We start from the raw sequence: 51,332 nt of genomic DNA, 5'->3' as shown, positions 1-51,332 counted from the left end.
TCCTCGCCCACCTCAGGGCTTTGTTGGCCTTCATTCTGGCCGCCATATACGCCGCCATCCTGCCGGGGAGCAGGACAGCAACTGGCAATCGCGCCGACGGACAGCGTTGTTCAGCCTGAACTCTTTATTGGACTCTGAGCGCAATAACCTGCTCGCAACGAACCCCTGAAGCAATCGTGCTGCTGCGGCGTGCCCTTTTTGACTGGAACCCTCGGAAGGCCCGGGACTGCATCCCGTCACCTGACGCAAATGCCCATCCAGACGTTGGACGACCCCGCAACAAAACAGGCCCGACAAGGGCCGGGCCTGTAGGGGTGGAACAGCCGACGCTCAGTCCGCAGCTGCCTTGTTCACCCCACCTTCTGCGATACGGGTCATCGTCTGGTCCCCATGGCGGGTGTGGTCGAGGCAATCCTGCAGCGCCGCGCCGTCGCCGTCATTGCCGAGGCGGTTGGCGAAGCTGCGCACGCAGCCATAGCCGGCGATGGCGTAATGCGTCAGCCGTTGGTACTGTGTGATGATGGCGGCGTCCCGAACGTCGTCGTCACCGAACTGTGCATCGATCGCGTGCTTTCGGGCCTCGGTGACGAGGCCCTCCATGCCTTTGCAATGCTCTCCGGTCGGGTCGACGCCGTGCTGGTTGCAAAGTTCGGCCAGCGTCTCCATTCCCCGCGCGATGCCTTGGTTGCCGGCGATCAGCGCCTCGGCCAGTTCCTTCGAAGTGGCGGCGCGACCCATTTCGGTCACGATGGGCTGGGACTGCTTACAGGCCGAATAGAGATCCTTCAGCTGGTCCACATACAGGTCGTTCAACGAATTCACGGTCATGTCTGCGCCTTTCCTTGGGCTTTCATGGTTCTGGCCAAACAACGCGTTCCGCCTGCCGCCGTTCCATCGGCAGGCCGACGGCGCCAGGGCGCTTGACTCTGCCACGTGGGCGGGTCAGCACTACGGCCCGCACGTTCCCGATCCGCTTGCAAGAGGCCGCACCATGTTCGCCTGGTTCGAACGACGCATTGACCCTTATCCTCACCGGGCACCTGCCATGCCACCCCGGTCGCTCTGGCGGTTCGTGCTGCACTACAGCCGGGGCGCGCTGCCCTGGCTGGTCGCGCTGGCCATCGGCTCGGGTGCGATCGCCGTGATCGAGGTCATGCTGTTCGGCTGGCTGGGGCAGCTGATCGACCGCTTGGCCGACACGCCGCCCGAACTCTTCTGGGCGCAAGAAGGGCGGCGCATCGCGGTCATGGCCGTCGTGCTGCTGGTCGCGATGCCGGTGCTGAACCTGGTCAGCACGCTGATCCTGCATCAGTCGCTGATGGGAAATTTCCCCCAGCGGATCCGCTGGCAGGCGCATCGCTATCTTCTGCGACAGTCGGTCGGCTATTTTCAGGACGAGTTCGCCGGCCGCATCGCACAGCGGCTGATGCAGACTGCGCTGGCCGTTCGGGAAGTCGCCATGAAGATCATGGATGTCGGCAGCTATGTGCTGATCTACTTTCTGGGCGCGATGATCCTGGCGGCCAGTCAGGACTGGCGCCTGGCGGTGCCATTCCTGTTCTGGGCGCTGGCCTACGGTGCGATGCTGTGGCAGATCGTGCCGCGGCTTGGCCGGGTGGCGCAGGCGCAGGCGGATGCGCGCAGCGGGATGACCGGGCGGATCGTCGACAGCTATACAAACATTGCGACCGTAAAGCTCTTTTCCCATTCGGACCGGGAAGAGCGCTGGATGCGCCACGGCATGGACGGGTTCCTCAGGACGGTCTACGCGCAGATGCGCCTGTCGAGCATCCAGGACGTCACGCTGAACCTGATCAACGTCTGGCTTGTCGGCTCGGTCGCGGGCCTGGGCCTCTGGCTCTGGTCGCAGGGAGAGGTCGCGGTAGGCGCGGTTGCCGTCGCCGTGCCCCTGGCGATGCGTCTGAACAACATGGCCCACTGGATCATGTGGGAGTTCGCGGCGCTCTTCGAAAACATCGGCACGGTGCGCGACGGGATCACCAGCCTGGCCCTGCCGCGTCAGGTCCGCGATGCCCGGGATGCGGTTCCCCTTCGCCCCGGCGCGGGCGAGGTGCGCTTCGACAACGTCACCTTCCGCTATGGCGGGCCCGACGGCGCACAGCCGATGGCGGTGCTGGACGACCTGACGCTGCACCTGCGCCCCGGAGAGCGGGTGGGACTTGTCGGCCGCTCCGGCGCAGGAAAGTCGACCCTGATCAACCTGCTGCTGCGGTTCCACGACATCGACGGCGGGCGCATCACCATCGATGACCAGGATGTGTCACGGGTCACGCAGGACAGCCTGCGGGCAGCGATTGGGGTGGTGACGCAGGACAGCTCACTTCTGCACCGCTCGGTGCGCGAAAATATCGCCTATGGCCGCCCCGACGCCTCCGAGGAGCAGATCCGCGCCGCCCTGCGCACTGCCGAAGCTGACGGCTTCGTGCCGGACCTGTCGGACAGCCTCGGTCGCCGCGGGCTGGATGCGCATGTGGGGGAACGTGGCGTGAAGCTCTCCGGTGGCCAGCGCCAGCGCATCGCCATTGCGCGGGTGGCGTTGAAGGACGCGCCCATCCTGATCCTGGACGAGGCGACCAGTGCGCTGGACAGCGAGGTCGAGGCGGCAATTCAGTCGCGGCTGGAGGCCTTGATGCAAGGCAAGACGGTGATCGCGATCGCGCACCGCCTGTCCACGATCGCTGCGATGGACCGACTGGTGGTCATGGACCGTGGCCGGATCGTCGAGCAGGGCTCTCATGCCGAGTTGCTGGCGCGCGGCGGGCTCTATGCGCGGTTGTGGCAGCGTCAATCGGGTGGCTTCCTGTCACCTGAAGAGTCCGTGCCAACGTAACGTCGTGGGGCTGCAGCCCGTCCCCGAGGCGCGAACGGCATTCGCCGGTGCGCGGATGATGGTCGACAGCAGGCCTGATCTGCGTGAACAGAAGCACATCGTGTGTGCAGCCCGCACCCGCTCGACCAGCGCGCCGTCCTGCCGGACGATGCCGACGAAAGAGTATCACGAGAAACCAGATGCGCATGGCATCGACGACGGCTTCATTCAGTGCCGGGAAATAGGCGGTGCAGGTCGCTCGACCAACGAAAGATTTGGCTGACCTTTCTATCCTGGAGGACGCTCTTCTGATTGCATCGCGGCGCCGGCATTCGGGCAGTGCGTCCGGGATCCTACCTGCCGAAAAATCAGTTGCACCGATTTCGGGCTGGCGTCAGCACGCAATTCAGGCGCTGCGCCAATCCCGCTAGATCTAGCGCCAAGTGGCAACGAGTGAGGCTGATGAGCGTAGATGTCTACATGACCGGCATGTTGACCGGGCTCAACCTGATCGTGGCCATCGGCGCGCAGAACGCTTTCGTTCTGCGCCAGGGATTGCGGAGAGAGCATGTGCTGGCGGTATGCCTGACCTGTGCCGTCTCAGACGCGATCCTGATCCTGCTGGGGGTCACGAGCTTCGGCCTGATCGCGGCGTGGCTTCCGTGGTTGTCGCCGGGGATGCGCATCTCCGGAGCGGCTTTCCTGGTCTGGTACGGGATCAAGAGCATGAGGGCCGCCCTGCGATCGGGCGACACGCTTTCGATCGAAGGCGCGACCGCGCCAAACCTTCCTGCGACGCTGCTGGCATGCTTGGCCATCACCTGGCTGAACCCCCATGTCTATCTGGATACGGTGGTGCTTCTCGGCACGATCTCGACCCGCTTCGCCGAGGAGAGGACGTCGTTCGCCGCAGGTGCCGTCAGCGGGTCGTTTCTGTTCTTCTTCTCGCTCGGCTATGGCGCGGGCTGGCTGCGCCCGATCTTCGTGAAGCCAACGTCCTGGCGGGTTCTGGAAGCCGCCATCGCGGTCGTCATGTGGACGATCGCGGCGAAACTCATGAGCTTCGACTAGATGGTGATGGTCGATCCGCGTCCCATGCAAAAGGGCGGCCCGATGGCCGCCCTTGCAGATGTCTGGGAAAGGATCAGAGCGTGCGCTCGACCTCTTCGCGTTCGAAGATCTCGATGACGTCGCCGGGGCGGATGTCGTCGTAGTTCTCGAAAGCCATGCCGCATTCCTGGCCGGACTGGACTTCCTTGACCTCGTCCTTGAAGCGCTTGAGCGTCTTCAGCGTGCCTTCGTGGATCACCACGTCGTCGCGCAGCAGGCGGACGCCGGCCGAGCGGCGGGCAACGCCTTCGGTAACCAGACAGCCAGCGACCTTGCCGACACCGGTGACCTTGAAAACTTCCTTGATCGAGGCATAGCCGATGAAGTTCTCGCGAACCTCGGCCGACAGCAGGCCCGACGCGGCGGCTTTGATGTCGTCCACCAGATCGTAGATGATCGAGTAATAGCGGATCTCGACCCCTTTCTGGTTAGCGGCATTGCGGGCCGGGGCGTTGGCACGGACGTTGAAGCCGATGACCGGCGCGCTGGAGGCTTCGGCCAAGCCGATGTCGGATTCGGTGATGGCGCCGACGCCATAGTGCAGCACGCGGACGCGAACCTCGTCGTTGCCGACCTTTTCCAGGGCCTGCACGATCGCCTCGGCCGAGCCCTGCACGTCGGCCTTCACCACCACCGGCAGTTCGGCGACGTTCACGTCGGCCTTGGCCTTCGCCATTAACTGTTCCAGGGTGGTCGCGGCGCCGGCGGCGGCGCGCTTGTCCTTGGCTTGCTGGATGCGATAGTCGGCGATCTCGCGGGCCTGGGCCTCGGTCTCGACCACGTTCAGCACGTCACCGGCTTCGGGCGTGCCGTTCAGGCCCAGCACCTCGACCGGAACCGACGGGCCGGCCTCTTCGACGCGCTCGCCCTTGTCGTTGATCAGCGCGCGGACCTTGCCCCACTGTTCGCCCACGACGAAGATGTCGCCGCGGCGAAGCGTGCCGTGCTGCACCAGGACCGTGGCCACGGGACCGCGGCCGACGTCCAGCTGCGCCTCGATAACCGCGCCCTGCGCCGCCCGCTTGGGGTTGGCCTTCAGCTCCAGGATCTCGGCCTGCAGCGCGATGGCTTCCAGCAGGTTGTCGAGGCCGAGGCCGGTCTTGGCCGACACCTCGATATCCTGCACGTCGCCCGACATCTGCTCGACGACGACCTCGTGCTGCAGCAGGTCGGTGCGGACCTTCTGCGGATCCGCCGACGGCTTGTCGATCTTGTTGATCGCCACGATCATCGGAACGCCGGCTGCCTTGGCGTGGTTGATCGCCTCGACGGTCTGCGGCATCACGGCGTCGTCTGCCGCGACCACCAGGACGACGATGTCGGTCACTTGCGCGCCACGGGCCCGCATCGAGGTGAAGGCCGCGTGGCCCGGCGTATCCAGGAACGACAACACGGCGCCAGATTCAGTGGTCACCTGATAGGCGCCGATGTGCTGGGTGATGCCGCCAGCCTCGCCGGACACGACGTTCGCGTGCCGAATCGCGTCCAGAAGCGAGGTCTTGCCGTGGTCGACATGGCCCATGATCGTGATGATCGGCGGGCGTGGCTGCAGGTCCTCGTCCTTATCGGTGACGGTGTCGATCACCTGTTCGACGTCCGCATCGCTGACGCGGACGGCGCGGTGGCCGAATTCCTCGATCACCAGCTCGGCGGTGTCGGCGTCGATGGGCTGGTTCATGGTAACCATCATGCCCATCTTCATCAGCGACTTGACCACGTCGGCGGCGCGTTCCGCCATCCGGTTGGCCAGTTCCTGCACGACGATGGTTTCGGGCAGCTGGACGTCGCGTACCTGCTTTTCGGCGCGGACCGACTGGCCCATCGCCTTCTGGCGCGTGCGTTCCTGCTTGCGCTTCATCGCAGCCATGCTGCGCTGGCGGCCACCTTCACCGTTCAGCGCCTGGTTCAGCGACAGCTTGCCCGACCGGCGGTTGTCGTCGCGGGTCGCCTTGGCGGCCTTGTCGCGGTCCGTCCGCTCGACCCGTTCGGGCTTGCGCGCAACGGCGGTCGACACGCCCTTCGTCTCGGCGCGCGAGGCAGCGGCCTCGATCGCGGCCTGATCGGGGGCGGCGGGCTTGGCGGCTGCTGCGGGCTTCGCACGCTCCTGGCGCGGTTCGGCCTTGCGCTTGGCGGCTTCCTCGGCCTCGCGGGCGGCGCGGGCCTCTTCCTCGGCCTTGGCTTTCAGCGCTTCCTCGCGCTCGCGTTCCTCACGGGCCTTGGCCTCGATCTCGGCGCGGCGGCGCTCGCGCTCTTCCTCGCGGGCCTTCTCGTCGGCCAGGCGCTTTGCCGCGTCATCGGCCTCGCGTGCCTTGGCCGCGGCCAGCGCCTTCAGGCGCCGCTCCATCTCGGCATCCGAGATGCCGGCGGGACGCTTGGAAGGATCGCCGGCCATGCGGGCGGTCAGGGGGGTCTTGGTCTTGTCGGTCGGCGTGGCCTGCGCGGCACCTGCCTTGGGCACCACGACGCGCTTGCGCTTGGTTTCGACGACCACGCTCTTGGTGCGGCCGTGGCTGAAGCTCTGCTTGACCTGGCCCGAACGGCCGCTGCCGCCGAGGCCCAGGGGGGATTTTCCGTCTTTGTCGCTCATCTGCGTCTTCATTCCTTCCCGACGGCCGCATTGCCGTCGTCATGCCCGCGCAGACCCGTCAGTCTGCCGGCTTCCAAGATCACCTTGTCCGTCAGGCCACCCGCCGCAAGCGCGCCGTGTATGACATGATCGCGCCCGAAGGACAAACCCAATTCTGAGGCGGTGAGGCAGCCGAACCAGCGTCCGCCGGTGGGCGTCCACAGCTTGCCCTTGCCGCGTTCGGACCCGTCGCTGGCCTGAAGCAGCACCTTCGCACGTCCCTCGGCCAGCCAGCCCTTGACCTTTTCGAACCCGGCGACAGCCCGGCCCGACTTGCGCGCCAGCGACACGAGGTCGACCAGCCGCCGCGCCACGCCCGCCTCGACCAGGGCGGCCAGGTCGGGAGGCGCCGTGACGGGCATCCGCGCAGCGCGCGAGAACAGCCCCTTCGCCACCGCGCGGTCCAGCGCGGCACGGTCCGCCGCGACCCAGATGCCACGTCCCGGCAGCTTTTCGGCCAGGTCCGGAACGACCTGGCCCTCGGGACCGATCACGAACCGGAGCAGCCCGCGCTTGGGTTGCACCTCGCCGGTGGCGATGCACCTGCGTTCCGGGTCGTCCCGGTCCTTGTCACGTCCACCACGGCTCAAGCTGTGCACAAAACCGGGGCGATCAGGCCCCGACCTCCTCGTTGTCGTCTTCTTCGGTCGCGTCCGCCTCGGGCTCCAGTTCGGTCGGGTCGACCCAGCCCAGAAGCACGCGGGCGGTCATGACCAGGGTCTGCGCTTCCTCAAGGCTGATGTCGAAGGGTTCCAGCAGGCCTTCGTCCTTGACGCGCTGACCGTTGACCGTGGTCCAGCCGCCGGCCAGTTCCCAGTCCGCACAGGTGGCAAAGTCTTCCAGGGTCTTGATGCCGTCCTTGGCCAGCGCCTCCACCATCTGGGGTGTCAGGCCTTCGAATTCAACCAGGCTGTCCTCGACGCCAAGCGCGCGGGCGGCGTCCAGGGCGGCCTTGTTCTTGGCCTCCAGCACGTCGCGGGCGCGGGCCTGCAGTTCGGACGCGGTGCCTTCGTCGACACCGTCGATGGTCAGCAGCTCGTCCTGGTCGACATAGGCGACTTCTTCCAGGTTGGTGAAGCCTTCGGCCACCAGCAGCTGGGCGAAGAACTCGTCCAGGTCCAGCGCCTCCATGAAGAGGGCGGTGCGGCTGTTGAACTCGGCCTGACGACGCTTGGATTCCTCCTCGTCGGTCAGGATATCGATGTCCAGGCCCGTCAACTGGCTTGCCAGGCGCACGTTCTGGCCGCGACGGCCGATGGCGAGGCTCAGCTGCTCGTCCGGAACGACGACCTCGATCTTGTTCGCCTCTTCGTCGAAGACGACCTTGCTGACCTCGGCGGGCTGCAGCGCGTTGACCAGGAATGTCGCCTGATCCTCGTTCCACGGGATGATGTCGATCTTTTCGCCCTGCAACTCGCCCACCACGGCCTGCACGCGGCTGCCGCGCATGCCGACGCAGGCGCCGACCGGGTCGATCGAGTTGTCATAGCTGATCACGGCGATCTTGGCGCGCGAACCCGGATCGCGGGCCACGGCCTTGATCTCGATGACGCCATCATAGATTTCCGGCACTTCCATCTTGAACAGTTCGGCCATGAACTGCGGGTCGGTGCGCGACAGGAAGATCTGCGGCCCGCGCGTCTCGCGGCGCACGTCCTTGACATAGGCGCGGATGCGGTCGTTCGGGCGATAGCTTTCGCGGCCGATCTTCTCGTTGCGGCGCAGGATCGCCTCTCCGCGGCCCACATCGACGATGATGTTGCCGTATTCCTCGCGCTTGACGACGCCGTTGATGATCGTGCCGGCGCGGTCCTTGAATTCCTCGTATTGCCGGTCACGCTCGGCCTCGCGGACGCGTTGCAGGATCACCTGCTTGGCCGATTGCGCGGCAATGCGGCCCAGCTCGACCGGGGGAACCTGCTCCTGATAGACGTCGCCGACCTGCGGGCCGTCGGCGAAATCCTCGATCCGGACCTCGCCGCGGGTCCAGAAGTTCGCCGGGTCGCGCGGGCGCTCGAAATAGGGGCGGGCCTGGGCGGCGGTGAATTCGGCCTGATAGTTCTCGACCGCCTCGTCCTCGACAACGGTGCGGACGCGCGTGAAGGTCGCGTTGCCGTTCCTGCGGTCGATCTTGACGCGGATGTCCATCTCGGCCCCGTAGCGCGACTTGGCGGCACGGGCGAGGCTGTCCTCCATCGCCTCGATGACAAGCTCGGGCTCGATCATCTTCTCGCGGGCGACGGCTTCGGCCGTCTGCAGCAGTTCAAGCTGGTTGGCAGAGGTGATCGCCATCACTCACTCCTTGGATTCGGCGCCGTCGGCGCCTTCGTTGTCGTCTGTTTCGATCTCGTCGAAGGCGGTTTCGTCCAGATTGTCGATCTCGACCCCGGCTTCCTTCTTCTGACGCAGCATTTCCTTGATCAGCTCGTCCGTCAGGACCAGCTTGGCATCGGCCAGAAGGTCGAAATGCAACCCGATCGTGTGCATCTGGCCCTGGTCCTCGATGTTGATCAGGACCTCCTCGCCCTCGACGCCGGCCAGAGTGCCCTTGAAGCGCTTGCGGCCGTCGATGGGTTGGGACAGGTCAAGCCGCGCCTCGTATCCCTCGAAGGTCGCGAAGTCCTTCAGCCGGGTCAGCGGGCGGTCGATGCCGGGGCTGCTGACCTCGAGGTGATAGTTGTCGGTGATCGGGTCCTCGACATCCAGCGTGGCGCTGACGGCGGTCGAGATATCGGCGCAGTCGTCCACGTTGATGCCCCCTTCGGGGCGGTCGGCCATGATCTGCAGCGTGGCGGTCTTGCCGCCCTGCAGCCGCACGCGCACCAGTTCGAACCCAAGATCCTCGATCACCGGCATGATGATCTCGGCCAGGCGCCGGTCGATGGGCGTCTTCGCGATCAGGTCGTTCGTGGAAGGCAGATCGGTGGACATGGGATCCTTTCGGACGTGAAAAAGGGGCCGTCAGCGGGCCCCATGCGGAAGTTCCGGTGGGCAGGGTTTGGACCCCTGCACCGCTGTTGAAGGCCATATAGCGCCCGGCCCGCAGGAATGCAAGCGGACTCAGCGGCCCGCCGCACCGGGGTTGTCGCGCCAGATGCGCCAGTTCAGCGCCGCGGCCACGCACAGCCAGGCCAGGTAGGGCAGGATCATCAGCCCCGCGCGCCAGTCCAGCTGCCAGAAGGCGACGGTCATGCTGGCGACCGTGACCAGCAGCGTCGCGATGACGACCATGCCGATCGCCATCTGCCGCGCCCCGAAGAAGACCGGCGTCCACAGCGTGTTGAGCGCGATCTGCGCCGCCCAGAGCGCCAGCGCCAACCCCGCGCCGGGCAGCGCCGCCACTCGCGCGGCCGCAAAGGCCGACAGCAGGTAGATCACCGTCCAGGCGACGGGGAATGCCCAGTTCGGCGGCGTGAAAGACGGCTTGCGCAGTCCTTCATACCACGCGCCGGGCTTGAAGATCACACCGGTCGAGGCTGCCGCGACGCTGGCCAGCAGGAAGATCAGGATCAGGTTCATTCAGCTTTCCGTTTGCGGCTGCGATCCTCGTCGCGGATGGAATCCATGACGGTGACCAGTTCGGCGGTGATGCGCGGTTCGGACAGCGCGTGCCCCGAGGCGGGAACGATCCGCAGGTCGCATCCCGGCCAGCCCTGCGCCAGCGCATGCGCCCCGGCCGGCGGGCAGACCATGTCATAGCGGCCCTGCACGATGACGGCCGGCAGATGCTCGATCAGGGGGCGGTCGCGCAGCAGCTGGCCCTCGTCCAGGAAGCAGCTGTTGCGGAAATAGTGATTCTCCAGCCGTGCAAAGGCGCGGGCATATTCGGGCGGCGCGTGACTGACGCCCGCCGATTGCAGCCCCGCCAGCGCGTTTTCCCACATGAGCCAGGGCTGCGCATAGCGCGACTGCCGGCCCAGGTCCTCGTCGAACAGGCGCCGGTGGTAGGCGGCGATCATGTCGCCACGCTCGGCCCGCGGGATCGGCTCCTGGAACTGCGCCCAAAGATCGGGGAAGAACCGAGCGGCGCCGCCGCCATAGAACCAGTCGAGCTCGTCCTGCGTGCCCAGGAAGACGCCGCGCAGGATCAGGCCGCTGACATGATCGGGATGGGCCTGCGCATAAGCCAGCGCCAGCGTGGCCCCCCAGCTGCCGCCGAACAGCAGCCAGCGGGCGACACCCAGCTGCGCGCGGATCGCCGCGATGTCGGCGATCAGGTGGGCCGTGGTGTTCGCCGCGATCGACGCGGTCGGCCGCGACCGCCCGCAACCGCGCTGGTCGAACAGCACGACGCGGTAATGGGATGCGTCGAAGAAGCGCCGCATGAACGGGCTGCAGCCGCCGCCGGGACCGCCATGCAGCACGAGGACGGGCCGTCCTTCGGGGTTGCCGCATTCCTCGACATAGAGGCTGTGGCCGTCGCCGACCTCGATCGTGTGGCGCGCATAGGGTTCGACCGCCGGGTGAAGGCGGCCATGTGACGCGGAGATTTGTCCTGCCAATCGGTCCATCCTCCTACTATAAGGCGCAACGACGCCGCCCGCCAGAAGGAGCCGCCATGACCAGCATCGACCCCGCCGAGATTGCCAAGTTCGAGGCCATGGCCGCCGAGTGGTGGGACCCCAAAGGCAAGTTCCGGCCCCTGCACCTGATGAACCCGCTGCGGCTGGATTATATCGCCGACCAGATCGCCGCCGAATTCGGGCGCGACCGGCGCAGCCTGCGGCCGTTCCAGGGGCTGCGGGTGCTGGACATCGGTTGCGGCGGCGGTCTGGTCGCCGAGCCGATGGCGCGGCTTGGATCCGACGTGACGGGCGCCGACGCGACCGAGGTGAATATCGGGGTCGCCCGCGCCCATGCCGACCAGCAGGGGCTGGACATCGACTATCGCGCCACCACCGCCGAGGCGCTGGCCGACGGGGGCGAAGTCTTCGACGTGGTCCTGGCGCTGGAGATCGTCGAGCACGTGGCCGACCCCGCCGCCTTTGTCGCCACCTGCCGACGGCTGGTGCGGCCGGGCGGGCTGGTGATCGTCTCGACCTTGAACCGGACGGCACGCAGCTTCGGTGCGGCGATTGTCGGGGCCGAGTGGATCATGCGCTGGCTGCCCCGCGGCACGCATGACTGGGCGCGCTTCATCACGCCGGACGAACTGGCCGCCAAGGCGGAGAACGCGGGGCTGGTCGTGGCCGACCGGCGCGGGATGATCTTCAACCCGATCACTTTCGGCTGGCGCCTTTCGGACCGGGACCTGTCGGTGAACTATATCCTGACGACCAGGCGGCTTTAGCCAGGGCACCGAATTCGTCGCAGCTTCTTCGCATTGATCCCACTGCTTGATGGCGCGATCCCGAGCGGGGGATGGAAGGAAGCATCTTGGGCCGACTTCGCCACCGTCGCGCCACGATCAAGCCAGCACCCAATCGCCCCAGACCGACAGCCCGGTCGGGCGGATGAGCCGCATGATCAGGACCCGATCGTCAGGCGCTTCAACGGCGCACTGCGCGGGAATCTCAAGGCTTTGAAGGTGGTCTGAAGCGTCGTGCGCAGGCTCAGGATCCTTGCGCGGAGGGCACCTGATGGCTCCATCTGCAAGGTTGCGGGCCGGACCGATTCATCCTGAACCCGTTCCACCAGGTGCCGGCACGGAGGCGCTAGTCGCCACCCTCCAGCTGGGCGCGCAACTCGCGCAGGACGGGCAGGGCGCTGCGCACCTTCTCGGCGCCGATCTTGCGAACGACGCCGCCGATCAGCGGCATGAACGAGGCAAGGGCATTGTCACGCGCCGCCCGCCCCGCGGTGCTGATCGACACGAACTTGCGCCGCGCATCGTCCCAGTCGGGGCGGATGTGGACGTGGCCCGCCCATTCCAGCCGCGACAGCGTGTTGGTCATGGCCCCGCGCGTGACGTGGAACGCCTCGGCCAGCTGGGCGGGGGTCCGTTCCTCGTTCACATGGGCCAGCAGGTTCAGGACCGAGAAGTGAGAGATCTGCATGCCCCGCGGCAACGCCTTGCTGATCAGGTTGCGCGACAGCTGTTCGGCGATCAGAACCTCGGCGAACAGGCTGGCGGCCAGCCGATCCGTGGCCTGCGAATCGGGCCGGTGGTCAGGGACTTTCGCGCGTGTGGTCATCGGGCTCCGGGGCCGCGAACGGCCGGTCATGTAACAGGGACGGAATGCGGGACCGTGCCTCGTCCACTGCCGCCAGGTCAAGTGTGACGATAAAGGAACCCGGCGTCACCCCGCCGTCCAGCAGCACCTTGCCCCAAGGATCGACGACCAGGCTGTGACCGTGGCTGCGGCGCGGGCGGCGGTCGGGGCTGTTCGGCGCCGGATGCGTGCCGCATTGCGCTGGGGCCAGCACGAAGCATCCCGTCTCGATCGCGCGGGCGCGCAGCAGCACCTGCCAATGGGCGTCGCCCGTGACCGGGTTGAAGGCCGAGGGCACGAACAGCAGCCGCGCCCCGGCCTGCGCCAGTTGCCGATAGAGATGCGGGAACCGCAGGTCATAGCAGACTGTCATGCCCACCGGCACGCCCGCCGCCCGCGCCATGACCGCCCTGTCGCCAGGGCGGTAGGCGGCGCTTTCGCGAAACGATTCGGTGTCGCTGATCCTGACGTCGAACATGTGCAGCTTGTCATAGCGCGCGACGACGGTGCCATCGGGCGCGATCAGCAGGCTGCGATTGGCAAAGCGGCCGTCGGCATCATCAGTGGCCAGCGCCAGCGACCCGATCAGCAGCCAGATCCCGAGGGTCCTCGCCTCGGACCGCAGCGCGCTCAGCGTCGGGTCGCGGTCTTCGCGGTGCAGCACTCGGGTCTGCCAGTTGCGGTCCGGGGACAGCAGGTTCGTCGCCTCGGGCGTCACGACCAGTTGCGCGCCTTGCGCCGCGGCGTTACGGATCATCGTGACCGTCACCGGCAGGTTCGCCGCCGGGTCGTCGCCGACCGTCAGCTGGATCAGCCCCACGGTCAGCGACGCAGGGGTCATCAGGCGGCGCCCGTCAGCAGCGGGTCCAGCTTGCCCGCCCGGTCCAGCGCATAGAGTTCGTCGCAGCCGCCGACATGGGTCGCGCCCACGAAAATCTGCGGCACGGTGCGCTTGCCGTTGGCGCGCTGCGTCATCGCGGCGCGCAGCGACGGGTCCGCGCCCACATCGATTTCCGAGTAGCTGACGCCCTTCTGGTTCAGCAACTGCTTGGCGCGGATGCAGAACGGGCAGGTGCGGGTGGTATAGATCTCGACGGTCATGGACGTCCTTTCAGGTGGCTTCCGTCCCTATCTAGTGATCCTTGACCGCCCGTGCCAGAACCGCCACCGAAACCGGGCCCGATCCCGCTGCCAGCAGCGCCGTCGCCGCGGCCGTCATCGTCGCACCCGAGGCCATGACGTCGTCGACCAGCAGCACCGGCCGCCCCTGCAGTGCCAGGACACATCGCCGGTTCACGGCCAGCGCGTCATGCTGGTTGGCAAAGCGTTCAGCCGCGTCGCGATGGTCCTGCGAGGCGGTGTGCCGGACGCGGACCAGCAGGTCTGCCCGATGCTCCAGCCCCAGGTCACGGGCCAGCCGGGACGAGACCTGCGCGGCCTGGTTGTATTTCCGCCGCATCAGGCGGCGCAGGTGCAGCGGAACGGGGGCGACCACCATGTCGGCCATGACCAGCGGGCGGGCGGCCTGCGCCAGCCAACGCGCCATTGGCGACGCCAGGTCCAGCCGGTCGCCGTGCTTCAGCGCCAGGATCAGCTTGCGCGCCGTGCCGTCATAGATCAGCGCGGCGCGCCCGCTGGACCAGGGCCTGACGGCGGTCAGGCAGTCGTCGCAGACCAGAACCTCCTCCCTCCCGGTGCCGTCGTCGGGAAGGGGGACGCCGCAGCAGTCGCAGCAGGCGCCGGTGATGAATCGCGCCTCCGGCCAGCACTCGGCACAGAGGTGAACCGCCCCGGCGCCCGTATCGCCGACGCCCGCACCGCAGGACAGGCATTGCGGCGGATAAAGCACCCGCAGCGCGGCTTTCATCGCACCTGAAAGCACCCTATGTTCCAGTCCCATGAAGATCCCCGCCCCCGAACGCCCTGTCCTGACCGACCGAAACGCCCTGCTGCGTCAGCGCGACCGCGCTTGGCGCATGGGGCTGGTCGACCTGTTCCACCAGATCGCCATCGACGAGATCGAGGATAGGCTGGCCGAGGTTAACAGAACCTTTACGGCGCCCGCCCTGGTCACCGGTTTTCCCGACATCTGGGGCCCGCGCTTCCCGCAGGCGCGGCTTGTGCCCGACGACCCGGTCCTGGACCTGCAACCGGGCGCGCATGACCTGGTCATCCACGGCCTGTCGCTGCACTGGGCCGAAGACCCCGTGGGCCAGATCGCCCAATGCACCCGCGCGCTGCGCGAGGACGGGCTGTTCATCGGCGTCTGCTTTGCGGGCCAGACGCTGGCCGAACTGCGCGCCGCGCTTGCCCAGGCCGAGGCCGAGGTTTCGGGCGGCCTTGCCCCCCGCGTCCTGCCGATGGGGGAGATCCGTGACTTGGGCGGGCTGCTGCACCGGGCGGGGCTGGTCCTGCCAGTGGCCGACCTTTTGCACCAGCGGGCCATTTATCGCGACCTGACGCACCTTGCCCGCGATTTGCGCGCCATGGGGGAAGGCAACGCGATGGCCGCGCGCCTGCGCCGCCCGACCCGCCGCGACGTGCTGGCCCGCGCAGGCGCGCTTCTGGCCAAGGCCAGCCCCGACCGCGACGATCCGTCCCGTGTCGCTGTCACCTTCGATCTGGTCTTTCTGACCGGATGGGCCCCCTCTGACAGCCAGCCGAAGCCGTTGCGACCGGGCTCTGCCAAGACATCCCTTGCCGCCGCCCTGGAAAAGATCAGGAAGACCGAAACATGAGACCGACCCACGCGCCTGCCGACCATCCCGCGATCAAGCCCGGCAAGACCGGCATCCTGATCGCCAACTTGGGCACGCCGGACGGCTACGACTATTGGTCCATGCGCCGCTACCTGTGTGAGTTCCTGTCCGACCGCCGGGTGATCGACATCGCGCGCTGGAAGTGGCAGCCGCTGCTGCAGGGGATCATCCTGACCAAGCGGCCGTTCAGCTCGGGCAAGAACTACAAGCTGATCTGGAACGAGGAGGCGAACGAAAGCCCCCTGATGACGATCACCAAGTCGCAGACCAAGGCGCTGGCCGAACTGGCGCATGAGGAATGGGGCGACCAGGTGATGGTCGATTTCTGCATGCGCTATGGCAACCCGTCGACGCAGGACGTGCTGGACCGGATGGTCAACGCCGGCTGCCGGCGCATCGTGTTCCTTCCGCTGTATCCGCAATACGCGGCGCCGACCTCGGCCACGGCGAACGACCAGCTGTTCCGCGCGCTGATGAAGCAGACCTGGCAGCCTTCGGTCCGGACCTGCGATCCGTATTGCGACCGGCCCGATTACATCAAGGCGCTGGCCGACAGCGTCCGGCAGACCCTTGGCGACCGAAAGCCCGCGAAGCTGGTCGCGTCCTATCACGGCATGCCCAAGCGCTACCTGATGCAGGGCGACCCCTATCACTGCCAGTGCCAGAAGACCTCTCGGCTGCTGAAAGAGGAGCTGGGATGGGAGGACGGGATCATCGACACCACCTTCCAGTCCGTCTTCGGCCGCGAGGAATGGCTGCGCCCCTACACGGTCGAACACGTGGCCGAACTGGCGCGGCAGGGGCACACCGACATCGCCGTCATCTCTCCGGCCTTCGCGGCAGACTGCATCGAGACGCTGGAGGAGATCAACGGCGAGATCCGCGAAAGCTTCGAGGAGGCGGGGGGCCACAACTTCACCTACATCCCCTGCCTGAACGACGACCCGGCGCATATCCGGGTCATGCTGGAGGTCATCCGTGAGAACATCCACGGCTGGGTGCGCTGAGGCGGGACAGGGGGCCACGAAGGCCCCCTGAGCGTCAGGTCATCACCAGGACCTGCGTGCCGATCTTGGCCAGGCCGAACAGCTCGGCGATGTGTTCGTTGTAAAGCCCGATGCAGCCGTTCGACGACTTGCGGCCGATCTTGCGCGTGTCATGGGTGCCGTGGATGCGGTAATACTGCCAGGACAGCCACAGCGCGTGCGTGCCAAGCGGGTTGTCCGGCCCCGGCGGCACGAAATCCGGCCATGACGGGTTGCTTTCCTTCATCTGCGGCGTAGGGGCCCAGCTGGGACCTTCGACCTTCTTGATGATCTCCGTCCGGCCGGTGCGGGTCAGGTCGGCGCTGACGGGGATGGACGAGGGATAGACGCGATAGGTCGATTCGTCCGCGGACCAGAAATGCACGGCGCGGGACGTCAAGTCGCAGAGGATCGCGCCGTTGGCCAGGTTTTCGAAATGTGGCCGCCAGTCCTGCATCCTGAAGCTGGAGATGTTGTGCTGCGGCCCCGTGGTCACCGGGGCGGCCGGGTCCGTGCCCGGCGCGGCCGGGATCTGCTGGCCAAGGGCAGGCAGGGCAAGGCCCGCCGCGCCAAGCGCAGCGGCAGCGCCAAGAAACGCGCGGCGGTCGATTTTGGAAGCGGTGCTCATGTGACAGGAGTCCTTCGTTCGGATCGCCGCTCTTGAGGGGCGGCCTGTGATCGGGACGGATATAATCCCGCGGGCGCCGTCGGGCAAATCAAACCCCTGCCAGCGCAGCCGGTCGGGGGCGGCCCGCACCGCTCACGGGAAGTTGCGTTTGAACAGGTTCGACCCATTCGATAGGACTAACGCAAAAGCGGCGAGGGGTCCCAGAAAATGAAGCATATCAATGCAGTTGCGATTCTCGCCCTGCTGGTGGCCGGGGCCTGCGCCCCGCGGCACCTGCAGCAGGCGCCCATGGCCGCGCCTGTCGGACAGGTCGCGCCGGTCGCTCCGCCGGTCGATGATAGCACAGCGATTTCCGCGCGCGTGTTGCAGCAGATCAACACGCTGCGCGCCAACCTGTCGTTGGCACCCCTGGCGCCCAATCCGCAGATGGACGCCGCGGCGTTGGCCCATTCGCGCGACATGTCGGCGCAGAACCGGGCGTGGCACTGGGGCTCGGACGGATCGTCGCCGCTGGACCGCGTCCGCCGCCAGGGCTTCAACGGCCACCTGATCGGCGAGAACATCTCGGAGACCTACGAGAACGAGATCGAGACGCTGTCGGCCTGGATGAGCACCCGCGACACCCGCGACGTGGTCATGGACCCTGCCGCGACCCAGCTGGGATTTGCCTGGTTCAAGGAGCCGTCGGGCAAGGTCTGGTGGACCCTGCTGACCGCCAGCTGACGTGGCTGCCCCGGCATGACCGGGGCGCGCCTTACATCAGGGATAGACGACGACCGGGACACCGGGCATCAGCATGGCATAGATTTCCTGGATTTCCTCGTCCGAGACGGCGATGCAGCCGGCCGTCCAGTCGCGCTGGCGGGGGAACAGGTTGTTCCCGTCCGGGCCGCGTCCGTGGATGAAGATGTCCCCGCCGGGGTCCTTGCCCTGCGATTCGGCGAATGCCCGGTCGTTCGCGTTCGGGTAGGAAATTCCGACCGACAGGTGGTAGGCGCTGCGTGGGTTGAACCGGTCGACGTAATACACGCCCTCGGGGGTCTTGCCGTCGCCCGAGAACTGTTTGTGGCCGACCGGCTGGTTGCCCAGGCTGATGTCATAGGACTTGACCACGGCGCTGCCGCTCAGCAGGTGCATCCGCCGCTGGCCCTTGTTGATCGAGACCTGGGTGATCGGTGTGCCCGAATAGTGCTCGAACTTGGTCGGCTTTTGCGGCCGACCGCAGGCGGCCAGCAGGGCAAGCGCCGAGATGGTAAAGGTCCGACGGGTTGTAGTGCTCATCACTGCCTCTGACGCATTCTTGTTTTTGTGATCCGGCAATACCACGAATAGCCCGGCTCTTCCTAGCGGAGCGTTAAGGCCGCGACGATTTCGACATGGGGAGAGTATCGGAATTGATCCACCACCCAGATCCGGTCAATGCCATACCCCGCCTCGGCCAGAACCCGCGCATCCTTGGCAAAATTCACCGGGTCGCAGGCGACCATGACCACGACCGGCACGCGTGCCGCCGCGATCTGGCGGCTTTGCGCCTCCGCTCCGGCCCGCGGCGGGTCGATCACGATCGCGTCAAAAGCCGCCAGTTCGTCGACCAGCAGGGGACGCCGGGCCAGGTCGCGGACCTCGGTGGTGACGCGATTCAGGCCAAGGGCGTTCCGCCACGCCGAATCAAGCGCAGCCAGTGGCGCGGCCAACCCCTCGACGGCGTGGACCTGCGCCGCCTCCGCCAAGGGCAGAGTGAAGGTCCCGCAGCCAGAGAACAGATCCGCAATGCGCCCAGCCCCCGCGACTGACCGGCGGACCGCGTCCAGCAGGGCCGCCTCGCCCTCGGCCGTGGCCTGCAGGAAGGCGCCGGGGGGCGGCAGGACCCGCGCGCGGCCCATGGGCAGCAACGGCGGGCGGCGGGTGATGGCCTGGCCGTCCCAGTCCAGCCGCGCCAGATTTCCTTCCTCGGCCAGGGCCGCCAGCGCCTGGAACAGCGCCGCATCCATCGGCTTGCCGCCGCGGGCGGCCACGTCCAGCCCGGCGGGACCGTGGATCACCGTCAGCGTCACCTCGGCCTGGCGCGAGGCGCCGGCGGCCACGATGCGCCGCAGCAGGGGCAGGGCGGCCGTGATCTGGGGCCGCATGACGTGGCACTGTGCCAGGTCGACCACCACGTCCGAGGCGCGGGCGTGAAAGCCCAGAAGTGCGCCCTTCTTCGTGCGCCGCCCGGACAGGACCGCGCGCCGCCGCGACATCAGCGGAGAGACGTGCACATCTTCGATCGGCGCCGAAAGGCCCTGTGCGGCCATGGCGGTTTCGACCACCTGCCGCTTCCATTCGGCCGTAAAGGCGTCCGAGGCATGCATCAGCGAACAGCCCCCGCAGACGCGGTAGTGGCCGCAGACCGGTCGGACGCGCTGGTCCGACGGCGTCAGGATACGTGGCGCGGCAATCCGCCCGTTAACCGCATCGCCCTCGATGACCTCGCCGGGCAGGGTCAGGGGGGCCAGGGCGCGGCCGGCCTCGCCCTCGGCGACGCCGTCGCCCCTGCGGCCAAGCCGCGCGACTGTCCACAGGCTCATTCGGCGGCCTCTTCGGTGCCCAGGAAGCCGCCCGATTGCCGCGTCCAATAGCGGGCATAGCGACCGCCCCGCGCCAGAAGCTGGTCATGGCTGCCCTGTTCGACGATGCGCCCGTCCTCGATCACAAGTATCCGGTCCAGTTCCGCGATGGTGGACAGGCGGTGCGCGATGGCCAGGACGGTCTTGCCCTGCATGGCGCGGGTCAGGGCGTCCTGCACCTGCGCCTCGACTTCGCTGTCCAGGGCGCTGGTGGCCTCGTCGAGGACCAGGATCGGCGCGTCCTTCAGGAAGGCGCGGGCCAGCGCGATCCGCTGGCGCTGGCCGCCCGACAGCTTGACGCCGCGTTCGCCCAAATGCGCCTCATAGCCGGTGCGCCCGGCATGGTCCTGAAGAGTCAGGATGAAGTCATGCGCCTCGGCCGCCCGGGCGGCGGCGATGATCTCGGCCGCGGTGGCATCCGGGCGGCCATAGAGGATGTTGTCGCGGGCCGAGCGATTGAACATCGCCGTTTCCTGCGTGACCATCGCGATCTGGCGGCGCAGGCTTTCCTGCGTGACCTTTCGAAGGTCATGCCCGTCGATGCGGATCGCACCGCGTTCCACGTCGTAGAGCCGCAGCAGCAGCGCCACCATCGTGGACTTGCCCGCCCCCGAGGCGCCGACCACGCCGATCTTTTCGCCCGGCGCAATGTCCAGCACCATGTCGCGGATGCCGCCCTCGTCACGGCCATAGGCGAAGTCGACATGGTCGAAGCTGATGCGGCCCTGCACGCGGCCCAGGGTTCGGGCGCCGGGATCGTCCGTCAGGTCGTGGGGCGGCGACAGGGTGCGCATGCCGTCCTCGACCTCTCCGATATTGCCCCACATGCCCATCAGCGCCATGCTGACCCAGCCCGTCATCTGCGACAGGCGCATGGCAATCGCGCCCGATGCCGCCACGTCGCCCACCGTTGCCCCGCCGCCGCGCCACAGCATGATGGTGCCGCCGACCAGGATCACCGGCAGGATGCCCGCGACGATCATCAGCGACAGCCGGAACCAGGTCGACACGACCCCGAAATCCAGCGCCCGTTCGCGAAAGCCCGCCATCGCGCCCAAGGCTGCCTGATCCTCGTGATCGGCATGGGCGAAGAGCTTTACGGTCTTGATGTTGGTGATCGTGTCCACGACCTGACCGGTGACATTCGCGCGGGCCGAGGCGCGGGCGCCGGACTTGGCGCGGATGCGCGGCAGGAAGAAGCGGATCAGCGCGAAGTAGACAGCCAGCCAGGCAACCAGCGCCAGCGCCCCCCAGCCATCGACGCCCAGAAGGAACGCCGCCGAGCCGATGACGGATGCCAGCGCGAAGGCCACGACGTTCACGGTCTCGGAGGCGACATCGGTGACAGCGCGCGCGGTCTGCATCTGTTTCTGCGCCAGCCGCCCGGCGAAGTCGTTGTCGAAGAAGGTGACCGCATGGCCCATCGTCCAGCGGTGCAGCCGCGACAGCACCAGCGGCAGGATGTTCGGGCCGATGATCACGTTGGAACTGGCGGTCGACAGCCCGAAGATCGCCGGGCGGACGACCAGGAAGAAGCCCACAAACAGCAGGACCAGCCCCCAGTTGTCGGTCCAGAATGTCCCGGGCGCGCTGCCGGTGACGGCATCGACGACAAGGCCCAGCAGCATTGCCGATACGACATCCGCCGCACCCCCCATCGCCGAGGCCATTGCCGCGAAGCCAAGCCCCTTCCAGGCGCCCGACAGGCACCAGCGGAAGAACGCCAGCAGCGTCTGGGGCGGCGGGCCTTCGGCGGGGCGGAAGGCATCGACCATGCGTCCGAAACGTGCGTGCAGGTTCATGCGGTGTCCTCTTTGGCCAGAAGGGCCGCGTCGATCAGGGCGGGGGCGGGCAGGGAAAAACCCGACTCGATCCAGGCATCCTCGGCCGCCTTCAGACCCCGGCCGAGGGCGGGCCCCTGCAGGTGCGACTGAAGATCCGCGGCCGAGATCGGCATCCGGGCGGCGGCGGCGCGTGCTTCGGGCCAGCCCGGGCGGGGCGCGGCAGATGGCGCATCTTCGCCACCGTCGCGGGTCTGAACCAGCAGGGCCGCATCCTCGGTCAGCGGGCTATGCAGGTGATAGGCGATGCGGTTGAAGGACCATCCGTCGACCATGGCGGTCACCAGCTGTCGATGATCGCGCGCCTCGGCCCGCGACAGGCGCAGGGACTTGGTCCCGTCGACCTGCGACAGGGCCGCCAGGCGCGCCAGCCAACCCGCGCGGCCGGGCAGGGATTCCAGCGACAGGAACCGGCCGATCCTGGCGTCAGGCAGCACTTTTTCCAGAACGCCGGTGTCCGCCATCAACCGAATGGCGGGAACGGGATCGGCGGCCGACAGCAGCTTGCGCAGCTCCTGTCCGATCCGCTCGCGCGAGATCCCGTCGAGGCCCATGCGGCCGTCCCGGCAGGCCGACAGGGCGGCCGGATCGGCCTCTTGGCCATAGTGCGCGAAGAAGCGGAAGAAGCGCAGGATGCGCAGGTAATCCTCGCGGATGCGGGCGGCGGGGTCGCCCACGAAGCGCAGCCGCCGGGCGGCAAGGTCCGGCAGGCCGCCGACCGGATCGATGACCAGCCCGTCCCCACCGGCATAAAGCGCGTTCATGGTGAAGTCGCGCCGGGCCGCATCCTCGGCCATGTCGGTCGAAAAGGCGACAACGGCATGGCGCCCGTCGGTTTCGATGTCGCGACGGAAGGTCGTTACCTCGAAGCCCCGGCCATCGGCGACCAGCGTCACCGTGCCGTGGTCGATCCCCGTCGGCACGGCGCGCAGACCGGCGGCCTCTGCCAGCGCGACGGTCCGGTTCGGGGGGGCGTCCGTGGCAATGTCGATGTCGTCCACCGGGTGGCCCAGCAAGGCATTCCGGATGACCCCGCCGACCAGATAGGCGTGGTTGCCCTGCGCCTGCAGGGCGTCGAGGACCCGGCGCAGGGCCGGGTCTGTCAGGATATGGTCGGGCAGCCGCGTCACGGCGCCAGCCTGCGGGCCAGTCCCAGCAGGATGCGCGCGGTCGCGCCCCAAAGGTAATAGGGTCCGAACGGCGCCGCGTGATAGCTGCGCCAGCCGCCCCGCCAGCGCCGGCGTTCGACGTGGTAGCGCGAGAAGTCGGCGACATGGGCGAAGGGCAGGGTGAAGGCCTCCTCGACCTCGCCGGCTTCGGGGACCGGAACGAAGGGCCCGTCGATGAGGGCCACGACCGGCGTGACGGAAAACCCGGTAACGGTGCGGTGCGGCGGCAGGGGGCCCAGGATGCGGACTTGCGCGGGGTCCAGCGCGATCTCCTCATGGGCCTCGCGCAGCGCGGCGGCGGTGGCGTCGGCGTCGACGGGTTCCACCTTGCCGCCGGGCAGCGCGATCTGGCCGGGATGGTGGCGCAGCGCCGATCCGCGCTTGGTCAGCACCAGGCGTCCGTCATCGGCATGAAACGCCGCCAGCACGCCCGCCGCCCGCAAGGGGGCGTCGGGTGGGGCGACGTCCGGGTTCAGGTCATAGTCGGAAGTGGGCCCCGACGCCGCCGCGACCGCTTCGCGCAGCCTTGCCTCGGACCAGCCCAGTCTCACTCGGCCGCCTTGTCGCTGTCGCTGAGCGGGTTGCCCTCGGCATCCACCGTCGCCTCGAACCCCAGGCTTTCGGGGTCGAACTCGTAATGCGCGCCGCAGAACTGGCAGTCGGCGGTGACGATGCCTTCGGCGGTCGTCATGTGGCCGATGTCCTTGGCGGAATAGATCGACAAGGTGTCGCGCACGCGGTCGGCGGTGCAGGAGCACCCGAACTCGACCCGCTGCGCCTCGTAGACCCTTGGCGTTTCCTCGTGGAAGAGCCGCAGCAGCAGGTCGGTGGGACCGACCGTCGGGCCGATCAGTTCCAGCGTCTCGACGGTGTCCAGAAGCAGGTTCGCCCGGTTCCAGTTCTCTGATTCGCCGCCCTGCAGGATGTCGGCGGCCTCGATCAGGCCGCCTTCGCCGGTCCCGCCCTCGCCGTTGTCGGAAGGCTGGGCCGGAAGGGTCTGCAGCATCACGCCACCCGCGCGCCATTGTTCCGCCCGGCCGACCACCTTCGAAAGGCCGGAGGCCAGCTGGAACCGCGTCGGCAGCTGTTCGGATTGCGCGAAATAGGTCTGCGCGCAGGCCGACAGCGATCCGCCGGCCAGCGGCGTGATGCCCTGATAAGGGGTGCTGCCCCGGCCCTGGTCGATCAGGATGGCGAAGTAGCCGTCCCCGATTTGGTCGAAGGGCGCGCGGCTGTCCAGCCGGTCGGCGTCGAAGCTGGCCCAGGCCCGGATGCGGGCCGGCGCGCCTTCGGATTCCGGGGCATAGTAGTCGGCGGCGATCGTGCGTACCGCGCCGTTGCCGCGGACCTGAAGGCTCAGCTTCCAGCGCAGCTTGATGGTCGGTCCGATCAGCGCGGTCAGCAGCGCGACCTCGGCCACCAGCGCGCTGACCACGGGCGGATAATCGTGGCGCGACAGGACGTGGTCCAGCACCCCGTCCAGCCGGACGACGCGGCCGCGGATGTCCGAACGGTCGAGTTGGAAGGGCAGGACGGTGTCGTCCCAGGCAATCTGGTTCAGCGTGTTCATCGGCGATCCCTGAAATGTCGGTGGCGCCGCCAAGGCGGGCCCGGTTGCGCCCAATATAGGAAATTCCGCGGCGATCCCAAGGGGGGCCGTGGCGGTGGGTTCCGCCCCGCCGCCGTTCGCGCTATGGGGATGCGGCTTTGGTCGAGGTGCGCCATGATCCCCCGTTTCGGAAAGACCCCGGACCCGCGCGCGGCCTATCGCCGCCGTCCGGGCGCCTATGCCATCCTGTCGCGGGGCGGGATGGTCCTGCTGACGCACCAGGCCGCGCCCGAGCCCGAGTACCAGCTGCCCGGCGGCGGCATCGACGCAGGCGAATCGCCCCTTGCGGCGCTGCACCGCGAAGTCATCGAGGAGACGGGGTGGAGCATCGGCGGGGCGCGTTTCCTGGGCAGCTATCGCCGGTTCTGCTACATGCCCGACTATGACCTGCAGGCCGAGAAGCTGTGCCAGATCTGGCATGCGCGGCCGATCATGCGCATCTGCAGCCCGACCGAGCCGGGGCACACCGCCCATTGGGTCGCCCCCAAGGAGGCGCTGCGGCTTCTGGTCGATCCGGGCTCTTGCCACGCATTGCGCCGGTGGCTGGCCTTGGCGGCGCGCGGCTAGTCGAGGCGGATCACCAGCGTCTCGGCCCTGAATTCCAGCAGCACGGCCGACACGTCGTCCTGGCGTTCGCCCCGGCAATATTCGGACACCGACCACGCCATCGATTCGAGAAACGCGTGGCCGTGGAGGAAGGCGTTGGTGCGCATCACCGCCTCGAGTCCCTCGGTGCCCAGCTGGCGGCCGTTCGGGGTCCGCGCCTCGGTGATCCCGTCCGAGGCGATCAGCAGCCGGTCGCCCGGGTGAAGCGTCACGTCGATTTCGTCGAAGATCGGCTCTTCCAGCACACCGATCGGCATTCCGCCGCGCCCGAGGTGCAGGATGGTGCCGTCGCTTCGCTGCAGGACCGGGTGCGGATGGCCCGCTTGCACCATGCGCAGCCGGCCGGTCCGGTGGTTCAGCTCTCCGTAGATCATGGTGAAGTAGCTGTCGGTGTTCATCTCCTCGAGCATCATGTTGTTGAAGAAATGCGCCAGGGCGGCGGGGCCCGCGGCCTCTTGCCCGCTTTGCGCGCCGCGCAGGGCCACGTTCTGGTCCGCTGATCCCGACAGGTGCACCGACAGCTGCGCCGTCAGCAGCGCCGCCGTCACGCCATGCCCCGACACGTCCAGCGCATAGAGCCCGATGCGGTCGTCGCTGATCGGGAAGAACCCCACGAGGTCGCCGCCGACATGGCCCGCCGGACGCAGCAGCAGGCTGATCTCGGTCGGCCCGAACCTGCCCGACCGTTCGCGCACCAGCCCCTGCTGCAGCTTTCGCGCCTCTCTCAGGTCGTGTTCGATCACGGCCTGCGTCTCGGACAGCTTCGCCAAGGCGTCGCGCAGCTGCTTGTTGCTGGCCCGCAGCTCTTCCTCGACCCGCACGATTCGTTCGCCCGCGGCAAGGCGGGCCAGAAGCTCCAGCGGGACGATGGGCCTGGCCAGGAAATCGTCCGCCCCGGCCTCCAGCCCCGCGGTGATGTCGGCGGCGTTCACGCTGCGGGTCATCATCACGAAATAGCCGTGGTTGCGGCGCTGCAGCTTGCGAAAGGCGCGGCAGAACTCAAGCCCCGACATCTGCGGCATGTCCCAGTCCGACAGCACCAGTTCGGGCGACAGGTCCCGGCACATCGCCAGCGCCTCGGCGCCGTCGGAGGCCTCGGCCACATCGTAGCCGCCCCGCCGCAGCAGCCGCGCCAGCAGGCGGCGCTCGCCGGCGCTGCTGTCGGCCAGAAGCACCATCCGTCTGGGCGGGACGGCGGGGGCTTCGGGCGTGGGAAGGGGGCGATTCGCGATCTTCATGCCCGATCTCTAGCGCCCCTGGCGTTAAGTTCGGGTAAACGGCTGCACGTTGTGTAGCTGTCAGGCGGGGCATTTTCTGGCTCGTGTTCACGGTGCTTCCGTCAGGCCGGAAATCCCAGCTCAAGCGGATGCAGTCGTCAGACGTGAGGCGAAAGGGTCCTGAGCCTGCGCACGTCGTTTCAGGCCGCGATGAAGTTTGCGGGATGCGTGAGGAGCTTAAAGGCGTTGCCGTCGCGCAAGCGTCCAATGATCGTGCGGCTCATCCGCCCGATTGGTGATTTGGTCCAAGATGGTTGAGCCTCATCAGCCGCGGTCCGTTCGCGTGCTTGTCTCGGACCTGTGGCATTCAACATCCGCCCTTGCCTATCATGTCGCAGCGCTTGGCCTGAAATGGATGGCGTTCCAGTTTCGGGCCTGCTCGGCAAAGTGGATACCGCTGTTCACTGGGCTTGGACTGCTGCGACGGGTGGCGAGGGGTGTGGACCTGATATGGCAGCGGATAGAGCATGTGTCGCAAGAACTGCCAGTCCGGTCTTCCGGTCTGCCATGTCGAAAAAGCCGGGTGACGACAAGTGTGCTTCCGCGGTCAGCGCGGGCGAGCAGTGACAGGTTGCCTTCAACGGCCTGAACTGCTGCGATGTCGAACGGGAAGAAGCCGATCGGATGGCACGTGAACCGCTCCAGCGTCGGCGTCAGGCAGCCGAGAGATGCCGTGGCAGGTCCGGGCACCGATGCCGCGCCGAGCGGGTGGCAGGGCGCAGAGCCAGTCGCCCAGCAGCCAGCGCCGTCGGAACGCGGCGGCGATTGCTTGGGCCCAAGGCGGGATCGTTGGGGGCGACTCTTTCAGCGCACTCCGCGATCCACGGCGGTCCGGCCTTCCGCCACGTTGCAACCCTTCTGGCCCTCGAAGACCCAACCCGAGTTCATGAGCAAGGCGTGCGATCATTGCCTTGCAGGCCTGACGCCGTGTCCCACCGGGTCACTTGGACCAGTGGCGTCGCCCAGGGTCGCTCATGGCGTTCGCATGACAAACTGAGGCCATGGTGCTTGCATCCAGTCGTGAGAGTGAATCCCGGTCGCACATTCAGGCACCAGCGCAACCGGCGGGGCTGTCAGACCAGCAGCTCAGCCAGGATCTTGTCGTTGGTGATGTCGCGATAGGCGATGCCAGCGTCGTCCAGCCGCGACTTGAGGGCTGCGAGGTTGTCGGACCGGCTGGTCTCGATGCCCAGAAGGATCGAGCCGAAGTTGCGCGCCGATTTCTTCAGATATTCGAACCGCGCCACGTCGTCGTCAGGCCCCAGGAGGTTGAGGAAATCGCGCAGGGCGCCCGGACGCTGCGGCAGTCGCAGGATGAAATAGCTTTTCAGCCCCGCGAAACGCTGCGCCCTCTCCTTGACCTCGGGCAGGCGTTCGAAATCGAAGTTGCCGCCCGAACAGACGCAGACGACCGTCTTGCCGGTCAGATCGCCCAGGTCGCCCAGGACGTCCAGCGCCAGCGCACCGGCGGGCTCCAGCACCACGCCTTCGGTGTTCAGCATCTCCAGCATGGTGCAGCAGATGCGATCCTCGGGCGCCAGGTGGACATCCAGGGTGGAAAAACGCGACAGCGTCTCGAAGGGCACGGCACCGATGCGGGCCACGGCCGCGCCATCGACAAAGCTGTCGACGGCCGGCAGGGCGACGGGCGCCCCGGCCTCCAGCGCGGCGCGCAGGCTGCCGCCGCCAAGCGGCTCGGCGAAGGCGAAGGCGGTGTCGGGCGCTTCGGTCTGAAGAAGGCGGGTGACGCCCGCCGACAGCCCGCCGCCGCCGACGGGCAGCACGACCAGGTCGGGCGCGCGGCCCAGCTGGGACAGCATCTCCATCCCGACGGTAGCCTGACCCTCGATGATGTCGGGCGCGTCGAAGGGCGACAGGAACTGTGCGCCTTCCCGGGCGCAGAACTCTTGCGCGGCGGCCAGGGTCTGGTCGAAATAGTCGCCGGTCAGCACGATCTCGACGGCGTCGCCGCCGAAGATGCGGGTCTTGTCGATCTTCTGCTTGGGCGTCGTCACCGGCATGAAGATCGTGCCGCGCGCGCCGAAATGGCGGCAGGCGAAGGCCACGCCCTGCGCATGGTTGCCGGCGCTGGCGCAGACGAAATGGCCCGGCTTGCCCGGTCCGACCAGCTTGCGCATGGCGTTGAAGGCGCCGCGCAGCTTGTAGCTGCGCACGGGCGTCAGATCCTCGCGCTTGAGCCAGATGTCTGCGCCATACTTGGCCGACAGGTGATCGTTGCGCTGCAACGGGGTAGGCTCGAACAGGTCGCGAAGCGCGGCCTCGGCCAGACGGACGGAGGCGACAAAGTTTTCCATGCCCCGCCCATGCCGCGAATTCCGCTGTTTGGCAAGCGTCAGCCCGACTTCAGAGCGGCCCGCAGCGACTTCTCGATTTGGCCGCCGCAATAGGCGTCGCCAAAGCGGGCATCGGTGTCCTGCCGCATCCGGCGCAGCGCCGGGCCCTCCATCAGGCGATGCGACATGGCGTGAACCATCGGCGCACTGTCGCGCAGCAGCTCGTCCAGCACCGGCAGCTTGTCTGCCATGGTGAACCACAGGACCGCCGTCGTCAGGTCCGCCAGCCCCGGTGCGTCGCCGCCCAGCAGCAGATCGCCGCTGCCGTGACGGTGGGCGGTTTCCTCCCAGATTGCCATCCAGCGCTGCAGGCGGGGGCGGTATTCGGCCCAGCTGTCGTCGGTCCACATCTTCTGGCCGCCATTCAGCGTGATCTCGTCCAGCACATCGTTCGCGTCGTTGACGACTTTCGTCGTCAGCGCCGCAAGCTGTGGTTCAGCGGGCATCAGGTCGAACCTGTCGGCCAGGTGGAACAGGATCGACGGCATCTGCGCCACGGCGACGCCGCTTCGATCCACCAGCATCGGCGGGGCCATGAAGGGCACGGGTTGTTGAGCCGGGTCGCGCGACATGATATCGGATACGGCATCCGCATCCGGTTCGTCCCAAGCCGCCCCGGCATCTGCCAGAACGGCGCGGATGAACTGCCCCCGGAACGGCAGCGGCCAGTAGTAGAGCGTGAAGTCAGCCATTCGATCCTCCTGCATGACAGGTCAACCCGTCCGGCCTGCGTTGGTTTCGCGCCGCCTCTGCCCTTGTGACACCGCGCGAATGGCCGTATTCCCGCGCAAACTTGAATGAGGGGTTGACCGCATGACCGACGCGCCGAAGAAAGTCGTCCTGGCCTATTCCGGGGGCCTGGACACCTCGATCATCCTGAAATGGCTGCAGACCGAATACGGTTGCGAGGTCATCACCTTCACCGCCGACCTGGGCCAGGGCGAGGAGCTGGAACCCGCGCGCCAGAAGGCCGAGATGCTGGGCATCAAGCCGGAAAACATCCACATCGTCGACGTGCGCGAGGAATTCGTGCGCGACTTCGTGTTCCCGATGTTCCGGGCCAACGCGCTCTACGAGGGGCTGTACCTGCTGGGCACGTCTATCGCCCGGCCGCTGATCTCTCAGCACCTGGTGCGGATCGCGCAGGACAACGGCGCCGATGCGGTGGCGCATGGCGCGACCGGCAAGGGCAACGACCAGGTCCGGTTCGAACTGTCGGCCTATGCGCTCGACCCGTCGATCAAGGTGATCGCGCCGTGGCGCGAGTGGGACCTGACCAGCCGCACCAAGCTGATCGAGTTCGCCGAGAAGAACCAGATCCCGATCGCCAAGGACAAGCGCGGCGAGGCGCCTTTCAGCGTCGATGCGAACCTGCTGCACACCTCGAGCGAGGGCAAGGCGCTGGAGAACCCGGCCGAAGCCGCGCCCGACTATGTCTATCAGCGCACCGTGAACCCCGAGGATGCGCCGGATACGCCCGAGTTCATCGAGGTGACCTTCGAAAAGGGCGACGCCGTGGCAATCGACGGCGAGGCGATGTCGCCCGCCACGATCCTGACCAGGCTGAACGAGCTGGGCGGCAAGCACGGCATCGGACGGCTGGATTTCGTCGAGAACCGTTTCGTCGGCATGAAGTCGCGCGGCATCTACGAGACGCCGGGCGGCACCGTCCTGCTGGAAGCCCATCGCGGCATCGAGCAGATCACGCTGGACAGCGGCGCGGGCCACCTGAAGGACTCGATCATGCCGCGCTATGCGGAGCTGATCTACAACGGCTTCTGGTTCAGCCCCGAGCGCGAGATGCTGCAGGCCCTGATCGACAAGTCGCAGGAGCACGTCACCGGCACGGTGCGGCTGAAGCTCTACAAGGGCCTGGCGACCTGCGTGGGCCGCTGGTCGGATCATTCGCTGTACAGCGAGGCGCATGTGACCTTCGAGGACGACGCCGGCGCCTATGACCAGAAAGACGCGGCGGGCTTCATCCGCCTGAACGCGCTGCGCCTGAAGCTGATCGCGAACCGGAACGCCCGGGTCCGCTGAGGCACCCGAGACCTGAGGCAAAGGCCGCGGCACCTCCGCGGCCTTTTCTTTTGCCAACCCCTGTCCCACAGTGGCCGCGCTATCGAAAGGCCGCAGCATGACCGACAGACCCGCCCGCATCGTCATCGTGACCGTCAGCGACCGTGCGTCGCGCGGTGAATACGAGGACAAGGGCGGCCCCGGTGCCGAAGCCTGGCTGAGGGACGTGATCACCTCGCCCATGCAGATCGACCGCGTGATCGTCCCCGATGGCCGGGAAACCGTGGCCGACAAGCTGCGCGATCTGGCGGATGCCGACGCGGACCTGATCCTGGTGACCGGCGGCACCGGCCCGGCCCCCCGCGACCTGACCCCCGAGGCCGTCGCCGATGTCATGGACAAGGAACTGCCAGGCTTTGGAGAGGAAATGCGCCGCGCCAGCCTGGCAGAGGTGCCGACGGCTATCCTGTCGCGCCAGACGGCGGCGATTCGTGGCCGCAGCCTGATCATCACGATCCCCGGAAAACCCTCGGCCATCGTGACCTGCTTGAACGCGGTCTTTGGCGCTGTTCCCTACTGCCTCGATCTGATCGGGGCCGCGAGGATCGAAACGGATCCGGCGCGGATCGTCGCCTTCCGCCCAAAGAAGTGACGTCGCGGTCGGGTTCATAGGCGCGTCCTCAGCCGCCCAGCCATTGCAATGCCAGCGGCGCGATGATCGCCGTCAGTACGGCGTTGAGCCCCATCCCGATCCCTGAAAATGCGCCTGCCGTGGCGTTGACCTGAAACGCCCGGGCCGTGCCGATGCCATGGGCGGCGACGCCAACGGCGAACCCGCGCGCGCGCCAGTCCCGGAGCCGCAGCGCGTTCAGCAGCGGTGTTACCACGATCGCGCCAAAGATGCCCGTCAGCAGGACCAGCGACGCCGTCAGCGTGGGCTGGCCGCCCAGCTTCTCGGCAATGCCGATGGCGACCGGGGCGGTCGTTGATTTCGGCGCCAGCGATGCAAGGACCGAACCTTCGATCCCGAAGGTGCGGGCAAGCGCCAGGGCCGACAACACCGCCATCCCCGAGCCGGCGAGAAGGCTTGCCAGCATCGGCAGCGCCGCCCGGCGGACGCGCGGCAGGTTGTCATAGAGCGGCAGGGCAAGCGCGACCGTTGCCGGGCCCAGCATGAAGTGGACGAACTGTGCGCCTTCGAAATAGGTGGCATAGTCCGTGCCGGTCAGCCAGAGCAGCAGTGCCAGAGGGATTACCGCCAGCAGGACGGGATTGGCCCAGCTTGACCTTCCGGCCGCACGAAAGATGGCGTCGCCCGCAAGATAGGCGACCAGCGTCGCCGTCAGCCACAGAAGCGGCCCCTGCGCCAGGTAGGACCAGATCAGCGCCGGGTCACTCACGGCCCTGATCCTTCAGGGCCTGCGGTTCCTCGGTCCCGGTCAGGCGCGCGACGGCGGTGAAGGCCAGCGCCCCCGCGGCGATGGCCAGGACGGTCGAGGCCATCACCGCCACCGCCAGGCCGATGCCGTGGGTGCGAAGCAGGTCGAGGTGTGCGACGATGCCGACGCCCGCCGGGACGAAGAACAGTGACAGGTGCGACAGAAGGCCCGTGGCGGTCGGCCGGATCGCGTCGGCAAGCCGGGGGCGGAGGATGCAGGCCCCGACCAGCCCGATCAGCCCGGCCACGGGGCCCGGAAGGGGAAGGTCCAGGCTGCGGGAGATTACCTCTCCTGCCAGCTGGAACCCGAGGATGATGGCGAGCATGCGGATCATCTCCTCAGGCTAGCGCGGCGGGGTCCAGCGCGCCAGATCCCGCGCCGCTTGTGCATCTTGTAGGGGCACCGGCGCAGCATCCCACATCTTGGGGTGCAGTTGACTTGCGCCTGCCATGCAGGGACAATCCCCAATTGCCCCGAATCTGACGGATGTAATCCTTGCGCTTCGACCGCCTGCGCCTGAACGGCTTCAAGAGCTTCGTGGACCCGACCGATCTGGTCATCCGCGAGGGGCTGACGGGCGTGGTCGGTCCCAACGGCTGCGGAAAGTCGAACCTGCTGGAGGCGCTGCGCTGGGTCATGGGAGAGAACCGCCCGACCGCCATGCGCGGCGAGGGGATGGAGGACGTGATCTTCGCCGGCACCACGCGTCGCAGCGCCCGCGCCCATGCCGAAGTGTCGCTGACGCTGGACAACCGCGACCGCCTGGCCCCTGCGGGCTTCAACGACGAAGACCAGTTCGACATCACCCGCCGCATCACCCGCGACGCGGGAAGCGCCTACAAGATCGCCGGCAAGGACGTGCGGGCGCGCGACGTGCAGATGCTGTTCGCCGACGCCTCGACAGGGGCGCACAGCCCGGCGCTGGTGCGCCAGGGCCAGATCAGCGAACTGATCAACGCCAAGCCGAAAAGCCGCCGCCGCATCCTCGAGGAGGCGGCGGGGATTTCGGGGCTATATGCGCGGCGGCACGAGGCCGAGCTGAAGCTCAACGCGGCCGAGGGAAACCTGCTGCGCGTCGACGACACGCTGGACCAGCTGTCCGCGCAGGCGGCGACGCTGGCGCGCCAGGCGCGGGCCGCCGCGAGATACCGCGAGATCGGGGCCGCGCTGCGGCTGGCCGAAAGCGTGCTGCTTTATCGGCGCTGGGCCGAGGCCGAGGCTGCGCGACTGGCGGCGGCCGAGGGGCTGGCGCAGGCGGTGCGCGCCGCGTCGGACGCGGGGGCCGCGGCCAGCGAGGCCGAGGCGCGGCGGGCCGAGGCCGAGGAGGCCCTGCCGCCGCTGCGCGAGGAGGAGCAGATTGCGGTGGCCCTGGTCCAGCGCATCGCCGTGGAGCGGGACGCGCTGGACGAGGCCGAGGCGCGGGCGGCCGAGGTCATGGCCGGCTTGGCGGGCCGGATTGCCCAGCTGGACCGGGACATCGGCCGCGAGGAGGCTTTGAACCGCGATGCCGGAGAGGTGGTCGAGCGGCTGGCCTGGGAAAAGGCCGAGCTTGAGAAGGCGGGCGAAGGCCATGACGACCGTCTGGAGACCGCAGCCGAGACCGCCGACGCCGCTGCCGAGGCCCTGCGGGAGGTCGAGGCGCGGCTGGCGGAACTGGTCGACGAATCGGCGCGGCTGGCCGCACGGCACCAGTCGGCCGAGCGTCTTGTGGGCGACCTGCGTGCGATGTTCAACCGCGCCGACCGCGCCGCGGCCGAGGCCGCCGCGGCCGTCGCGCAGGCTGATGCGGCCGGAGAGGCGGCGGCTCTGGCGCTGGACCAGGCCGATGCGGCTCAGGACCAGGCGCGCGACCGGGGGGACGGCGCCGAGGACGCCCTGGCCGAGGCCGAGGCCGCCCGGGCCGAGTTCGAGACATCCGAAGCCGCCGCCCGTGCCGCCCGCGCCGAGGCCGAGGGCGAGGCCGCCGCCCTTGGGGCCGAGATGGCCGCGCTGCGCCGGCTGGTCGACCGGGGCCGGTCGGGCGGCGCGACGCTTCTTGACCGCGTGCAGGTCGCCCGAGGATATGAGACGGCGTTCGGCGCGGCGCTTGGCGACGATCTGCGGACCGGTGTGACAGGCGACGGGTCCGGCTGGCACGACCTGCCGGGCTGGGACGACCCCCAGCCGCTGCCCCCGGACGTTCAGGCGCTGGCGCCGCATGTGCATGGTCCTTCGGTGCTGGCGCGCCGCCTGTCGCAGACGGGCCTGGTGCCCGATGCGCAGCGGGGGGCAGGCCTGCAGGCGGCCCTGCGCCCGGGCCAGCGACTGGTCACGCCAACGGGCGATCTCTTTCGCTGGGACGGGATGCGGGTCATGGCCGGAGAGGCCAGCTCGACCGCGGCGCTGCACCTGCAGAAGGTCAACGAACTGGCCGAGATCAGCGCGCAGGCTGCCGAGGCGCAGGCGTGTGCCGAGGCCGCGGCCGAGACGCATGACGACGCCAAGGCCGCGCTGTCGGATGCGGCGCAGGTCGAGAAGTCGGCCCGCGACGCGCGGCGAGAGGCCGAGCGCCTGCTGTCGGACGCCGCCCGCGCCGCCACTCGCGCCGAATCGGATCTGGCGATGGCCGCCAGCCGCGCCGAATCGGCCCGGGGCGAACTGGCCCGGCACCGCCACGATGCCGCCGATGCCCGCGCCCGCCTGTCAGACGCCGAGGCCCAGCTGTCGGCGCTGCCCGACCGGGCCGACGCCGCCGCGGCAGTGGAACATGCCCGCACCGGGGTCGAGGCCGCGCGCATTGCCACGATGACGCGCCGCGCCGCACTGGACGAGCTGCGGCGCGAGGCGAATGCCCGCCTGAAGCGGCTGCAAGAGATCGCCAAGGAAGATTCGGGCTGGCGTCTGCGCCTGCAGCAGGCCGGAACCCGTTCGTCAGAGCTGACCGCACGTCGCGAGACGGCCGAGGACGAGCTGGCCGAGGCCAGCGCCCAGCCCGCGCTGCTGGCCGAGCGTCGGGCCGCGCTGGCCGAGCGTGAGGCCCAGGGCGAGGCTCGTCTGACCCGCGCCCGCGACGCCCTGTCGGCCGCCGACGATGCCGCCCGCGTTGCCGCGCTGGCCGAGCGCGAGGCCGGACGGCTGGCCGCTGAGGCCCGCGAGACCCGCGCCGCCCGCGAGGCCCGCGCCGAGGCCGCCCGCGACGCGGAGGCCGCGGCCCGCGCCCGGATCGCCGAAGAAACCGAGCAGACGCCCGACGCCCTTCGCGCCGCGATGGGGGACATCGACGAAACGTCTGCCGCCGACGCGATGGAGGACCAGATCGCCCGCCTGCGGACCGCGCGCGACGCCCTTGGCGCCGTGAACCTTCGCGCCGACGAGGACAAGCGCGCGCTCGAGTCCGAACGTGACACGCTGGCGGCCGAGAAGACCGATCTGGAAGAAGCGATCCGCAAGCTCCGTGCCGGCATCGGCAGCCTGAACCGCGAGGGACGCGAACGCCTGCTGACGGCCTTCGACACGGTGAACGCCAATTTCGCGACGTTGTTCACGACCCTGTTTGGCGGTGGCGAAGCGCGGCTGGTGCTGGTCGAATCGGACGATCCGCTGGAGGCGGGTCTGGAGATCATGTGCCAGCCGCCGGGCAAGCGCCTTTCAACCCTCAGCCTGCTGTCCGGGGGCGAGCAGACGCTGACCGCCATGGCGCTGATCTTCGCGGTCTTCCTGGCGAACCCTGCGCCGATCTGCGTCCTGGACGAGGTCGACGCGCCGCTGGACGACGCCAATGTCAGCCGCTTCTGCGATCTTCTGGACGAGATGACGCGCCGCACCGACACGCGGTTCCTGATCATCACGCACCATGCGGTGACAATGGCACGGATGGACCGGCTGTTCGGCGTCACCATGGTCGAGCAGGGCGTCAGCCAGCTGGTCAGCGTTGATCTGAAACGCGCCGAGGCTCTGGTCGCGTGACGCGGCCCGCGCTACGGTCGCCCCGAATCCAACCCGCGAGGACATCATGAGCGTCGAACAGACCTTGGCCGACAAAGGCATCACACTTCCCGAAGCCCCCATGCCCGCCGCGAACTATGTCCCTTTCGTGCGAACCGGTAACCTGGTCTTCGTCTCGGGCCAGATCAGCGCCGACGAGAACGGTCTGATCACCGGCAAGCTGGGCCAGGGCACCAGCGTCGAAGAGGGCGCCGCCGCCGCCCGCCGCTGCGGGTTGGCGCTGATCGCGCAGCTGAAGGCCGCCATCGGCGATCTGGACCGCGTGACGCGGGTGGTGAAGCTCACCGGCTTCGTGAACTCGACCCCCGACTTCACCGACCAGCCCAAGGTCATCAACGGCTGCTCGGACCTGATGGTCGAGGTCTTCGGCGATGCCGGCCGCCATTCGCGCGCCGCCGTTTCCGCGCCGTCGCTGCCGTTCGGCGTCGCGGTCGAGATCGAAGCGATATTCGAGGTCGCGTGATGCTTCACGAAAGCTTCCTGACCACGCCCTTGGCCCATCGCGGGCTGCACGGGGCAGGGGTGCCCGAGAACAGCCTTGCCGCCGCCCGCGCGGCCATCGACGCGGGATACGGCATCGAATGCGACATCCAGCCCGCCGCCGATGGCACGCCGATGGTCTTTCACGACTATCAGCTGTCGCGGCTGACCGGTCGCGACGGCTTCATCGGCGCGACGGAACCGGGCGTGTTGTCGGGCTTACGCCTGACGGGCAGCGACGAGGCCGTACCGACGCTGGCGCAGTTTCTTGAGACCGTCGCCGGACGCGTGCCGCTGCTGGTCGAGATCAAGGACCAGGACGGCAGCTGCGGCGGCGACGTCGGCATGCTGTCGGCCCGCGTGGCCGAGGCGCTGAAGAGTTATGAAGGTCCCGTGGCGGTGATGTCCTTCAACCCGCACATGATCGCGGCATTCCGTGCCGTCGCGCCAGAGATCGCCGTCGGCCTGACCACCTGCTCCTTCGATCCCGACGACTGGGCGCAGGTCCCGCCCGAGCGGCGCGAGGAGCTGGCCCAGATCCGCGACTTCGACAGCCTGCGCGCGTCCTTCATCTCTCATGACAAGGCCGACCTTGCGAACCCGCGCGTCGATGCGTTGCGCGCCCAGGGCGTCCCGATCCTGTCCTGGACGATCCGCAGCGAAGCCGAGGAAGAGGCCGCCCGCCTGATCGCCGAGAACATCACCTTCGAAGGCTATCGTCCCGTCATCTGACATCTGCGGGGGCGCGACCTTGGCGCCCCTGACATCCGTCCGCGCCGCGCCTATCTTACCGGGATGAGCGACATGCTGACCCTGACCACCCACCCCTCGATCGCCGAAATCGACGCGCCGACCTGGGACGCGCTTGGCGATGGCAATCCGTTCACCGCCCACCGCTTTCTGCTGGCCTTGGAACAGTCGGGCTCGGTCGGCACCGGCACCGGCTGGCAACCACTGCACCTGACGATCGAGCGGCAGGGCGAGGTCGTCGGTGCCGCCCCGCTTTACGCCAAGTCGCACAGTCAGGGCGAATACATCTTCGACCATGCCTGGGCGCAGGCCTATTCGCGCGCCGGCGGTCGATATTATCCCAAGCTGCAATGCGCCGTCCCCTTCACCCCCGCCACGGGCCAGCGCCTGCTGGCGCGGGACGACGGGGTCCGGGCCGCGCTTCTTTCAGGGCTGATGCAGGTCGCCGACCGGCTGGAGGTCTCGGGCGCCCATGTCACCTTCTGCACCGAGGCCGAGGCGTCCTTGGGCGAGGAGGCAGGCTTTCTGTCGCGGGTCACGCAGCAGTATCATTGGCTCAACCGCGGCTATGGCAGCTATGAAGATTTCCTGGCCGCGCTGTCGTCACGCAAGCGCAAGGACCTGAGGAAGGAACGTGCCCGCGCACAGGCCTTTGGCGGCACCATCCGTCACCTGACGGGCAATGACCTGAAGCCGCATCATTGGGACGCCTTCTGGGATTTCTACCAGGACACCGGCGCGCGCAAATGGGGCCAGCCCTACCTGACCCGCCGGTTCTTCGACCGCATCCACGACACGATGCGCGACGACATCCTTCTGGTCATGGCCGAGGAAGACGGCCGGCCCATCGCCGGCGCGCTGAACTTCCTGGGCCCCGACGCGATCTATGGGCGGTACTGGGGCTGCCTCGCCGACCACGCCTTCCTGCATTTCGAGCTTTGCTATCACCAGGCCATCGACCACGCCATCGCCCACGGCCTTTCACGGGTCGAGGCGGGCGCCCAGGGCGAACACAAGCTTGCCCGCGGTTACGAGCCCGTGCCGATCCATTCGCTGCATTGGGTCCGCGATCCGGGCTTCCTGCGCGCGCTGGAAAACTACCTCGACCAGGAACGAGATGCGATGGGCGCCGAGATCGAGGCGCTGGCCGACTTCACGCCCTTCCGCAAGCCCGGCTGACGCCCCGTTCCGCGACCTGGCGGTGCCGGGGGGCGCAATCGTCCCCCGGGGCTGGCTTCAGACCTTCTCCAGCAGGCTCTCTCCGGCGCTGACGCTGCAGGTTCCGGGCGAATCCTCGACGTCGATGGCCTTGACTACGCCGTCCTCGACCAGCGCCGCGAAGCGCTTGCAGCGGCCGAAGAAGCCGACCGGCGGCGCGTCGAAGTTCAGACCCAGCGCCTTGGTCACGCTGCCGTCGGCATCCGCCAGGACCTCGATTCCGGCGTCGGCGGCGCCGGTCTGCTCGGACCAGGCATTGGCGACGAAGGGATCGTTGACGGCGATGCAGACGATGCGGCTGACCCCCTTCTGGCGGAACGCATCGGCGGTGCGCACGAAGCTGGGCATGTGCGCGTTGGTGCAGGTGCCGGTAAAGGCGCCCGGCAGGCCGAACAGCGCCACCTTGCCCTGCATCATTCTCTCGGTCGACACGCTCTCGGGCCCGTTCTCGCCCACGCGCAGCAGTTGGCCCTGCGGCAGGGTTTCTCCGGCAGTGATGGTCATCGCATTCTCCTGAATTGCAACGGATTCGGGGCGACTATAGGGTGCAGCCGTCGGACAGGCAAAGGTGGACCGGATGCGCATCGTGATCGTGGGGGCAGGGCAGGCGGCGGCGTCGATGGCGGCGCGGCTGCGCGCGCAGGGCCACGGCGGCCCCCTGACCGTGATCGGGGCCGAGCCTGCGGCCCCCTATCAGCGCCCGCCGCTGTCGAAGGCCTACCTGCTGGGCCAGATGGGGCTGGACCGTCTTCTGCTGCGATCGCCCGAGTGGTGGCAGGACCAGCGGATCGACCTTCGGCTGTCGGAAACGGCGCTGTCCATCGATCCCGTGGCCCAAGTGGTCGCCACCGATCGGGGACGGCACGACTACGATGCGCTGGCGCTGACCCAGGGCGCGCATCCCCGCCAGCTGTCCGCCGCCATGGGCGGTCACCTGCCAGGCGTGCATGTCATCCGCAGCCTGACTGACGTGGACGCTCTGGCACCGCTGATGCGGCCTGATCGCCGCCTGGTCGTCATCGGCGGCGGCTATATCGGGCTCGAGGCCGCGGCGGTGGCCCGCAAGCTGGGCCTCTCGGTCACGGTGATCGAGGCTGCGCCGCGTATCCTCGGCCGCGTCGCCGCGGCCGAGACCGCCGACATGATCCGCACCCTGCACCACGCCCAGGGCGTCACGATCCTTGAAGGAACGGCGATCAGCCACATCACCGGCGACGGGCAGGCGACCGGCGTCGCCCTGACCGATGGCCGAGAGATCGGTGCCGACCTAGTCGTCACCGGCATTGGCGTTCTGCCGGAAACTGACCTTGCCGCCACGGCGGGGCTGACGCTTGACGACGGCATCGCGACCGACGCCCATGGCCGCACCTCGGATGGGGCGATCTGGGCCGCCGGCGACTGTGCCAGCATCCCGTATCACGGTGGCCGCCTGCGCCTGGAAAGCGTCGGGGGGGCCATCGACATGGCCGAATGCGTGGCCGACAACATCCTTGGCGCCGGTCGGGACTATGTTCCGAACCCGTGGTTCTGGTCGGACCAGTTCGACGTGAAGCTGCAGATCGCGGGCCTGGGCACCGGCCACGACCGCATCGTCACCCGCCGTGGCGCGTCGGACCATTCGGGCTCGGTCTGGTATTTCCGCCAGGGTCGGCTGATCGCGGTTGACGCCCTGAACGACGCCCGCGCCTACATGATCGGCAAGCGCCTGATCGAAGGGGGGCGCAGTCCCGATCCCGATACCGTCACGGCGACGGCCGACCTCAAGGCGCTGCTGTCATGACCCTGCCGCGTACCGTCCTTGCGCAGACATGCCCATCGGATCTGGATGCCCCCGGCCGACGCGGGGCACAAGAATGAGGATCGTCGGCGGCCGGATGCGCGGCCTGAAGCTGGCCGAACTGGGCGCGGGCGACCCCGCGGCCCATCTCCGCCCCACGACCGACCGCGTCCGAGAGGCCATCTTCAACCTGCTGATCAACGGCAGCCACGGCAACCCGCTGCCCGGGGCGCGTGTCCTCGACCTTTTCGCGGGCACCGGGGCGCTCGGGCTTGAAGCCCTGTCGCGTGGCGCCGCATCCGTGACCTTTGTGGACGACGGCGCCCGCGCCAGATCGCTGATCCGCCAGAACATCGACAAGGCCCGCGCGGGCGACGTGTCGCAGATGCTGCGCCGCGACGCGACCAGGCTGGGGCCGAACGCTGACCAGCCCTTCGGCGTCGTCTTCCTCGACCCCCCCTATGGCCGCGGGATGGGAGAGCTGGCGCTGGCCGCGGCGCTGGACGGCGGTTGGCTGACCCCGGATGCCACCGTGGTGTGGGAAGAGGCTCGTCCGCCCGCCTTACCCGCGCAACTGCATTTGCTGGACCAGCGCAGCTATGGCGACACGCTGGTCACCCTGGCGCGTCATGTCGCAGCCGCATGACGCAGTTTCGTCGAAGCGTCGGTTACGTCCGGGACGTCCGCGCGGCATCGAATGACTGACATTACAGGAGAATGAAGATGAACAGCCGCTTCCTTTGCGCAGTTCCGCTGGTCGTCGCGACCGGACTGGTCGCCCCGGCATTCGCGCAAAACCATGATGCGCATGGTCAAAACCCTGCCGCGACGCCGGCAGACGCCGCCTATGCCGAGGCGACGGCCCGCATGCATGCCGACATGGTCGTGGCGCCCTCTGGCGATGCGGATGTCGATTTCGTTCGGGGCATGATCCCGCACCACCGGGGGGGCGATCGACATGGCCCGCGTCGTGCTGGAGCATGGCGACGATCCCGACATCCGTGCCCTGGCCGAGGAAGTCATCACCGCGCAAGAGGCCGAGATCGCGATGATGAAGGAGTGGCTGGCGAAGCACGACCCCCAGGCCGGCCACTAAGGATGTTCTGCCTGCCGCGTCCTAGCCCGAGCGGGCGATGCTGGCTGCCGCAGCCTCCAATGCGCCGCCGCCGTGGGGGATGCGCAGGGCCGTCAGCCCCGCCTGCACCGCACCCAGGACACCCATGATCATCCCCGCGTTGCAGTGGCCCATATGCGCGATGCGCAGGGCGGCTGACGGATCGGGGGCGCCCAGGCCGACACCCAGTGTCACGCCGCATTCGCGGGTGACCCAGGCCCGCAGCGCCTCGGCCTGCGGCATGGTCACCGCCGTCACCGACGCGGCGCGGGCGGCCGGGTCGGCCACCGACAGCCGGATGCCGGTGCCCCCGGCGCCCCAGGCATCGACGGCGGCCCAGACCGCGCGGGCGAGGCGGGCGTGGCGCGACCACACGGCCTCCAGCCCCTCTTCATCGAGGATCATCGTCAGCGCCTCGGACAGGGCATAGATCTGCTGGACCGGCGGCGTTCCGCCCCAGAAGCGCCACATCGCCTCGGCCCCGGCGCGGGCGTGCCAGTCCCAATATGGCGACACCGCCGCCCGCCGACGCGCCGCCGCGCGGTCCGAGAACCACAGGAAGGTTGTGCCGGGCAGGCACATCAGCCCCTTCTGGCTGGCCGTGATCAGCACGTCCACGTCCCAGTCGTCCATCCGCATCGGCGCGCATCCCAGCGAGGCGATGGCATCGACCACCAGAAGCGCCGGATGATCGCCCATCGCCGCGCGCATGGCCGGAATGTCGGCCGAGGTCGCGCTGGCCGTGTCGGTCTGGCAGAGCATCACCGCGCGGATGCGACCCTCGCGGTCTTGCGCAAGACGATCCGCCAGGCGCTGCGGATCGGGCGGCAGGTTGCCGAAATCCAGCCGTTCCACCGCCACGCCCGATGCCGCCAGCATGTCGGCCCAGCTGCGCCCGAAATGACCCGAGGTGATGACCAGCGCCGCGTCGCCCGGGTCGAACAGGTTCGCGGCCGCGGCCTCCCATCCGGCATGGCCGTTGCCGATATAGGGCGCCAGGTTCCGGGACGTCCCGGCCAGCCGCTTCAGCTGCGCCAGGACCGAGAGGTTCAGCCGGGCCAGCGGCTCGGCATAGATGTCGGGCGAGGCGCGGTGCGCCGCGTTCAGCACGCGCGCGGGCACCGGCGAGGGGCCGGGAATGGCGATCAGGTCGTGGCCGTGGGCGAGGCTCATCTGCGTGTTCCTTCACATCGTGCAGGATCGGTATTCCGCCGCCCCGGCTGCGTCAACAGGACCCGCACCGGGGCGGCGACCTTGTGGCAGGGGGCGGGTCCGGGCTATGGCTGTCGGGCAAGGCCCGCGCGCGGTGCCGCCCCCGGACCAAGAGGCCAGCCAGACCCGTGGACACGCAGAACGAAAGCCCAGAGCGCATCGCGGACAGGACCACCCGGCGGCGCCGGAAGGCCCCCTCGGCCCAGAAGGTGCAGGGCCTGCTGCGGCGTCTGTGGCAGGGATATCTGCGGCCCTATCGCTGGGGCATGGTGCTTGCGTTTCTGCTGATGACCATCGAGGGGTCGACCCTGGCGCTGATCAGCTGGATGCTGAAGCCTCTGTTCGACCTTGTCTTCGTGGGCAAGCAGTCGGGTGCGATCTGGTGGGTCGGGTCGGCCATCTTCGGGATTTTCCTGCTGCGCGCGATGACGCTGATCGCCAGCCGGGCGCTGCTGACGCGGGTGTCGCTGTCGGTGTCGACGAAGATGCAGACCGACCTCTTGGCGCATATCCTGACGCTGGACCAGCGCTTCTTCCGCGACAATTCCCCCGGCGCGATGATCGAGCGCATCCAGGGCGACACCATTGCGGTGCAAGGGGTCTGGGCCACGCTGATCACCGGCGCGACGCGGGACGCGATCTCTCTGGCGATGCTGTTCGGGGTGGCGATGACCATCGACCCGGTCTGGACCCTGGGCGCGCTGGTCGGCGCGCCCATCCTGATCATGCCGGCGGCGCTGGTGCAGCGCTACATCCGCCGCAAGGTGCGCCAGAACCGCGCCGATGCCAGCCTGCGCGCGACGCGCCTGGACGAGGTGCTGCACGGCATCGCGTCGATCCGCCTGAACCGGGCCGAGGCCGCGCAGACGCAGCGGTTCGGCACCATCGTCGACCGCATCCGGACGGCCGGGACCAAGGTCGCCGCGACGTCCTCGGTCATCCCGGCGCTGACCGACATCGTGACCGGCGTCGGCTTCGTCGCCGTGCTGGCGCTTGGCGGCAACGAGGTGATGGAGGGCGAGCGCAGCGTCGGCGACTTCATGGCCTTCTTCACCGCGCTGGCGCTGGCCTTCCAGCCGATGCGCCGCCTTGGCGGGCTGGCCGGAACCTGGCAGACGGCGGCGGCGAGCCTTGAGCGGATCTACCAGGTCTTCGACACGCAGCCGACGATCCGCCCTGGGCCGCGCAAGGCGCCCCCTGACGGGACCGAGATCCGGCTGGATGACGTGTGGCTGTCCTATGACGGCCAGCCGGTCCTGCACGGGCTGAGCTTCACGGCCGAGGCGGGGCGGACGACTGCGCTGGTCGGACCGTCCGGGGCGGGCAAGTCGACGGTATTCAACCTGCTGACGCGGATGGTTGACCCGGACCGGGGGCAGGTCCTTCTGGGTGGCGTCGCGGTTGCCGAATACGATTTGGGCGTGCTGCGCGACCAGTTCTCGACCGTGGCGCAGGAATCGGCGCTGTTCGACGAAAGCCTGCGCGACAACGTGCTGATGGGGCGCCCGCAGGCGAGCGAAGCCGATCTTGCCGCCGCGCTGGAGGCCGCGCATGTGACCGACTTCCTGGACGACGGCCGCAGCCTGGACAGCCGCGTGGGTCCGCGCGGGTCGTCCCTGTCGGGTGGCCAGCGGCAGCGGGTGGCCATTGCCCGCGCGCTGTTGCGCGATGCCCCGGTCCTGCTTCTGGACGAAGCGACAAGCGCGCTGGACACGGCCAGCGAACGGCTGGTCCAGGACGCGCTGGACCGCCTGTCGCAGGGCCGCACCACGCTGGTCATCGCCCACCGCCTGTCGACCATCCGCAACGCCGACAAGATCGTCGTCATGGACGGCGGCAGGGTTGTCGAGGAGGGGAGCCATGACCAGTTGATGGCAAAAGGTGGCGCCTATGCCCGCCTTGTCGCCCTGCAGTTCGGAGAGCAAGAATGACCCGCCAGATCATCCGCCTGACCGGAGAGGACCGCGTTCCTTTCCTGCAAGGGCTTGTCACGAACGATGTCTCTCGGGCGCCCTGCTGGGCGGCGCTGCTGACGCCGCAGGGCAAGTACCTGGCCGATTTCCTGGTCGTGCCAGAGGGCGACGCGCTGCTGGTCGATGTCGATGCGCGGCTGGCCGAAGACCTGGTGCGGCGGCTGTCGATGTACAAGCTGCGGTCCAAGGTTGCGCTGGAGGTGGTGGACAAGCCTGTGGCGTGCGGCACGGGACCCATGCCCGAGGGGGCGATTCCCGATCCGCGACACCCGGCGCTCGGCTGGCGGCACTATGGCGCCGAGGGTGATGACGGCACGGATTGGGACGCGATCCGGGTCGAATATTGCATCCCCGAGACGCTGGTCGAGCTGATCCCGAACGATACCTTCATCCTTGAGGTCGGGTTCGAGCGGCTGCACGGCGTCGACTTCCGCAAGGGCTGCTATGTCGGCCAAGAGGTCACGGCGCGCATGAAACACAAGACCGAGCTTCGCAAGGGCCTGACCGTGCTGCGGATCGAGGGCGAGGCCCCGGTCGGCACCCCGATCACCGCCAATGGGCGCGAGGTCGGGACGGTCTTCACCCAGTCCGGCGGGCGCGCCATCGCCCATGTCCGTCACGACCGCGTGGCCCCCGACATGCAGGCGGGCGAGGCGCGGCTGTTTCCCGCATGACGCCGGATGCGCAGCCGGACCCCGGACTGCGCAAGATCATCCATGTCGACATGGACGCGTTCTTCGCCTCGGTCGAGCAGCGCGATTTTCCCGGGCTGCGCGGCAAGCCCGTGGCGGTCGGCGGATCGTCGGCGCGCGGTGTCGTGGCGGCCGCCAGCTACGAGGCGCGGGTCTTCGGCGTGCGCAGCGCCATGCCCTCTGTCAGGGCGGCGCGGTTGTGTCCCGACCTGATCTTCGTGCGTCACCGGTTCGACGTCTATCGCGCCGTCAGCCAGCAGATCCGCGCGATCTTTCATGACTACACGCCGCTGGTCGAGCCGCTGTCCCTGGACGAGGCCTATCTGGACGTGACCGACACCGTCGCCGGCCGCACCGCCACCGCCATCGCCAAGGAGATCCGCGCCCGCATCCGCGAGGCGACGCAGCTGACCGCCAGCGCCGGCGTCAGCTATAACAAGTTCCTGGCCAAGCTGGCCTCGGACCAGAACAAGCCCGACGGGCTGTGCGTCATCACGCCCGAGAAGGGCCCCGACTTCGTGCTGTCGCTGCCGGTGGGCAAGTTCCACGGCATCGGCCCTGCGACGGCGGCCAAGATGCAGGCCATGGGTATCGAGACGGGCGCCGACCTGCGGGCGCAGGACCTCGACTTCCTGACGCGGCGGTTCGGGAAGTCGGGCCGCTATTACTGGAACATCTCTCGCGGTATCGACCATCGGCGGGTCAGCCCGGACCGCATCCGCAAGTCGGCGGGGGCCGAGAACACCTATCCGGCCGACCTGATGACGCTGGATGCGGCGATCGAGGCCCTGGTGCCCCTGGCCGCCAAGGTCTGGTCAGCCACGTCGCGCCACGAGCTGCGCGGGCGGACGGTAACGCTGAAGGTCAAGTTCGCGGACTTTCGCCAGATCACGCGGGCGCGTAGCCTGGGCCACGCGGTCGCGTCCGAGGCCGAGCTGCTGGACATCGCCGGCGACCTGGCCGCCGGCGTGCTGCCGGACCCCCGCGGCGCACGACTGTTGGGGATCACGCTGTCGGGCTTCGACCATGACGACGGCGATGACGGACAGCTGAGCCTGTTCGACTAGCGCCAGCGGACCCACCTGCCGGGACCCTGCGCCGCCAGGATCAGCAGGCCGCCGCCAACCGCCCAGTTCTTCACGGCAATGGTGACTTGCCAGGGATCTGCACGCAGCTGCCAGTGAAACCAACTGGTGCCGATGCAATAGACCGCCAGCGCCACCGCCACGACGCGCACCCGCGGTCCCAGCAAAAGCGCGAGCCCGGCCGCAAGGTTGAAGAACGCGACCGGCCAGACGAGCGCGGCGGGCAGGCCGATGCCGGCCAGCATCCCCTCGACCTGCAAAGGATCGGTCAGCTTCTGGACGGCGCCACCCAGAAACAGGATCGCGATCAGCAGCCGTCCCGTCAGGTTCAGCGCGTCGTTCATGGCAGGACCTTCGGCAAGGGGCAGGGTGGCCAGAAAGAACGCGGCATCGTGCAGCCGGTCAATGCGGACGTGACGTCGCGGACGGACAATGAGAACGCCCCGCGGCTGGCGCGGGGCGTTGAAACGGTATCGCCAAGGGCGCGAAGATCAGGCGCGTTCGCTGTATTCGAACATCTCGGTGTTGACGATGATCGCCTCGCCCTCGCCCACGAAGGGGGGGATCATGATGCGCACGCCGTTGTCCAGGATGGCGGGCTTGTAGCTGTTGGCGGCCGTCTGGCCCTTCACGACCGGCTCGGTCTCGGCGACGGTGCAGGTGACCTTCTGCGGGATCGACACCGACAGGGCTTCTTCGCCATAGTATTCGATGGTGGCGGTCATGCCGTCCTGCAGGAAGGGGCGGCGGTCGCCCAGCAGCTCGGCGTCAAGCTCGGTCTGCTCGAAGGTCTCGCTGTCCATGAAGACCAGCTTGCCGTCGGATTCGTACAGGAACTGCTGGTCCTTCTGGTCCAGGCGCACGCGCTCAACCTTGTCTTCCGACCGGAATCGCTCGTTCAGCTTGCGGCCGTCGCGGAGGTTCTTCATCTCGACCTGGGCGAAGGCGCCGCCCTTGCCGGGCTTGACATGGTTCACCTTCACGGCAGCCCACAGGCCCCCGTCATGCTCCAGCACGTTGCCGGGGCGGATTTCGTTGCCGTTGATCTTGGGCATGGATCGCTTCTCGTGAGTTTGCGGGAATTCAGGCCGTCCGGGGCGTTGAACGGCAGGATTGGCCCCCTATATCGAGGCCTGCAGCATCAGGCAACCAGAACGGATCTGCGGCGTTGTCAAGGCGCCATCCGTGGCAAGACATCGCTGGCATGTTCGGTTTTGGGCGAAATTTCCCAAAAATTCATGGCATGCAGGTAAAGCATGGCAGGCATGCGGCAGAGGGGATACCGAATCAACGGTGCAAAGAGCTATTGCAGGCGGCACCGTCGGAGAAACGGAAGTCAAGAAACAGGGGAAGCGTCCAGTTTCCCCCATTGGTCCTGTCGTCTGATGGGACCGCAAGAAATGGACGAAACAAGATGCGCGATTTTGTTGACGGCTCGGCCTTCAATTTCGAACAGGGCCAGCGGGCCCGCAAGCTGTTTGCAGCGGTGGTGCTGGCAGCCTTGGATGACGCCATTGCTGACGACAAGAAGTATGGCAATGGCCCGGAACAGATCGCCCGTTGGGCGCGGTCGCGGGATGGACGCGAGGTCCTGTCCTGCGCCGGCATCGACCCGAACGAGCGCGTGGTGAAGGGCCTGATGGAATTCGTATCCAAGGGCGTGCGCACCTCGGTCGCGCTGTCGCGCGAGGAAAGCGAACGTCGCATGGCCGCAGAGGCCGAGGAAGCCGAAGCCGCCTGATCCGTGCGCAGCGCAGACTTCAGGGCCGTCCTTCGGGGCGGCCTTTTTTGATCCGTCAGAGCCGCGTGATCACACGCTGCGAATAGAAGTGGCGCACGTCATCTGCGTGGCAGAGTTCCGTCGCCGGGGTCATGACCGCAGCCGAGGCGGCGGCGGCGCCCAAGGCCAGCGCCTCTTGCGCGGGCCAGTCGCGGGCCATGGCCAGCACGAAGCCTGCGGTGAAGCTGTCGCCGGCGCCGACCGCGCTGACCACCTGCACGGGCGCGGCCGCCGCATGCCAGGCGCCGTCCGGTCCGGCGATGACCGACCCGTCGGCCCCGCGCGCCACGATCACCGACCGCGCTGCGCCGTCTTGCACAAGACCCGCTGCAAAGGCCGCGCTGTCGCTGCGAAGGGGCAGGGGGCGGCCGGCCAGGCCCTCGGCCTCGTGGCTGTCCATGCGCAGCACGTCGACGGGGATCGACGACCCCGCCATGGCCCGCAGCGCCTCGCCAGAGGTGTCGACCAGCAGCCGCGCCCGTCCGTCCTTCAGCCGCACCGTCAGCATCTGTTCGAACCCCGCCGCCACGCCGGGAGGGTTCGAGCCGGAGACGACGACCCAGCCACCGGCCAGGGCGGCCTCGGCGATGGCGGCGATGGCGATGGCGACCTGCGCCATGTGCCATTCGGGGCCGGGCATCACGAAGCGGTACTGCCCACCGGTGGCACGGTCGGTGACCGCCAGCGACTGGCGCGTCTCACCCGGCGCGGTCAGGCGCAGGACCTGCAGGCCTGCGGATTTCAGCATTTCGGCCAGCCGCGTTCCTGTCGGACCGCCAAGCGCGACCATCGCGGTCGACTGCCCGCCGATCACCTTGATCGCACGACTGACATTGATGCCGCCGCCGCCCGGGTCCAGCCGCGGCTTGTCGCAGCGCAGCTTGAGGTCGGGAATGACGCTGTCCGCGGCGGTGGACAGGTCCAGCGCCGGGTTCAGCGTGACGGTCAGGATGGGGGCCTGGCCGCTCATTCCCACCAGCGGTCGATGGTGGCGATGTCGTCGTCCGACCAGCCGAAGTGATGCGCCATCTCGTGCGTGACGATATGGACGACCAGATCGCCAAGGGTGACATCGCCGCGCGATGCCCATTCGTCCAGGATGGGGCGGCGATAGATCCAGATGGTGTCGGGCCCGCCCGGCTGGTCGGCGATCGACTTCTCGGTCAGCGGGATGCCGTCATAAAGGCCCGTCAGTTCGAACGGATCGTCGATCTGCAATTCGTCCAGCACGTCCTCGGGGGCGAATTCGGCCACGTGCAGGGCGACCTGGGCGGCGGCCTCGCGGAATTCCGGCGGCAGGCCGTCCAGCGCCGTTCGGGCCATGGCCTCTATTTCGGCCGCGTCGGGGGCCGTGCGCCCGTCCCAGTCACTCATCCAGGCCTCCTGCGTTCATGCCCCCGATATGGACAAAAATGCCCGGTTGTGAAAGAGCAACTGCAACAGGAGAAGCCCATGACCATCACCCGTTTCGCGCCTTCGCCCACCGGCCATATCCATGTGGGCAACCTGCGCACCGCGCTGTTCAACTATCTGATCGCCCGAAAGGCTGGCGGGACCTTCATCCTGCGCCTGGACGACACCGATCAGGAACGCAGCAAGCAGGAATATGTCGACGGCATCAAGCGCGACCTGGACTGGCTGGGCCTGCACTGGGACCGCGAGGAACGCCAGTCGCTGCGCCTGGACCGCTATCGGGCCGAGGCCGAGGCGCTGAAGGCTTCGGGGCGGCTGTATGAAGTGTTCGAGACGCCGACCGAACTGGACCTGAAGCGCAAGAAGCAGCTGAACATGGGCAAGCCGCCGGTCTATGACCGCACCGGCCTGCACCTGTCGGACGCGGACCGCGACCGCCTGCGGACCGAGGGCCGCGAGGGTTATTGGCGCTTCCTGCTGGAGCAGGAGCGCATCGAATGGACTGACGGCATCTTGGGCGACATCTCGATCGACGCGGCCTCGGTCAGCGACCCGGTGCTGATCCGGGCGGACGGGCAGGTGCTCTATACCTTCGCCAGCAGCGTGGACGATACGGACATGGGTGTGACCGACATCGTCCGCGGGTCCGACCACGTCACCAACACCGCGACGCAGATCCAGATCATCAGGGCCATCGGAGGCACGCCGCCGTCCTTCGCGCACCATTCGCTGCTGACCGGTGCCAAGGGCGAGGAGCTTTCCAAGCGCATCGGTGCACTGTCCCTGAAGGATCTGCGTGAGAATGGCGTCGCCCCCGAGGCGCTGATCTCGCTGATGGCGCGTCTGGGTTCGGGCGTGCCGGTTGAACTGGCGACGCTGGATGAGTTGGCCGCAGCCTTCGACCTGGGGCAGTTCGGCGCCTCGCCCACCAAGTTCGACGCCGAGGACCTGTGGCCCCTGACGCGTGAACGCAACCAGGCCCTGCCGCTGGAGGCCGTGCGCGACCGCATCGTGGCGCTTGGCGTCCCCGGGGATCAGGTCGAACGGTTCTGGCGCGTCGCGTCGCAGAACATCACCCGGTTGGAGGATCTGGACGGCTGGTGGCAGATCTTCAGCCAGGGCGCCGAGCCGCAGATCGACCCCGAGGATGCCGACTTCATCGCCCAGGCCATGACGCTGCTGCCGCCGCCGCCCTATAGCGACGCCACTTGGGGCGAGTGGACTGCCAAGGTCAAGGAAGTCACTGGCCGCAAGGGCAAGAGCCTCTTCATGCCGCTGCGCAAGGCAGTGACAGGCCAGGCTCATGGGCCCGAGATGGCAGACGTGATGCCGCTGCTGCAGGTCGTGCAAGCGCGCGGCTGATTGCGTCCCGCGGCAGCGGGGGCTTTCCGCCCCCGCACCCCCCTCCCCCCCCCCCCCCGGCGGAGGTGCATGTCCCACGGATCGTTCAACTTCCGGTGGAACGGGAACGTTGCAGCCAGGATTGATAGCCGATAAGCGAAGGTAGAGGCGAACGCGACTTCGAACAGAAGGAGCTTTGGGCAAGCATGCGGCCTCAGTGTTTGGCGTTGTTGCGGCAAAGGGAGGCCTTGCCCCGGCGCCCCGATCACGCAAGCCGGGATCGCTCAGCTTCCATACCACGACGGGTCCTTCGAACGCGATGCCGTCCGGTGTGGCCATGAAGCCTGAGAGCCGTTCCTGCACGTAGTCGCGCAGGACGGGGTTGACTGCGAGCTTGCTGATCTTTGGGCGCTTGGCCGCACGATCCGCATGCCATTGCGCGGCAATGGCCCGATAGCCGAAC

General features: G+C 68.1%; 52 protein-coding genes and 1 pseudogene. 22 read left to right on the top strand and 31 right to left on the bottom strand.

Features of this window, described 5'->3' with window-relative positions; genetic code table 11:
* Positions 1 to 330 precede the first annotated feature (330 nt).
* The gene (locus OC159_RS14350) at positions 331 to 828 is read right to left on the bottom strand and encodes a ferritin-like domain-containing protein (RefSeq protein WP_265501860.1); all 498 of its coding nucleotides are present in this window, start codon (positions 826 to 828) and stop codon (positions 331 to 333) included.
* Between the two features lie 163 nt (positions 829 to 991).
* Between OC159_RS14350 and OC159_RS14345 the strand changes: the two genes are divergently transcribed.
* The 3 genes from OC159_RS14345 to OC159_RS14335 all read left to right on the top strand — a co-directional run bounded on the left by OC159_RS14345 (position 992) and on the right by OC159_RS14335 (position 3,901).
* Positions 992 to 2,851, top strand: coding sequence for an ABC transporter ATP-binding protein (locus OC159_RS14345; protein ID WP_265501859.1), 1,860 nt, complete (start codon positions 992 to 994; stop codon positions 2,849 to 2,851).
* Positions 2,852 to 2,906: 55 nt separating this feature from the next.
* Positions 2,907 to 3,113 (top strand): hypothetical protein, encoded by a 207-nt coding sequence (locus OC159_RS14340; protein WP_265501858.1) that lies wholly within the window; start codon positions 2,907 to 2,909, stop codon positions 3,111 to 3,113.
* Positions 3,114 to 3,292: 179 nt separating this feature from the next.
* Entirely contained in the window at positions 3,293 to 3,901 is a 609-nt protein-coding gene (locus OC159_RS14335) for a LysE/ArgO family amino acid transporter (protein ID WP_265501857.1), read from the top strand.
* Positions 3,902 to 3,974: 73 nt separating this feature from the next.
* On the opposite strand, the gene infB is transcribed toward OC159_RS14335, so the two are convergent.
* The 6 genes from infB to pip form a co-directional block, all read right to left on the bottom strand.
* Positions 3,975 to 6,527, bottom strand: coding sequence for a translation initiation factor IF-2 (gene infB / locus OC159_RS14330; RefSeq protein WP_265501856.1), 2,553 nt, complete (start codon positions 6,525 to 6,527; stop codon positions 3,975 to 3,977).
* Positions 6,528 to 6,535: 8 nt separating this feature from the next.
* Positions 6,536 to 7,156, bottom strand: coding sequence for an RNA-binding protein (locus tag OC159_RS14325; RefSeq protein WP_265501855.1), 621 nt, complete (start codon positions 7,154 to 7,156; stop codon positions 6,536 to 6,538).
* A 22-nt stretch (positions 7,157 to 7,178) separates the two neighbouring features.
* Complete coding sequence (gene nusA / locus OC159_RS14320) at positions 7,179 to 8,858, bottom strand: transcription termination factor NusA (protein WP_265501854.1); 1,680 nt, start codon at positions 8,856 to 8,858, stop codon at positions 7,179 to 7,181.
* Between the two features lie 3 nt (positions 8,859 to 8,861).
* On the bottom strand, positions 8,862 to 9,497 hold the full coding sequence (gene rimP / locus OC159_RS14315; protein ID WP_265501853.1) for a ribosome maturation factor RimP: 636 nt from the start codon (positions 9,495 to 9,497) through the stop codon (positions 8,862 to 8,864).
* A gap of 129 nt (positions 9,498 to 9,626) precedes the next feature.
* A complete protein-coding gene (gene tspO / locus OC159_RS14310; RefSeq protein ID WP_265501852.1) occupies positions 9,627 to 10,085 on the bottom strand; it encodes a tryptophan-rich sensory protein TspO in 459 nt (152 codons plus the stop codon).
* Positions 10,082 to 11,077, bottom strand: coding sequence for a prolyl aminopeptidase (gene pip, locus OC159_RS14305; protein WP_265501851.1), 996 nt, complete (start codon positions 11,075 to 11,077; stop codon positions 10,082 to 10,084). Before pip ends, tspO begins: the two co-directional genes overlap by 4 nt.
* A 47-nt stretch (positions 11,078 to 11,124) precedes the next feature.
* Here pip and ubiG point away from each other — a divergent pair, with 47 nt between their 5' ends.
* Positions 11,125 to 11,856, top strand: coding sequence for a bifunctional 2-polyprenyl-6-hydroxyphenol methylase/3-demethylubiquinol 3-O-methyltransferase UbiG (ubiG, locus tag OC159_RS14300; protein ID WP_265501850.1), 732 nt, complete (start codon positions 11,125 to 11,127; stop codon positions 11,854 to 11,856).
* 364 nt (positions 11,857 to 12,220) lie between these two features.
* Here ubiG and OC159_RS14295 read toward each other — a convergent pair whose 3' ends face one another.
* From OC159_RS14295 to OC159_RS14280, 4 genes are read right to left on the bottom strand one after another with little or no spacing between them, the layout of a single operon-like run.
* Entirely contained in the window at positions 12,221 to 12,700 is a 480-nt protein-coding gene (locus OC159_RS14295; RefSeq protein WP_265501849.1) for a MarR family winged helix-turn-helix transcriptional regulator, read from the bottom strand.
* Positions 12,675 to 13,544, bottom strand: coding sequence for a carbon-nitrogen hydrolase family protein (locus OC159_RS14290; RefSeq protein ID WP_265501862.1), 870 nt, complete (start codon positions 13,542 to 13,544; stop codon positions 12,675 to 12,677). The genes OC159_RS14295 and OC159_RS14290 overlap by 26 nt, the downstream gene beginning before the upstream one ends.
* Before the next feature lie 14 nt (positions 13,545 to 13,558).
* A complete protein-coding gene (gene grxC / locus OC159_RS14285; RefSeq protein ID WP_265501848.1) occupies positions 13,559 to 13,819 on the bottom strand; it encodes a glutaredoxin 3 in 261 nt (86 codons plus the stop codon).
* Between the two features lie 31 nt (positions 13,820 to 13,850).
* Positions 13,851 to 14,585: a double zinc ribbon domain-containing protein gene (locus OC159_RS14280; RefSeq protein ID WP_265501847.1), complete on the bottom strand. Its 735-nt coding sequence runs from the start codon at positions 14,583 to 14,585 to the stop codon at positions 13,851 to 13,853.
* 31 nt (positions 14,586 to 14,616) lie between these two features.
* Between OC159_RS14280 and OC159_RS14275 the strand changes: the two genes are divergently transcribed.
* Together OC159_RS14275 and hemH are read left to right on the top strand one after the other, a co-directional pair.
* On the top strand, positions 14,617 to 15,456 hold the full coding sequence (locus OC159_RS14275; protein ID WP_265501846.1) for a methyltransferase domain-containing protein: 840 nt from the start codon (positions 14,617 to 14,619) through the stop codon (positions 15,454 to 15,456).
* Positions 15,453 to 16,484, top strand: a complete 1,032-nt coding sequence (gene hemH / locus OC159_RS14270) for a ferrochelatase (protein ID WP_265501845.1) — start codon at positions 15,453 to 15,455, stop codon at positions 16,482 to 16,484. The genes OC159_RS14275 and hemH overlap by 4 nt, the downstream gene beginning before the upstream one ends.
* Before the next feature lie 34 nt (positions 16,485 to 16,518).
* Here hemH and OC159_RS14265 read toward each other — a convergent pair whose 3' ends face one another.
* Positions 16,519 to 17,130 (bottom strand): L,D-transpeptidase, encoded by a 612-nt coding sequence (locus OC159_RS14265; RefSeq protein WP_265501844.1) that lies wholly within the window; start codon positions 17,128 to 17,130, stop codon positions 16,519 to 16,521.
* 207 nt (positions 17,131 to 17,337) lie between these two features.
* Here OC159_RS14265 and dalA point away from each other — a divergent pair, with 207 nt between their 5' ends.
* On the top strand, positions 17,338 to 17,853 hold the full coding sequence (gene dalA, locus OC159_RS14260; protein WP_265501843.1) for a divisome-associated lipoprotein DalA: 516 nt from the start codon (positions 17,338 to 17,340) through the stop codon (positions 17,851 to 17,853).
* Positions 17,854 to 17,889: 36 nt separating this feature from the next.
* Here dalA and OC159_RS14255 read toward each other — a convergent pair whose 3' ends face one another.
* The 6 genes from OC159_RS14255 to hslO all read right to left on the bottom strand — a co-directional run bounded on the left by OC159_RS14255 (position 17,890) and on the right by hslO (position 24,316).
* Positions 17,890 to 18,411, bottom strand: a complete 522-nt coding sequence (locus OC159_RS14255; protein ID WP_265501842.1) for a L,D-transpeptidase family protein — start codon at positions 18,409 to 18,411, stop codon at positions 17,890 to 17,892.
* A 62-nt stretch (positions 18,412 to 18,473) separates the two neighbouring features.
* On the bottom strand, positions 18,474 to 19,697 hold the full coding sequence (locus tag OC159_RS14250; RefSeq protein WP_265501841.1) for a class I SAM-dependent RNA methyltransferase: 1,224 nt from the start codon (positions 19,695 to 19,697) through the stop codon (positions 18,474 to 18,476).
* A complete protein-coding gene (locus OC159_RS14245) occupies positions 19,694 to 21,538 on the bottom strand; it encodes an ABC transporter ATP-binding protein (protein ID WP_265501840.1) in 1,845 nt (614 codons plus the stop codon). Before OC159_RS14245 ends, OC159_RS14250 begins: the two co-directional genes overlap by 4 nt.
* Complete coding sequence (locus OC159_RS14240) at positions 21,535 to 22,707, bottom strand: CCA tRNA nucleotidyltransferase (protein ID WP_265501839.1); 1,173 nt, start codon at positions 22,705 to 22,707, stop codon at positions 21,535 to 21,537. Before OC159_RS14240 ends, OC159_RS14245 begins: the two co-directional genes overlap by 4 nt.
* Positions 22,704 to 23,297: an NUDIX hydrolase gene (locus tag OC159_RS14235; protein ID WP_265501838.1), complete on the bottom strand. Its 594-nt coding sequence runs from the start codon at positions 23,295 to 23,297 to the stop codon at positions 22,704 to 22,706. Before OC159_RS14235 ends, OC159_RS14240 begins: the two co-directional genes overlap by 4 nt.
* A complete protein-coding gene (hslO, locus tag OC159_RS14230; protein ID WP_265501837.1) occupies positions 23,294 to 24,316 on the bottom strand; it encodes an Hsp33 family molecular chaperone HslO in 1,023 nt (340 codons plus the stop codon). Before hslO ends, OC159_RS14235 begins: the two co-directional genes overlap by 4 nt.
* Before the next feature lie 153 nt (positions 24,317 to 24,469).
* Between hslO and OC159_RS14225 the strand changes: the two genes are divergently transcribed.
* The gene (locus OC159_RS14225; protein ID WP_265501836.1) at positions 24,470 to 24,922 is read left to right on the top strand and encodes an NUDIX hydrolase; all 453 of its coding nucleotides are present in this window, start codon (positions 24,470 to 24,472) and stop codon (positions 24,920 to 24,922) included.
* Here OC159_RS14225 and OC159_RS14220 read toward each other — a convergent pair.
* From OC159_RS14220 to OC159_RS14210, 3 genes are all read right to left on the bottom strand, one after another.
* Positions 24,919 to 26,199: a PP2C family protein-serine/threonine phosphatase gene (locus OC159_RS14220; protein ID WP_265501835.1), complete on the bottom strand. Its 1,281-nt coding sequence runs from the start codon at positions 26,197 to 26,199 to the stop codon at positions 24,919 to 24,921. The two genes, OC159_RS14225 and OC159_RS14220, sit on opposite strands and share 4 nt — an antisense overlap.
* A 1,112-nt stretch (positions 26,200 to 27,311) precedes the next feature.
* The gene (gene ilvA, locus OC159_RS14215) at positions 27,312 to 28,553 is read right to left on the bottom strand and encodes a threonine ammonia-lyase IlvA (protein ID WP_265501834.1); all 1,242 of its coding nucleotides are present in this window, start codon (positions 28,551 to 28,553) and stop codon (positions 27,312 to 27,314) included.
* 38 nt (positions 28,554 to 28,591) lie between these two features.
* A complete protein-coding gene (locus OC159_RS14210; RefSeq protein WP_265501833.1) occupies positions 28,592 to 29,284 on the bottom strand; it encodes a glutathione S-transferase in 693 nt (230 codons plus the stop codon).
* Between the two features lie 121 nt (positions 29,285 to 29,405).
* Between OC159_RS14210 and OC159_RS14205 the strand changes: the two genes are divergently transcribed.
* Positions 29,406 to 30,632 (top strand): argininosuccinate synthase, encoded by a 1,227-nt coding sequence (locus OC159_RS14205; RefSeq protein ID WP_265501832.1) that lies wholly within the window; start codon positions 29,406 to 29,408, stop codon positions 30,630 to 30,632.
* A gap of 97 nt (positions 30,633 to 30,729) precedes the next feature.
* Complete coding sequence (gene mog / locus OC159_RS14200) at positions 30,730 to 31,263, top strand: molybdopterin adenylyltransferase (protein WP_265501831.1); 534 nt, start codon at positions 30,730 to 30,732, stop codon at positions 31,261 to 31,263.
* A 28-nt stretch (positions 31,264 to 31,291) separates the two neighbouring features.
* On the opposite strand, the gene OC159_RS14195 is transcribed toward mog, so the two are convergent.
* Complete coding sequence (locus tag OC159_RS14195) at positions 31,292 to 32,011, bottom strand: LrgB family protein (RefSeq protein WP_265501830.1); 720 nt, start codon at positions 32,009 to 32,011, stop codon at positions 31,292 to 31,294.
* Positions 32,004 to 32,384, bottom strand: a complete 381-nt coding sequence (locus OC159_RS14190; protein ID WP_265501829.1) for a CidA/LrgA family protein — start codon at positions 32,382 to 32,384, stop codon at positions 32,004 to 32,006. Before OC159_RS14190 ends, OC159_RS14195 begins: the two co-directional genes overlap by 8 nt.
* A gap of 161 nt (positions 32,385 to 32,545) precedes the next feature.
* Between OC159_RS14190 and OC159_RS14185 the strand changes: the two genes are divergently transcribed.
* The 4 genes from OC159_RS14185 (at position 32,546) to OC159_RS14170 (ending at position 38,443) form a co-directional block, all read left to right on the top strand.
* On the top strand, positions 32,546 to 35,995 hold the full coding sequence (locus tag OC159_RS14185; RefSeq protein ID WP_265501828.1) for a chromosome segregation SMC family protein: 3,450 nt from the start codon (positions 32,546 to 32,548) through the stop codon (positions 35,993 to 35,995).
* A gap of 46 nt (positions 35,996 to 36,041) precedes the next feature.
* Positions 36,042 to 36,497: a RidA family protein gene (locus tag OC159_RS14180; RefSeq protein ID WP_265501827.1), complete on the top strand. Its 456-nt coding sequence runs from the start codon at positions 36,042 to 36,044 to the stop codon at positions 36,495 to 36,497.
* Entirely contained in the window at positions 36,497 to 37,246 is a 750-nt protein-coding gene (locus OC159_RS14175) for a glycerophosphodiester phosphodiesterase family protein (RefSeq protein WP_265501826.1), read from the top strand. The genes OC159_RS14180 and OC159_RS14175 overlap by 1 nt, the downstream gene beginning before the upstream one ends.
* A gap of 63 nt (positions 37,247 to 37,309) precedes the next feature.
* The gene (locus OC159_RS14170) at positions 37,310 to 38,443 is read left to right on the top strand and encodes a GNAT family N-acetyltransferase (protein WP_265501825.1); all 1,134 of its coding nucleotides are present in this window, start codon (positions 37,310 to 37,312) and stop codon (positions 38,441 to 38,443) included.
* A gap of 57 nt (positions 38,444 to 38,500) precedes the next feature.
* On the opposite strand, the gene OC159_RS14165 is transcribed toward OC159_RS14170, so the two are convergent.
* On the bottom strand, positions 38,501 to 38,986 hold the full coding sequence (locus tag OC159_RS14165) for a peroxiredoxin (protein WP_265501824.1): 486 nt from the start codon (positions 38,984 to 38,986) through the stop codon (positions 38,501 to 38,503).
* A gap of 73 nt (positions 38,987 to 39,059) precedes the next feature.
* Between OC159_RS14165 and OC159_RS14160 the strand changes: the two genes are divergently transcribed.
* Together OC159_RS14160 and rsmD are read left to right on the top strand one after the other, a co-directional pair.
* Entirely contained in the window at positions 39,060 to 40,262 is a 1,203-nt protein-coding gene (locus OC159_RS14160) for an NAD(P)/FAD-dependent oxidoreductase (protein ID WP_265501823.1), read from the top strand.
* A gap of 73 nt (positions 40,263 to 40,335) precedes the next feature.
* Positions 40,336 to 40,905 (top strand): 16S rRNA (guanine(966)-N(2))-methyltransferase RsmD, encoded by a 570-nt coding sequence (rsmD, locus tag OC159_RS14155; RefSeq protein WP_265501822.1) that lies wholly within the window; start codon positions 40,336 to 40,338, stop codon positions 40,903 to 40,905.
* On the opposite strand, the gene OC159_RS20205 is transcribed toward rsmD, so the two are convergent.
* Complete coding sequence (locus tag OC159_RS20205) at positions 40,887 to 41,219, bottom strand: hypothetical protein (protein ID WP_407674134.1); 333 nt, start codon at positions 41,217 to 41,219, stop codon at positions 40,887 to 40,889. The genes rsmD and OC159_RS20205 overlap by 19 nt on opposite strands.
* Between OC159_RS20205 and OC159_RS20200 the strand changes: the two genes are divergently transcribed.
* Entirely contained in the window at positions 41,218 to 41,355 is a 138-nt protein-coding gene (locus OC159_RS20200) for a DUF305 domain-containing protein (protein WP_407674133.1), read from the top strand. The genes OC159_RS20205 and OC159_RS20200 overlap by 2 nt on opposite strands.
* A gap of 21 nt (positions 41,356 to 41,376) precedes the next feature.
* On the opposite strand, the gene OC159_RS14145 is transcribed toward OC159_RS20200, so the two are convergent.
* On the bottom strand, positions 41,377 to 42,546 hold the full coding sequence (locus tag OC159_RS14145) for a pyridoxal-phosphate-dependent aminotransferase family protein (RefSeq protein ID WP_265501821.1): 1,170 nt from the start codon (positions 42,544 to 42,546) through the stop codon (positions 41,377 to 41,379).
* 305 nt (positions 42,547 to 42,851) lie between these two features.
* On the opposite strand from OC159_RS14145, the gene OC159_RS14140 reads away from it, so the two are divergent.
* From OC159_RS14140 to dinB, 3 genes are read left to right on the top strand one after another with little or no spacing between them, the layout of a single operon-like run.
* Complete coding sequence (locus tag OC159_RS14140; protein WP_265501861.1) at positions 42,852 to 44,516, top strand: ABC transporter ATP-binding protein; 1,665 nt, start codon at positions 42,852 to 42,854, stop codon at positions 44,514 to 44,516.
* Positions 44,513 to 45,232, top strand: coding sequence for a CAF17-like 4Fe-4S cluster assembly/insertion protein YgfZ (ygfZ, locus tag OC159_RS14135; RefSeq protein ID WP_265501820.1), 720 nt, complete (start codon positions 44,513 to 44,515; stop codon positions 45,230 to 45,232). Before OC159_RS14140 ends, ygfZ begins: the two co-directional genes overlap by 4 nt.
* On the top strand, positions 45,229 to 46,317 hold the full coding sequence (gene dinB, locus OC159_RS14130) for a DNA polymerase IV (RefSeq protein ID WP_265501819.1): 1,089 nt from the start codon (positions 45,229 to 45,231) through the stop codon (positions 46,315 to 46,317). The genes ygfZ and dinB overlap by 4 nt, the downstream gene beginning before the upstream one ends.
* Here the strand turns inward: dinB and OC159_RS14125 are convergent.
* Together OC159_RS14125 and efp are read right to left on the bottom strand one after the other, a co-directional pair.
* Positions 46,314 to 46,679, bottom strand: coding sequence for a DoxX family membrane protein (locus tag OC159_RS14125; RefSeq protein ID WP_265501818.1), 366 nt, complete (start codon positions 46,677 to 46,679; stop codon positions 46,314 to 46,316). The genes dinB and OC159_RS14125 overlap by 4 nt on opposite strands.
* Positions 46,680 to 46,826: 147 nt before the next feature.
* Positions 46,827 to 47,390, bottom strand: a complete 564-nt coding sequence (efp, locus tag OC159_RS14120) for an elongation factor P (protein WP_265501817.1) — start codon at positions 47,388 to 47,390, stop codon at positions 46,827 to 46,829.
* Positions 47,391 to 47,749: 359 nt separating this feature from the next.
* Here efp and OC159_RS14115 point away from each other — a divergent pair, with 359 nt between their 5' ends.
* Positions 47,750 to 48,076: a DUF6280 family protein gene (locus OC159_RS14115; RefSeq protein ID WP_042251710.1), complete on the top strand. Its 327-nt coding sequence runs from the start codon at positions 47,750 to 47,752 to the stop codon at positions 48,074 to 48,076.
* A 55-nt stretch (positions 48,077 to 48,131) separates the two neighbouring features.
* Here OC159_RS14115 and OC159_RS14110 read toward each other — a convergent pair whose 3' ends face one another.
* On the bottom strand, positions 48,132 to 49,085 hold the full coding sequence (locus OC159_RS14110) for a 1-phosphofructokinase family hexose kinase (protein ID WP_265501816.1): 954 nt from the start codon (positions 49,083 to 49,085) through the stop codon (positions 48,132 to 48,134).
* A complete protein-coding gene (locus OC159_RS14105; protein WP_265501815.1) occupies positions 49,082 to 49,489 on the bottom strand; it encodes a metallopeptidase family protein in 408 nt (135 codons plus the stop codon). The genes OC159_RS14110 and OC159_RS14105 overlap by 4 nt, the downstream gene beginning before the upstream one ends.
* Positions 49,490 to 49,567: 78 nt before the next feature.
* Here OC159_RS14105 and gltX point away from each other — a divergent pair, with 78 nt between their 5' ends.
* A complete protein-coding gene (gene gltX, locus OC159_RS14100; RefSeq protein WP_265501814.1) occupies positions 49,568 to 50,890 on the top strand; it encodes a glutamate--tRNA ligase in 1,323 nt (440 codons plus the stop codon).
* A gap of 267 nt (positions 50,891 to 51,157) precedes the next feature.
* Here the strand turns inward: gltX and OC159_RS20360 are convergent.
* Positions 51,158 to 51,332, bottom strand: a pseudogene (locus OC159_RS20360) (IS30 family transposase); the annotation flags it as partial.

Source organism: Paracoccus beibuensis, assembly GCF_026162625.1.
Classification (GTDB): domain Bacteria; phylum Pseudomonadota; class Alphaproteobacteria; order Rhodobacterales; family Rhodobacteraceae; genus Paracoccus; species Paracoccus beibuensis.
This window is presented reverse-complemented; position numbering and strand designations above follow the sequence as displayed.

Excerpts from the sequence above, each read along its gene's own strand:
- OC159_RS14350 (WP_265501860.1), bottom strand. The coding sequence starts at position 828 with ATGACCGTGAATTCGTTGAACGACCTGTATGTGGACCAGCTGAAGGAT.
- OC159_RS14345 (WP_265501859.1), top strand. The coding sequence starts at position 992 with ATGTTCGCCTGGTTCGAACGACGCATTGACCCTTATCCTCACCGGGCA.
- OC159_RS14340 (WP_265501858.1), top strand. The coding sequence starts at position 2,907 with ATGATGGTCGACAGCAGGCCTGATCTGCGTGAACAGAAGCACATCGTG.
- OC159_RS14335 (WP_265501857.1), top strand. The coding sequence starts at position 3,293 with ATGAGCGTAGATGTCTACATGACCGGCATGTTGACCGGGCTCAACCTG.
- infB (WP_265501856.1), bottom strand. The coding sequence starts at position 6,527 with ATGAGCGACAAAGACGGAAAATCCCCCCTGGGCCTCGGCGGCAGCGGC.
- nusA (WP_265501854.1), bottom strand. The coding sequence starts at position 8,858 with ATGGCGATCACCTCTGCCAACCAGCTTGAACTGCTGCAGACGGCCGAA.
- rimP (WP_265501853.1), bottom strand. The coding sequence starts at position 9,497 with ATGTCCACCGATCTGCCTTCCACGAACGACCTGATCGCGAAGACGCCC.
- tspO (WP_265501852.1), bottom strand. The coding sequence starts at position 10,085 with ATGAACCTGATCCTGATCTTCCTGCTGGCCAGCGTCGCGGCAGCCTCG.
- pip (WP_265501851.1), bottom strand. The coding sequence starts at position 11,077 with ATGGACCGATTGGCAGGACAAATCTCCGCGTCACATGGCCGCCTTCAC.
- ubiG (WP_265501850.1), top strand. The coding sequence starts at position 11,125 with ATGACCAGCATCGACCCCGCCGAGATTGCCAAGTTCGAGGCCATGGCC.
- OC159_RS14295 (WP_265501849.1), bottom strand. The coding sequence starts at position 12,700 with ATGACCACACGCGCGAAAGTCCCTGACCACCGGCCCGATTCGCAGGCC.
- grxC (WP_265501848.1), bottom strand. The coding sequence starts at position 13,819 with ATGACCGTCGAGATCTATACCACCCGCACCTGCCCGTTCTGCATCCGC.
- OC159_RS14280 (WP_265501847.1), bottom strand. The coding sequence starts at position 14,585 with ATGAAAGCCGCGCTGCGGGTGCTTTATCCGCCGCAATGCCTGTCCTGC.
- OC159_RS14275 (WP_265501846.1), top strand. The coding sequence starts at position 14,617 with ATGAAGATCCCCGCCCCCGAACGCCCTGTCCTGACCGACCGAAACGCC.
- hemH (WP_265501845.1), top strand. The coding sequence starts at position 15,453 with ATGAGACCGACCCACGCGCCTGCCGACCATCCCGCGATCAAGCCCGGC.
- OC159_RS14265 (WP_265501844.1), bottom strand. The coding sequence starts at position 17,130 with ATGAGCACCGCTTCCAAAATCGACCGCCGCGCGTTTCTTGGCGCTGCC.
- dalA (WP_265501843.1), top strand. The coding sequence starts at position 17,338 with ATGAAGCATATCAATGCAGTTGCGATTCTCGCCCTGCTGGTGGCCGGG.
- OC159_RS14255 (WP_265501842.1), bottom strand. The coding sequence starts at position 18,411 with ATGAGCACTACAACCCGTCGGACCTTTACCATCTCGGCGCTTGCCCTG.
- OC159_RS14250 (WP_265501841.1), bottom strand. The coding sequence starts at position 19,697 with ATGAGCCTGTGGACAGTCGCGCGGCTTGGCCGCAGGGGCGACGGCGTC.
- OC159_RS14245 (WP_265501840.1), bottom strand. The coding sequence starts at position 21,538 with ATGAACCTGCACGCACGTTTCGGACGCATGGTCGATGCCTTCCGCCCC.
- hslO (WP_265501837.1), bottom strand. The coding sequence starts at position 24,316 with ATGAACACGCTGAACCAGATTGCCTGGGACGACACCGTCCTGCCCTTC.
- OC159_RS14225 (WP_265501836.1), top strand. The coding sequence starts at position 24,470 with ATGATCCCCCGTTTCGGAAAGACCCCGGACCCGCGCGCGGCCTATCGC.
- OC159_RS14220 (WP_265501835.1), bottom strand. The coding sequence starts at position 26,199 with ATGAAGATCGCGAATCGCCCCCTTCCCACGCCCGAAGCCCCCGCCGTC.
- ilvA (WP_265501834.1), bottom strand. The coding sequence starts at position 28,553 with ATGGAAAACTTTGTCGCCTCCGTCCGTCTGGCCGAGGCCGCGCTTCGC.
- OC159_RS14210 (WP_265501833.1), bottom strand. The coding sequence starts at position 29,284 with ATGGCTGACTTCACGCTCTACTACTGGCCGCTGCCGTTCCGGGGGCAG.
- OC159_RS14205 (WP_265501832.1), top strand. The coding sequence starts at position 29,406 with ATGACCGACGCGCCGAAGAAAGTCGTCCTGGCCTATTCCGGGGGCCTG.
- mog (WP_265501831.1), top strand. The coding sequence starts at position 30,730 with ATGACCGACAGACCCGCCCGCATCGTCATCGTGACCGTCAGCGACCGT.
- OC159_RS14190 (WP_265501829.1), bottom strand. The coding sequence starts at position 32,384 with ATGATCCGCATGCTCGCCATCATCCTCGGGTTCCAGCTGGCAGGAGAG.
- OC159_RS14180 (WP_265501827.1), top strand. The coding sequence starts at position 36,042 with ATGAGCGTCGAACAGACCTTGGCCGACAAAGGCATCACACTTCCCGAA.
- OC159_RS14175 (WP_265501826.1), top strand. The coding sequence starts at position 36,497 with ATGCTTCACGAAAGCTTCCTGACCACGCCCTTGGCCCATCGCGGGCTG.
- OC159_RS14170 (WP_265501825.1), top strand. The coding sequence starts at position 37,310 with ATGAGCGACATGCTGACCCTGACCACCCACCCCTCGATCGCCGAAATC.
- OC159_RS14165 (WP_265501824.1), bottom strand. The coding sequence starts at position 38,986 with ATGACCATCACTGCCGGAGAAACCCTGCCGCAGGGCCAACTGCTGCGC.
- OC159_RS14160 (WP_265501823.1), top strand. The coding sequence starts at position 39,060 with ATGCGCATCGTGATCGTGGGGGCAGGGCAGGCGGCGGCGTCGATGGCG.
- rsmD (WP_265501822.1), top strand. The coding sequence starts at position 40,336 with ATGAGGATCGTCGGCGGCCGGATGCGCGGCCTGAAGCTGGCCGAACTG.
- OC159_RS20200 (WP_407674133.1), top strand. The coding sequence starts at position 41,218 with ATGGCCCGCGTCGTGCTGGAGCATGGCGACGATCCCGACATCCGTGCC.
- OC159_RS20205 (WP_407674134.1), bottom strand. The coding sequence starts at position 41,219 with ATGTCGATCGCCCCCCCGGTGGTGCGGGATCATGCCCCGAACGAAATC.
- OC159_RS14145 (WP_265501821.1), bottom strand. The coding sequence starts at position 42,546 with ATGAGCCTCGCCCACGGCCACGACCTGATCGCCATTCCCGGCCCCTCG.
- OC159_RS14140 (WP_265501861.1), top strand. The coding sequence starts at position 42,852 with ATGGTGCTTGCGTTTCTGCTGATGACCATCGAGGGGTCGACCCTGGCG.
- ygfZ (WP_265501820.1), top strand. The coding sequence starts at position 44,513 with ATGACCCGCCAGATCATCCGCCTGACCGGAGAGGACCGCGTTCCTTTC.
- dinB (WP_265501819.1), top strand. The coding sequence starts at position 45,229 with ATGACGCCGGATGCGCAGCCGGACCCCGGACTGCGCAAGATCATCCAT.
- OC159_RS14125 (WP_265501818.1), bottom strand. The coding sequence starts at position 46,679 with ATGAACGACGCGCTGAACCTGACGGGACGGCTGCTGATCGCGATCCTG.
- efp (WP_265501817.1), bottom strand. The coding sequence starts at position 47,390 with ATGCCCAAGATCAACGGCAACGAAATCCGCCCCGGCAACGTGCTGGAG.
- OC159_RS14115 (WP_042251710.1), top strand. The coding sequence starts at position 47,750 with ATGCGCGATTTTGTTGACGGCTCGGCCTTCAATTTCGAACAGGGCCAG.
- OC159_RS14110 (WP_265501816.1), bottom strand. The coding sequence starts at position 49,085 with ATGAGCGGCCAGGCCCCCATCCTGACCGTCACGCTGAACCCGGCGCTG.
- OC159_RS14105 (WP_265501815.1), bottom strand. The coding sequence starts at position 49,489 with ATGAGTGACTGGGACGGGCGCACGGCCCCCGACGCGGCCGAAATAGAG.
- gltX (WP_265501814.1), top strand. The coding sequence starts at position 49,568 with ATGACCATCACCCGTTTCGCGCCTTCGCCCACCGGCCATATCCATGTG.